At 59.6% G+C, this 56142-nt stretch carries 53 protein-coding genes and 2 pseudogenes (2 of these 55 running past the window's edge); 21 read left to right on the top strand and 34 right to left on the bottom strand.

What is annotated here, in order from left to right:
- A protein-coding gene (locus tag BQ9846_RS00515) for a PilN domain-containing protein (RefSeq protein WP_075878679.1) crosses the window boundary here: on the bottom strand, nucleotides 1-46 show its 5' portion. It extends 575 nt beyond the left edge of the window; 46 of the gene's 621 nt are visible here — the first part of the coding sequence; the start codon lies at nucleotides 44-46; its stop codon lies beyond the left edge, outside the window.
- Entirely contained in the window at nucleotides 43-1104 is a 1062-nt protein-coding gene (pilM, locus tag BQ9846_RS00510; RefSeq protein ID WP_075878678.1) for a type IV pilus assembly protein PilM, read from the bottom strand. The genes BQ9846_RS00515 and pilM overlap by 4 nt, the downstream gene beginning before the upstream one ends.
- Before the next feature lie 237 nt (nucleotides 1105-1341).
- On the opposite strand from pilM, the gene BQ9846_RS00505 reads away from it, so the two are divergent.
- Nucleotides 1342-3873, top strand: a complete 2532-nt coding sequence (locus BQ9846_RS00505) for a penicillin-binding protein 1A (RefSeq protein ID WP_075878677.1) — start codon at nucleotides 1342-1344, stop codon at nucleotides 3871-3873.
- Here the strand turns inward: BQ9846_RS00505 and BQ9846_RS00500 are convergent.
- From BQ9846_RS00500 to BQ9846_RS00490, 3 genes are read right to left on the bottom strand one after another with little or no spacing between them, the layout of a single operon-like run.
- Complete coding sequence (locus BQ9846_RS00500; protein WP_075878676.1) at nucleotides 3870-5894, bottom strand: TRAP transporter permease; 2025 nt, start codon at nucleotides 5892-5894, stop codon at nucleotides 3870-3872. The two genes, BQ9846_RS00505 and BQ9846_RS00500, sit on opposite strands and share 4 nt — an antisense overlap.
- Nucleotides 5881-6402 carry a DUF1850 domain-containing protein gene (locus BQ9846_RS00495; RefSeq protein WP_075878675.1) on the bottom strand — a complete coding sequence of 174 codons (522 nt, stop codon included), beginning with the start codon at nucleotides 6400-6402 and terminating at the stop codon, nucleotides 5881-5883. Before BQ9846_RS00495 ends, BQ9846_RS00500 begins: the two co-directional genes overlap by 14 nt.
- The gene (locus tag BQ9846_RS00490; RefSeq protein WP_075879436.1) at nucleotides 6403-7362 is read right to left on the bottom strand and encodes a TAXI family TRAP transporter solute-binding subunit; all 960 of its coding nucleotides are present in this window, start codon (nucleotides 7360-7362) and stop codon (nucleotides 6403-6405) included. It lies immediately after the preceding gene.
- Between the two features lie 218 nt (nucleotides 7363-7580).
- Here BQ9846_RS00490 and BQ9846_RS00485 point away from each other — a divergent pair, with 218 nt between their 5' ends.
- Nucleotides 7581-8327 (top strand): sulfite exporter TauE/SafE family protein, encoded by a 747-nt coding sequence (locus tag BQ9846_RS00485; RefSeq protein WP_075878674.1) that lies wholly within the window; start codon nucleotides 7581-7583, stop codon nucleotides 8325-8327.
- Between the two features lie 13 nt (nucleotides 8328-8340).
- Here the strand turns inward: BQ9846_RS00485 and lhgO are convergent, their stop codons facing one another.
- The gene (gene lhgO, locus BQ9846_RS00480; protein WP_075878673.1) at nucleotides 8341-9549 is read right to left on the bottom strand and encodes an L-2-hydroxyglutarate oxidase; all 1209 of its coding nucleotides are present in this window, start codon (nucleotides 9547-9549) and stop codon (nucleotides 8341-8343) included.
- Nucleotides 9550-9650: 101 nt separating this feature from the next.
- Here lhgO and BQ9846_RS00475 point away from each other — a divergent pair, with 101 nt between their 5' ends.
- Together BQ9846_RS00475 and gabT are read left to right on the top strand one after the other, a co-directional pair.
- Nucleotides 9651-10589 carry a GGDEF domain-containing protein gene (locus BQ9846_RS00475; RefSeq protein ID WP_075878672.1) on the top strand — a complete coding sequence of 313 codons (939 nt, stop codon included), beginning with the start codon at nucleotides 9651-9653 and terminating at the stop codon, nucleotides 10587-10589.
- Between the two features lie 90 nt (nucleotides 10590-10679).
- Nucleotides 10680-11951 carry a 4-aminobutyrate--2-oxoglutarate transaminase gene (gene gabT / locus BQ9846_RS00470; protein ID WP_075878671.1) on the top strand — a complete coding sequence of 424 codons (1272 nt, stop codon included), beginning with the start codon at nucleotides 10680-10682 and terminating at the stop codon, nucleotides 11949-11951.
- An 85-nt stretch (nucleotides 11952-12036) separates the two neighbouring features.
- Here the strand turns inward: gabT and BQ9846_RS00465 are convergent, their stop codons facing one another.
- From BQ9846_RS00465 to BQ9846_RS00445, 6 genes are all read right to left on the bottom strand, one after another.
- Complete coding sequence (locus BQ9846_RS00465; protein ID WP_075878670.1) at nucleotides 12037-12291, bottom strand: YkoF family thiamine/hydroxymethylpyrimidine-binding protein; 255 nt, start codon at nucleotides 12289-12291, stop codon at nucleotides 12037-12039.
- 9 nt (nucleotides 12292-12300) lie between these two features.
- On the bottom strand, nucleotides 12301-13104 hold the full coding sequence (locus BQ9846_RS00460) for an alpha/beta fold hydrolase (RefSeq protein WP_075879435.1): 804 nt from the start codon (nucleotides 13102-13104) through the stop codon (nucleotides 12301-12303).
- Between the two features lie 184 nt (nucleotides 13105-13288).
- Nucleotides 13289-14356: a DNA polymerase IV gene (dinB, locus tag BQ9846_RS00455; RefSeq protein ID WP_075878669.1), complete on the bottom strand. Its 1068-nt coding sequence runs from the start codon at nucleotides 14354-14356 to the stop codon at nucleotides 13289-13291.
- 12 nt (nucleotides 14357-14368) lie between these two features.
- Nucleotides 14369-15334 (bottom strand): protein adenylyltransferase SelO family protein, encoded by a 966-nt coding sequence (locus tag BQ9846_RS00450; RefSeq protein ID WP_479694214.1) that lies wholly within the window; start codon nucleotides 15332-15334, stop codon nucleotides 14369-14371.
- Nucleotides 15252-15815, bottom strand: a complete 564-nt coding sequence (locus BQ9846_RS17315; protein WP_479694213.1) for a protein adenylyltransferase SelO family protein — start codon at nucleotides 15813-15815, stop codon at nucleotides 15252-15254. The genes BQ9846_RS00450 and BQ9846_RS17315 overlap by 83 nt, the downstream gene beginning before the upstream one ends.
- A gap of 74 nt (nucleotides 15816-15889) precedes the next feature.
- On the bottom strand, nucleotides 15890-16774 hold the full coding sequence (locus BQ9846_RS00445) for an NAD-dependent protein deacetylase (protein WP_075878668.1): 885 nt from the start codon (nucleotides 16772-16774) through the stop codon (nucleotides 15890-15892).
- Between the two features lie 263 nt (nucleotides 16775-17037).
- Here BQ9846_RS00445 and BQ9846_RS00440 point away from each other — a divergent pair, with 263 nt between their 5' ends.
- Nucleotides 17038-18210: an FAD-dependent monooxygenase gene (locus tag BQ9846_RS00440; RefSeq protein ID WP_075878667.1), complete on the top strand. Its 1173-nt coding sequence runs from the start codon at nucleotides 17038-17040 to the stop codon at nucleotides 18208-18210.
- Between the two features lie 132 nt (nucleotides 18211-18342).
- Entirely contained in the window at nucleotides 18343-20202 is a 1860-nt protein-coding gene (locus tag BQ9846_RS00435) for a 7TM diverse intracellular signaling domain-containing protein (RefSeq protein WP_083651436.1), read from the top strand.
- 16 nt (nucleotides 20203-20218) lie between these two features.
- Here BQ9846_RS00435 and BQ9846_RS00430 read toward each other — a convergent pair whose 3' ends face one another.
- Genes BQ9846_RS00430 through BQ9846_RS00420 form a run of 4 tightly spaced genes read right to left on the bottom strand, consistent with a single transcriptional unit; the run spans nucleotide 20219 to nucleotide 22044 of the window.
- Nucleotides 20219-20491 carry a Txe/YoeB family addiction module toxin gene (locus BQ9846_RS00430; protein WP_075878665.1) on the bottom strand — a complete coding sequence of 91 codons (273 nt, stop codon included), beginning with the start codon at nucleotides 20489-20491 and terminating at the stop codon, nucleotides 20219-20221.
- On the bottom strand, nucleotides 20472-20744 hold the full coding sequence (locus BQ9846_RS00425; protein ID WP_075878664.1) for a type II toxin-antitoxin system Phd/YefM family antitoxin: 273 nt from the start codon (nucleotides 20742-20744) through the stop codon (nucleotides 20472-20474). The genes BQ9846_RS00430 and BQ9846_RS00425 overlap by 20 nt, the downstream gene beginning before the upstream one ends.
- A 50-nt stretch (nucleotides 20745-20794) precedes the next feature.
- Complete coding sequence (locus tag BQ9846_RS16660; protein WP_159437898.1) at nucleotides 20795-21070, bottom strand: hypothetical protein; 276 nt, start codon at nucleotides 21068-21070, stop codon at nucleotides 20795-20797.
- The gene (locus BQ9846_RS00420) at nucleotides 21067-22044 is read right to left on the bottom strand and encodes a ribonuclease Z (protein ID WP_075878663.1); all 978 of its coding nucleotides are present in this window, start codon (nucleotides 22042-22044) and stop codon (nucleotides 21067-21069) included. Before BQ9846_RS00420 ends, BQ9846_RS16660 begins: the two co-directional genes overlap by 4 nt.
- Nucleotides 22045-22230: 186 nt before the next feature.
- On the opposite strand from BQ9846_RS00420, the gene BQ9846_RS00415 reads away from it, so the two are divergent.
- From BQ9846_RS00415 to BQ9846_RS00405, 3 genes are all read left to right on the top strand, one after another.
- Nucleotides 22231-22476 (top strand): type II toxin-antitoxin system CcdA family antitoxin, encoded by a 246-nt coding sequence (locus tag BQ9846_RS00415; protein WP_075878662.1) that lies wholly within the window; start codon nucleotides 22231-22233, stop codon nucleotides 22474-22476.
- Entirely contained in the window at nucleotides 22476-22793 is a 318-nt protein-coding gene (locus BQ9846_RS00410; protein ID WP_075878661.1) for a CcdB family protein, read from the top strand. Before BQ9846_RS00415 ends, BQ9846_RS00410 begins: the two co-directional genes overlap by 1 nt.
- Before the next feature lie 89 nt (nucleotides 22794-22882).
- Complete coding sequence (locus BQ9846_RS00405; RefSeq protein WP_075878660.1) at nucleotides 22883-23989, top strand: pyridoxal phosphate-dependent aminotransferase; 1107 nt, start codon at nucleotides 22883-22885, stop codon at nucleotides 23987-23989.
- A 25-nt stretch (nucleotides 23990-24014) separates the two neighbouring features.
- Here the strand turns inward: BQ9846_RS00405 and BQ9846_RS00400 are convergent, their stop codons facing one another.
- Nucleotides 24015-24356 (bottom strand): TraR/DksA family transcriptional regulator, encoded by a 342-nt coding sequence (locus tag BQ9846_RS00400; protein ID WP_075878659.1) that lies wholly within the window; start codon nucleotides 24354-24356, stop codon nucleotides 24015-24017.
- Nucleotides 24357-24436: 80 nt separating this feature from the next.
- Between BQ9846_RS00400 and BQ9846_RS00395 the strand changes: the two genes are divergently transcribed.
- The gene (locus tag BQ9846_RS00395; protein WP_075878658.1) at nucleotides 24437-25624 is read left to right on the top strand and encodes an MFS transporter; all 1188 of its coding nucleotides are present in this window, start codon (nucleotides 24437-24439) and stop codon (nucleotides 25622-25624) included.
- A 20-nt stretch (nucleotides 25625-25644) separates the two neighbouring features.
- Here BQ9846_RS00395 and BQ9846_RS00390 read toward each other — a convergent pair whose 3' ends face one another.
- The 9 genes from BQ9846_RS00390 to BQ9846_RS00350 form a co-directional block, all read right to left on the bottom strand.
- On the bottom strand, nucleotides 25645-26502 hold the full coding sequence (locus tag BQ9846_RS00390; protein WP_075878657.1) for a universal stress protein: 858 nt from the start codon (nucleotides 26500-26502) through the stop codon (nucleotides 25645-25647).
- A 119-nt stretch (nucleotides 26503-26621) separates the two neighbouring features.
- Nucleotides 26622-27566, bottom strand: coding sequence for an arsenic resistance protein (locus tag BQ9846_RS00385; RefSeq protein ID WP_075878656.1), 945 nt, complete (start codon nucleotides 27564-27566; stop codon nucleotides 26622-26624).
- A gap of 46 nt (nucleotides 27567-27612) precedes the next feature.
- Entirely contained in the window at nucleotides 27613-28767 is a 1155-nt protein-coding gene (cfa, locus tag BQ9846_RS00380; RefSeq protein WP_202403099.1) for a cyclopropane fatty acyl phospholipid synthase, read from the bottom strand.
- A 137-nt stretch (nucleotides 28768-28904) separates the two neighbouring features.
- A complete protein-coding gene (locus tag BQ9846_RS00375) occupies nucleotides 28905-29765 on the bottom strand; it encodes a universal stress protein (protein WP_075878654.1) in 861 nt (286 codons plus the stop codon).
- Nucleotides 29766-29790: 25 nt separating this feature from the next.
- Nucleotides 29791-31281 (bottom strand): SulP family inorganic anion transporter, encoded by a 1491-nt coding sequence (locus BQ9846_RS00370; RefSeq protein ID WP_075878653.1) that lies wholly within the window; start codon nucleotides 31279-31281, stop codon nucleotides 29791-29793.
- Nucleotides 31282-31644: 363 nt separating this feature from the next.
- Complete coding sequence (locus BQ9846_RS00365) at nucleotides 31645-32511, bottom strand: DMT family transporter (protein ID WP_075879434.1); 867 nt, start codon at nucleotides 32509-32511, stop codon at nucleotides 31645-31647.
- Between the two features lie 62 nt (nucleotides 32512-32573).
- Entirely contained in the window at nucleotides 32574-33383 is an 810-nt protein-coding gene (locus BQ9846_RS00360) for a slipin family protein (RefSeq protein WP_075878652.1), read from the bottom strand.
- 76 nt (nucleotides 33384-33459) lie between these two features.
- Complete coding sequence (locus BQ9846_RS00355; protein ID WP_075878651.1) at nucleotides 33460-34866, bottom strand: NfeD family protein; 1407 nt, start codon at nucleotides 34864-34866, stop codon at nucleotides 33460-33462.
- A 94-nt stretch (nucleotides 34867-34960) separates the two neighbouring features.
- The gene (locus tag BQ9846_RS00350) at nucleotides 34961-36382 is read right to left on the bottom strand and encodes an RNA-guided endonuclease InsQ/TnpB family protein (protein WP_075878650.1); all 1422 of its coding nucleotides are present in this window, start codon (nucleotides 36380-36382) and stop codon (nucleotides 34961-34963) included.
- A 362-nt stretch (nucleotides 36383-36744) separates the two neighbouring features.
- Between BQ9846_RS00350 and BQ9846_RS00345 the strand changes: the two genes are divergently transcribed.
- Nucleotides 36745-37764 (top strand): isocitrate dehydrogenase, encoded by a 1020-nt coding sequence (locus BQ9846_RS00345; RefSeq protein ID WP_075878649.1) that lies wholly within the window; start codon nucleotides 36745-36747, stop codon nucleotides 37762-37764.
- 62 nt (nucleotides 37765-37826) lie between these two features.
- Nucleotides 37827-38876: an SO_0444 family Cu/Zn efflux transporter gene (locus tag BQ9846_RS00340; RefSeq protein WP_075878648.1), complete on the top strand. Its 1050-nt coding sequence runs from the start codon at nucleotides 37827-37829 to the stop codon at nucleotides 38874-38876.
- Nucleotides 38877-38882: 6 nt separating this feature from the next.
- Here BQ9846_RS00340 and BQ9846_RS00335 read toward each other — a convergent pair whose 3' ends face one another.
- Together BQ9846_RS00335 and BQ9846_RS00330 are read right to left on the bottom strand one after the other, a co-directional pair.
- Nucleotides 38883-39662, bottom strand: coding sequence for a ZIP family metal transporter (locus tag BQ9846_RS00335; protein WP_075878647.1), 780 nt, complete (start codon nucleotides 39660-39662; stop codon nucleotides 38883-38885).
- Nucleotides 39663-39886: 224 nt separating this feature from the next.
- Complete coding sequence (locus BQ9846_RS00330) at nucleotides 39887-40843, bottom strand: sulfurtransferase (RefSeq protein ID WP_075878646.1); 957 nt, start codon at nucleotides 40841-40843, stop codon at nucleotides 39887-39889.
- Between the two features lie 353 nt (nucleotides 40844-41196).
- Between BQ9846_RS00330 and BQ9846_RS00325 the strand changes: the two genes are divergently transcribed.
- The 3 genes from BQ9846_RS00325 (at nucleotide 41197) to BQ9846_RS00315 (ending at nucleotide 44451) form a co-directional block, all read left to right on the top strand.
- Complete coding sequence (locus BQ9846_RS00325) at nucleotides 41197-43491, top strand: PqqD family peptide modification chaperone (RefSeq protein ID WP_075878645.1); 2295 nt, start codon at nucleotides 41197-41199, stop codon at nucleotides 43489-43491.
- A gap of 64 nt (nucleotides 43492-43555) precedes the next feature.
- Nucleotides 43556-43828 carry a hypothetical protein gene (locus BQ9846_RS00320; protein WP_075878644.1) on the top strand — a complete coding sequence of 91 codons (273 nt, stop codon included), beginning with the start codon at nucleotides 43556-43558 and terminating at the stop codon, nucleotides 43826-43828.
- A gap of 89 nt (nucleotides 43829-43917) precedes the next feature.
- The gene (locus BQ9846_RS00315; RefSeq protein WP_075878643.1) at nucleotides 43918-44451 is read left to right on the top strand and encodes a DinB family protein; all 534 of its coding nucleotides are present in this window, start codon (nucleotides 43918-43920) and stop codon (nucleotides 44449-44451) included.
- On the opposite strand, the gene BQ9846_RS16655 is transcribed toward BQ9846_RS00315, so the two are convergent.
- Nucleotides 44448-44609 (bottom strand): rhodanese-like domain-containing protein, encoded by a 162-nt coding sequence (locus BQ9846_RS16655; protein ID WP_159437897.1) that lies wholly within the window; start codon nucleotides 44607-44609, stop codon nucleotides 44448-44450. The genes BQ9846_RS00315 and BQ9846_RS16655 overlap by 4 nt on opposite strands.
- On the opposite strand from BQ9846_RS16655, the gene BQ9846_RS00310 reads away from it, so the two are divergent.
- Both BQ9846_RS00310 and BQ9846_RS00305 read left to right on the top strand, forming a co-directional pair.
- Nucleotides 44608-44718 carry a DsrE family protein gene (locus BQ9846_RS00310; protein ID WP_083651435.1) on the top strand — a complete coding sequence of 37 codons (111 nt, stop codon included), beginning with the start codon at nucleotides 44608-44610 and terminating at the stop codon, nucleotides 44716-44718. The genes BQ9846_RS16655 and BQ9846_RS00310 overlap by 2 nt on opposite strands.
- 36 nt (nucleotides 44719-44754) lie before the next feature.
- Nucleotides 44755-45369 (top strand): annotated as a pseudogene (locus BQ9846_RS00305) (MFS transporter); the annotation flags it as partial.
- 32 nt (nucleotides 45370-45401) lie between these two features.
- Here the strand turns inward: BQ9846_RS00305 and BQ9846_RS00300 are convergent.
- Nucleotides 45402-45863 (bottom strand): annotated as a pseudogene (locus BQ9846_RS00300) (transposase); the annotation flags it as partial.
- Between the two features lie 171 nt (nucleotides 45864-46034).
- On the opposite strand from BQ9846_RS00300, the gene rsd reads away from it, so the two are divergent.
- Nucleotides 46035-46526 carry a sigma D regulator gene (gene rsd, locus BQ9846_RS00295; RefSeq protein ID WP_075878642.1) on the top strand — a complete coding sequence of 164 codons (492 nt, stop codon included), beginning with the start codon at nucleotides 46035-46037 and terminating at the stop codon, nucleotides 46524-46526.
- Here rsd and BQ9846_RS00290 read toward each other — a convergent pair.
- Together BQ9846_RS00290 and BQ9846_RS00285 are read right to left on the bottom strand one after the other, a co-directional pair.
- Nucleotides 46523-49582: an efflux RND transporter permease subunit gene (locus tag BQ9846_RS00290; protein ID WP_075878641.1), complete on the bottom strand. Its 3060-nt coding sequence runs from the start codon at nucleotides 49580-49582 to the stop codon at nucleotides 46523-46525. The two genes, rsd and BQ9846_RS00290, sit on opposite strands and share 4 nt — an antisense overlap.
- Nucleotides 49582-50718 (bottom strand): efflux RND transporter periplasmic adaptor subunit, encoded by a 1137-nt coding sequence (locus BQ9846_RS00285; RefSeq protein WP_075878640.1) that lies wholly within the window; start codon nucleotides 50716-50718, stop codon nucleotides 49582-49584. Before BQ9846_RS00285 ends, BQ9846_RS00290 begins: the two co-directional genes overlap by 1 nt.
- Nucleotides 50719-50990: 272 nt before the next feature.
- Between BQ9846_RS00285 and BQ9846_RS00280 the strand changes: the two genes are divergently transcribed.
- A complete protein-coding gene (locus tag BQ9846_RS00280; protein ID WP_075878639.1) occupies nucleotides 50991-51965 on the top strand; it encodes a malate dehydrogenase in 975 nt (324 codons plus the stop codon).
- Nucleotides 51966-52054: 89 nt separating this feature from the next.
- Here the strand turns inward: BQ9846_RS00280 and BQ9846_RS00275 are convergent, their stop codons facing one another.
- The gene (locus BQ9846_RS00275) at nucleotides 52055-52711 is read right to left on the bottom strand and encodes a histidinol-phosphatase (RefSeq protein WP_075878638.1); all 657 of its coding nucleotides are present in this window, start codon (nucleotides 52709-52711) and stop codon (nucleotides 52055-52057) included.
- Nucleotides 52712-52933: 222 nt separating this feature from the next.
- On the opposite strand from BQ9846_RS00275, the gene BQ9846_RS00270 reads away from it, so the two are divergent.
- Complete coding sequence (locus tag BQ9846_RS00270; RefSeq protein ID WP_075878637.1) at nucleotides 52934-53470, top strand: RNA pyrophosphohydrolase; 537 nt, start codon at nucleotides 52934-52936, stop codon at nucleotides 53468-53470.
- Between the two features lie 49 nt (nucleotides 53471-53519).
- A complete protein-coding gene (gene ptsP, locus BQ9846_RS00265; RefSeq protein WP_075878636.1) occupies nucleotides 53520-55781 on the top strand; it encodes a phosphoenolpyruvate--protein phosphotransferase in 2262 nt (753 codons plus the stop codon).
- Nucleotides 55782-55798: 17 nt separating this feature from the next.
- On the opposite strand, the gene BQ9846_RS00260 is transcribed toward ptsP, so the two are convergent.
- Nucleotides 55799-56142, bottom strand: partial view of an NRDE family protein gene (locus tag BQ9846_RS00260; protein WP_075878635.1) — the end only. The gene runs 436 nt beyond the window's last position; only the last 344 of its 780 coding nucleotides appear in the window; the start codon falls outside the window, past its right edge — the gene reads right to left on this strand; it ends in the stop codon at nucleotides 55799-55801.

The raw sequence follows: 56142 nt of genomic DNA, 5'->3' as shown, positions 1-56142 counted from the left end.
GACGCCTCTCTTCGCGCCAAGGCAGCAGGTTAATCATGACACTCATTGGCCCGCCCTCATGGCCAGACCGCAAGCGGTCAGCATGGCGGGCGCGTCGTTGGTCAGCCCTTCGATGTTTAAGCGTTTATTAATCTGCATGGTTTGAAATGGGTTGGCAATGGTCACCCGCATGCCGCTATCTTCTGCGATGCGCTCGGCAAGGCCGGGGATAACGCTCGACCCACCGCCGAGGACGATCTCTTTCACCTCGTGGTGGCGCCCCGCCGTGTAGTAGAGCTGAAGCGAACGGCCTACCTGCTGTACCACGGTTTCCAGAAATGGATTTAGCACTTTTTCCTGGTAATCGTCGGGCAGTCCGCCCCGTTTTTTGGCAAACCCGGCTTCTTCCATCGAGAGGTCGTAACGCTCCCGAATCGCATCGGTTAACTGCCGTCCGCCAAACACCGTATCGCGGCTGTAAACGATATGTCCGCCGCGCATCACGTGAAAGGCGTTCATATTGGCGCCAAAATCGACCAGCCCCACACAGGTCGACGGGTCCAACTCAACGCTGAGCTGACGTTTTAGCACCTCAAAACTGCGCTCCATGGCAAAGGTTTCAACATCCACGGCCGCGGGTTCAAGGCCGGCGCGTTCAAGGGTTTCGGTCAACTGGCTGACATCGTGCTGGCGGCAAGCCACCAGCAGCACCCGCTGCTCCCCTTCATCGTAAGGCGAGGGGCCTAGGCGCTGAAAATCAAACGCCACTTCGTTGAACGGGAACGGAATATGGCGGTCTGACTCGGCGATAATGCGCTCTTCGATATCGTCTTCGCTCAATCCAGCGGGAAAGTTGAGCGTCTTGGTAATCGCGGCGCTCGCGGGAACGGCAACGGCGGCTTTGCGGGTCGAGGGTTTGGCATGCTCGACGGCGCGGCTCAACACGCTTGCCACGTCGTCAATATCTTGGATACGGCGCTCGATCACCGCGCCCTCGCGTAGCGGGCGCACGGCATAGCTTTCGACGCAGTAGTTATCCGCCGTGGGCTTAAGCTCCAAGAGCTTGACCGTCGCCGAGGTAATATCGACGCCAATCAAGCCGTTATTGGATTTGAGCAAGCGCATTAGGGTGTTTGGCTCCGGCTGTGATGACGGGTAAATCGAGGTTACATGATTTTAACCTAAGGCACACGCGCAACGGCTCACTGCATATCAACACTGGTGAGCGCCGCGTGAGCTTCCTATAATGGCAGCCGTTCACCTTATATGGGCGCTATGCCACGGTTATCTTGCGCTGCTTCATTATCGCGCCGCCATCGCCATTTGGGCTTACTTCACGCTTCCCACGGGTACTCTGTTTTCATGAAGTTTTTTAGCACACTGATTTTATCGCTATTTTCCCTTCTCGTAGCCCTGGTGGGAGCCACAGCGCTGGCCGTTATCGGCGCGGGCATCTACTTTGCCCCCGGCTTACCCGATGTGCGCCAACTGGAAAACGTCGAGCTGCACACACCGCTGCGTATTTACACCCGTGATGGCAAGTTGATGGGCGAATTCGGTGAAGAGCGCCGGATTCCGGTCGATTTCGACGCCATTCCGCAACCCATGATTGACGCGCTGATCGCCGCGGAGGACCAAAGTTACTTCGATCACGTCGGCGTTGACCCCCGCGGGCTGATTCGCGCCGCGGTGGAACTCGCACAAAGCGGCGGCACCATTCAGTCCGGCGGCTCGACCATTACCATGCAGGTGGCGCGAAACTATTTGCTCACCCTCGACCAAACCTTCACGCGTAAGATTCGCGAGATTCTGCTCGCCCTGCAGATGGAGCAGGTGCTCAGCAAAGAGGAAATCTTTGAGCTTTACGTCAATAAAATCTTCCTGGGCAATCGCGCTTACGGCATCGCCTCGGCGGCAGAGACGTACTACGACAAGCCGCTGGCGGAGCTGTCGCTGGCGCAAACGGCGATGATCGCCGGCTTACCCAAGGCCCCCTCCGCGTTTAACCCGCTGGCCAACTCGGAGCGCTCGCTGATTCGGCGTAACTGGATTCTGTTTCGCATGCGCGAACTCGGCTTTATCGACGAAAACGCCTACGAGCAAGCCGTGCAAGCGCCGGTCACCGCTCAGCGCCACGAAACACAGCTTGAAGTCGAGGCGGCTTATGTGGCTGAAATGGCCCGTCAATACGCCATTAACGAGTACGGCGACGATGCCTACACCGGCGGCTACCGCATTTACACCACCTTGGATAGCGAGCTACAGCCCTATGCCCGCCGCGCCTTGGCCGAAGGCTTGCTGGCTTACGACCGCCGCCACGGCTGGCGAGGCCCGGAACAGCAAGACATCCCGGCAAGTTTGGTGGAAGCACAGGAGCAAACTGAAACCCGCGGCCTTGAAGAGGAGCTCGCTGAGTCGCCTGAGATTCGCGAAACCGCCCGCCAGGCCGCCGAGCGCAGCCAAACCGAAGTGGAAGGGTTTGATGGCGATGTGAGCAACTGGGTGCAAGTGTTAAGCCGCACGCCGAGCTACGGCGTGCTTAAGCCCGCCATTGTGGTCGAAAGCAGCGGCCGCGAAATGCACGTCATCACCCGCGACAGCGGCATACGCACTATCGAATGGGAAGGTTTGGAGTGGGCCGAGCCCTACTTAAGCCCGCGCAGTCGCGGCGCGGCCCCCACCTCGGCCGACCAAATCGCTGAGCGCGGCGACCTTGTCCGCGTGGTGGAAGACGAAGAGGGGGATCTTAGGCTTTCGCAACTTCCCGATGCCGAGGGCTCGCTGGTGGTGCAAAACCCGCAAACCGGGGCGATTGTGGCCCTGCAGGGGGGCTTTGATTTTAACGCCAGCAAGTTTAATCGCGCCGTTCAGGCGCAGCGTCAGTCCGGTTCCATCTTCAAGCCGTTCATCTATCTCGCCGCGCTAGAGGATGGCGAAATGAACGCCGCAAGCGTCGTCAACGATGCCCCGGTGGTGCAAGAGGATGGCAGCGATACGCTCTGGCGCCCGGTCAACTCCAGCCGCGACTTTTTGGGGCCTATACGGCTGCGCCCGGCGCTTGCCCGTTCGCGCAACCTGGTCACGATTCGCGTACTGCGCAGCATGGGGCTGGATTACACCATTAACTACCTGCAAGGTTTCGGCTTCGAGCCTGGGCGCCTTCCCCGCGGACTTTCGCTGGCGCTTGGGAGCGCCGATTTGACCCCGCTTGAGATGACCAACGCCTACGCCGTGCTGGCAAACGGCGGTTTTCAGGTCAGCCCTTGGTTCATCGACCGCGTCACGCAGGGCGGCGAAGAGGCGAGCAATATCTTTGAAGCCACCCCCGCCGTTGCCTGCCGCGAGTGCGACGAGCAGCAAGAGACGGTGGAAATCAACGGCCGTGAGCACCCCATTGCCCCGCGCGTCGCCGACGCCGAAGCGGTGTATATCCTGCGCGATATGCTGCGCGACGTGATCGAAAGTGGTACCGGCCGTGCCGCCCTGAGCCTTAATCGCGAGGATATCGTGGGCAAAACCGGCACCACCAACAATCAGCGCGACGCTTGGTTTGCCGGTTTCAATAGCGATTTGGTCGCGACCGTCTGGGTCGGCAAAGACAGCAACGACACCATCGCCGAATACGGCGCCAATGCCGCGCTGCCGATCTGGACTGACTTTATGGGCAAAGCGCTAGAAGGCGAGCCAGAAGCATGGCCTGAGCGCCCGGAAGGAGTGGTCGCCGCTCGCGTCGATCCCGACACCGGCCGCCGTTTGCACGACGACCAGCCGGGCGGGATTAGCGAGCTCTTTGACGTCGAGCACTTGCCCGACTTCCAATCACGCCGGATCAGCCGCGAACTGGAAGAGGCAAGTGGCTCGGAAGGTTCAGGGGCGGCCGAATCGATCTTCTAAGGCGCTGAGGCTTGCGTGGCCGAGTGCGCTTGACGCTTCGCGGCCACGCCATTGGCCACAATGGCGATGACCATCACCGCCACCCCGGCGAGTTCGGTCATGGCATTGGGGTAAAACACGCCAACAATCGCCGCACCAATCGCTAGGCGCGACGGCCAGCGCATGGTGGTAAAGAGATACCCCTCAAGGGCGGCGGCAAACGCCCCCAGCGCGAGCAGCGCAATCGCCCCGTTCCAGAGCACCACGCCCACCGGTCCGCCGATAATAATTTCTGGGTTGAAGACCATGAACAGCGGAATCAGGTAGAGCCCCTTGGCAAACTTCCACGCTTGAAAGCTGGTCTCCATGGGTTTGCTGCCGGCGATCGCCGCCCCCGCGAAGCCGGCGAGCGCCACCGGCGGCGTGACGTTAGAGTCCTGCGAGTACCAAAACACCACAAGGTGAGCGATCAACAGCGGAATGCCAAACTCCTGGGTCAAGGCGGGGCCGACCAGCACAATCAGCACGATATAGCTTGCCGTCACCGGGAGCCCCATGCCCAGCACCAAGCTGGCCAAGAGCACCAAAATAAGCGCGAGCACGAGGTTGCCGCCGGAGAATGCCAGCATCATGGAGGAGAATTTAAGCCCCAAGCCGGTAAGCCCCACCACGCCCACGATAATCCCCGCCACGGCACACGCCATCGAGACCGCCACGGCATTGCGCGCGCCCAGCTCCAGCCCTTCGATCAACTTGCGCAGGCCGCGCGCGCTCACCTCCATTATCCGGCTGAGCGTCACTGGCTGCCCCTGGCGCGGGGCGACGAAAAGAAACCACAGCGTATAGCGCAGCACGGCCACGAGCACCATGGTCACCACGGCGTAGTACCCTACCCGCATCGGTGACATACTCATCGCCAGCAGCCATACCAACACCGCCAGCGGCAGCAAAAAGTGCCACCCCTCACGCATGACATCGCCAAGCCTTGGCAACTCGCTTCTCGCCATACCCTGCATGCCCTGCTTTAGCGCGATGATATGCACGAACAGATACACCGTGGCGAAATACATCACCGCGGGAAAGATGCTGACTTTGACAATATCCAGGTAAGGGGTGTTGGTGTACTCGGCGATCAAAAACGCCCCCGCGCCCATCAGCGGCGGCATGATCTGCCCGCCGGTGGAGGACGCAGCCTCAATACCGCCGGCCTGCTTACCCTTGTAACCCAAGCGCTTCATGAGCGGAATCGTAAAGGCACCGGTGGTCACCACATTGGCAATCGCGCTGCCGGAAATCGAGCCCATGCCGGCCGAGGCCAAAACCGCCGCTTTCGCCGGGCCGCCACGCTGGCGCCCGGTGGCCGCATAGGCGAGATCGATAAAAAACTTGCCCGCGCCAGTGCTTTCCAGAAAGGCGCCGAAGAGCACAAAAATAAAGATATAGGTGGCCGCCACCCCCAGTGGCAGACCAAAAATCCCCTCTTGTCCCAGATAGAGCTGGCCGGCGATACGGTCCAGGCTATAGCCGCGGTGCGCCAAAATACCCGGAAGCCACTCCCCCAGCCAGGCCAAATCCCCGCGCGGCCCCGCCATGGCGTAGGCAATCGCGATCACGCCGATGATGGTCATGCTCATGCCCACGGCGCGGCGGCTCGCTTCCAGCACCGTGACCGTGGCAATGCACGCCACCACGATATCGGTCTGGCTCCAGAAGCCGGCGCGACCGATGATCTCATCCAGAAAGAGCACTAAATAGCCGCCGGTGATCACCGCCCCGGCAAAAAAGAGGGCATCAATCGCCCAGCACAGAACCCCTCGGCCGCGCGTTGGCCCAAACGCCGGGAACATTAAAAAGGCAAGCATCATGATCAGCGCCAGGTGAATGCTGCGCTGATAAAAAAGCCCCAGCGGCTGAATACCGGCGGAGTAGAGTTGAAACAGCGACAGCCCCACCGCCACCAAGGTGATACACCAAAGCACCGGGCGAGGCTGTTGGATATTGCCACCGGGCATTATGACGGTGGAGTGTTCAGCGTTTTTCATCCGTATTCACCAGTTGAATCCATACCCGCTCGCCCGCGGCGTGGCGGCTTAAGCTGTACGTTTGCATCGCGTCGTTTTGCTGCCACACCAAGCGATGGTTCACCGTCGTGGCCCCCACGCGTAGCGGGTAACGGTTATCCGGTACGGGCTCATTGATCTGCTCGATCCAGTAGCCACCCTGGCCATCGGAGACCTGCTTACCGCGCCCCGGCGTATGCCCAAGCCCTGCGGCGAAATCGGGTTGATGGCTGCGTTCAAGCTGCATGCGCCCAGCGGCATTGCGATAGCAGTCGCGCACGGTGAAGTGCGCAACCGAGTGGTTCCACTCAACGCACCAGCGCTCGCCTTCCGGCATGGCGGTGTGCCAAAGCGGTTCGCCCTGCGCTCGGGTCACCACCAGCCGGTCCGCCAGCGCCGGATGGGGGAGCAGTGATAGCGTGGCAGCCAGACAGGCCAACACTCCCAGCGCAAGCGCCGGGAGTCGTCTAGATGGGTTAATACGCGCCATTTAGGGGCGCAGGCGGTCTGGCACCTCAACGCCCGCTTCCTCAAAGTAGCGGATGGCGCCCGGGTGCAGCGGTACCGGCGTGGACTCCATGGTGAATTCGACGGTGGTGTCATTAGCGGCCGGATGCACCGCAATGAGTTCGTCGGTGTGCTCAAACAGCAGCTCGGTAAGCTGGTAGGCGAGCGCTTCATCCATGGCCGCATTGACGACGAGGACATTGGGAACACCGATCGTGGGCACGGCTTCGTCCATGCCTTCGTAGAGGTTTTCGCTTAGCGAGTAGCGGGCAAAGACCGCGACCTCTTCCCGCGCGTTGGCAATCTCTTCATCGGAAAGCCCGATGAGGCGAATATCGCGGGTGGTCGCCAGGTTCATGATCGAGCTAGTGGGCGGGCCGACGCTCCAGAAACCGGCATCGATATCGCCGTCGCGAATCGCATCAGCGGTCTCATTGAAGTTCAAACGCTGCGGCGTGAAATCGTCGTAGCTGATCCCGTTGGCTTCCAACAGCGCCCGCGCATTGAGCTCGGTCCCGCTACCCGGCGCCCCCACGGAGACACGCTTGCCCTCCAAGTCATCCAGCGAGTGAATATCCGACTCTGCCAGGGTCACCAGCTGCACCGCGTTCGGGTACATCGAGGCCAGCGCCCGGGTCGCTTCAATTTGGCGGCCTTCAAAATCGCCGGTGCCGGTATATGCCTGATAAACCGTATCCGCCAACGCCAGGGCCATATCGGCATCGCCGCGCATGATCAAGCCCATGTTCTCCACCGAGGCACCGGTCACTTCGGCTGTCGCCTGCGCGCCTTCGATGTGCTCGTTGATCATTTCGGCGAAGCCGCCGCCAATGGGGTAGTAGGTGCCGCCGGTGCCGCCGGTCGCGATGGACATTTGCTGTGCCGAGGCCGGCAGTGCCACCGCCAGGATAGAAGCCGCCGCAACGTAGGGAAGCGTCCGCATAAACATTCCTCCGCCCTTAAAAGGGAGTTGTTAGTGGTTATAAAAAAGGAGGTGAATCATTACTGTGCGCTTAAACGCTCAGTGTTATGAACTTAGCACGCCTTTCGCGTTAGTCGCCAACCTGTTAAATACAAACGGTCCCAACGGCGGCTAACGCGACTATACTGGGCACGTTTTTTCACCCCTTATTGGCTTTCTTGCCACCAAGAGTCTTGCTTATGCCCATTTGGGAAGCGGCGGCGCTGGTCGCCATCGGCGTTGCGGCCGGATTTATCAATGTGCTCTCCGCCGGCGGCTCGATGATGACACTGCCGCTATTGATGCTTTTGGGCTTGCCACCGCAGGAGGCCAACGGCACCAACCGCGTCACCATTGTGCTGCAGAGCGTCTCCGCCGTAGGCAACTTCTTGCGCGCGGGGGCGGCTTATATTGGGCTGAGCCTGCGGCTTGCGCTGCCGGCGGTGGCGGGCTCCCTGCTCGGGGCTTGGCTGGCGCTTCAGGTGAGCGATGTGCTGTTCGAGGCGATTTTGATCGTGGTAATGAGCGTTTCTGCCGTGATGATGCTGCTGCCTCAGCCTAAGCGGGATACGCGGCCGTTGACGCCTGAGCGCCTGACGCCGCTGATTTATCTCGCCATGTTCGGCATCGGCCTTTACGGCGGTTTTATCCAAGTCGGCGTGGGCATTCTGTTTATCGTCGTGCTCTACCGTTTGCTTAAAATCGACCTTGTCCAGGTCAACGTCTTCAAGGTGCTAATTGTCCTGGTTTACAGCGTACCGGCGCTGGTGCTGTTTGTGTGGTTTGACCAGGTGCGCTGGCACTACGGTTTGCTGCTCGCGCTGGGCAGCATGACCGGGGCGTGGCTGGCAGTGAAGGTCAACATGAGCCCGCGCGGCGCGCTCTGGATTAAGTACCTCACCCTGGCCGTGATCGCGGCGATTTTGCTGCGCTTGCTGTTGGGTTAGCCGGCGCCAAGAGCTAGGCATCGATCAGCGTTTTTACCTCTTTGACGATATGCGCGCCGATCGGCAGCGCCGAAGTGGCCGCGGGCGACGGTGCGTTACCCACATTGACCGTGCGACGGGTGTTCACAAACAGAAAGTCATCCACCAATTTACCCTCGTGGGACACCGCCTGAGCGCGCACGCCCGCCGGGTAGGGCTTCAAATCGTCCAGCGCAAGGCTTGGGCAGTACTTCTGCACCTGGGCGAGATAAGCGCGTTTGAAAAGCGAGTTTTTCATTTCAAAAAGCCCCGCCTTGGCGTGCTTGGCCAGCACCCGGCGTATGCCCGGATGGGCCAGCATCTCGCGCATATCGCTAAGCGACACATCGCGTTTGCGATACCCCTCGCGTTTGAACGCGAGCACCGCGTTGGGGCCGACAGTGACGCTGCCATCGATCATGCGCGTCAAATGCACGCCCAGAAACGGCATCGCCGGGTCGGGTATGGGGTAGATCAAATGGTTTACGATGGCGTTATGCGTTTCGGGGAGCACGTAATACTCGCCGCGAAACGGACAGATGGTGAAGCCGGGGTCCTGCCCTAAAAGCCGAATCACGCGATCCGCCATTAGCCCCGAGCACGTCACCAGATAGCGCCCGCTGAATGACGCCTCGCCTTCGTCTGTCTCGGTGGTGACGACCACCTCATCGCGGCGCTCGTCCAGGGCCGTGACACAGTGACCGTAGCGCACTTCGCCCCCTAGACGCTCAAACTCGGCGGCCATGGCGCGAGTCACCTCGGCGTAGTCAACGATGCCGCTTGAGGGCACAAAAATCCCCGCCACCCCGGTGATATGGGGTTCTCGCTCGGCCAGCGCCTCGGCAGTGAGCCACTCCCGCTCAAGGCCGTTTTGAGTGATGCGCTCCCAAAGCGCTTGCATGCGTTTTTCTTCCACCGCGTTGGTCGCGACCAAGAGTTTCCCGCAGGTGTTGTACGCCACGCCGTGCTGGTCGCAGAACGCTTTGGTGGCGCGATTACCCTCCAAGCAGAAGCGCGCTTTCAGACTGTCCGGCGCGTAGTAGACGCCCGCGTGAATCACGCCGCTATTGTGCCCGCTTTGATGCTGGGCAGGGCCGCGCTCTTTCTCCACCACGACCATGCGTTTATCCGGGTAGGCCTGCTTAAGCTGCATGGCGGTGGACATGCCTAAGATGCCTCCGCCAACGATCACCACATCCCACATACCCACCTCCTGTTGAAACGGCCGCGATAAGCGCTCTATGTTGTATCATTGATTGCCCGTCGGCATCAGCCTAGACGTGGCTTACAAAACAGGAGAGCCAGATGGCCGAGCGCCGCACCGCTGATCCGTTTCAGCACCTGATCGCCCTGTCGCCGCGCGACACGGCAAATGTGATCAATGCCGCCCCGATCGGCATCTGCATTACCGATGCCAACGGCAACTTTGAGATGGTCAATCCCGCCTACTGCGCGTTTTACGGCTATGAAAAAGAGGAGCTTATCGGCCAGCACTTCACCCTGGTTGTCCCCAAAGCCTATCGCGACCAGCTTAGCCAAATGCACGATACGTTTATTGCCGGCGATGACATTGAGCTCCGCCAAGAGTGGGAAGTGCGGTGTAAAAACGGCGAAACGCGCACCATCATCGCCGAAGCCGCCCGCGTTCACGGCGATGACGGCGCGCCGCGTAAAGTCACCTACGTGGTGGATATCACCAGCCGCAAACGCCTTGAAGAGCAGTTAAAACAAGCCAACGAGCGCTTGGATTATCTGGCCCACCACGATCAGCTCACCGGCATTTTTAACCGTCGCGCCGGACTGCAGCGCTTGGAGCAGGAGCTAGAGCGCTGCAAACGCTACGGCAATGAGTTGAGCGTGATGATGTACGATTTGGACAAGTTCAAACATATCAACGACACCTACGGTCATAGCGTCGGCGATGAGGTGCTCCAAGAGATGACCCAGCTGATGGCGAAAGAGATTCGCTCGCCGGATTTTCTCGTGCGGTTAGGCGGTGAGGAGTTTTTAATCATCATGCCCGAAGTCAGCGCCGCCTCGGCCTACCAGGCCGCCGAGCGCCTACGCCAGTGCGTCGCCGAAACGTCCATGACGGAACACGCGCTGCCTGTTACGCTCTCCGCTGGTGTCGCAAGCTACCGGGAAAGCTCCTCCACGCAGCTTTTGGATCGCGCCGACAAGGCCATGTACGCGGCCAAGCAGGCCGGACGTAACCGCGCTATGATGGCCGAGGAGGTATCTTAGCGTTTTACGCGCTATGCTTAAGGCATGTCATACTCGGGCGTTATTTGCTCAACGCCCCTCACTCATACGTCACCCATTGAAGGAGTCACAATGAGTAACGCAGAGCTTAACGAACTTAAACAAAAATACGTCGCCGCGGGTGCGGCAAGCCCCGCCACGGCCTTCGCTGATCGCGCGGAAAACGCCGAAGTGTGGGACGCCGACGGCAACCGCTTTATCGACTTCGCCGGCGGCATCGGCGTGCTCAATATCGGCCATCGCCACCCCAAGGTGGTCGCGGCGGTGAAAGCGCAGCTGGATAAAGTGATGCACACCTGTCAAACGGTGATGCCTTATGAAGGCTACGTAAAAGTAGCCGAAAAGCTCAGCCAGATTACGCCGGTGCGCGGGCATGCCAAGGTCATGCTGGCCAACTCCGGCGCCGAAGCGCTGGAAAACGCGGTGAAAGTCGCCCGCGCCGCCACCGGTCGCTCCAACGTCATCTGCTTTGACGGCGGCTATCACGGCCGCACGCTCTTCACCATGGCGATGAACGGTAAAGTCGCGCCCTACGCCACCGATTTTGGCCCCATGCCGGGCAACGTCTTCCGCGCGCCCTATCCGGTGCCGTATCACGGCGTCAGCGAAGACGAAGCCATTCGTGGCCTCAAAATGGCGCTCAAGACCGACGCCAACCCCAAGGACACCGCGGCGATCATTCTTGAGCCGGTGCTCGGCGAAGGTGGCTTCTACCCCGCCTCGAAAAGCTTCTTGGAGAAAATCCGCGAGATCTGCGACGAGCACGGCATGTTGATGATCATCGACGAGGTGCAGTCGGGCTTTGGCCGTACCGGCAAGATGTTCGCCATCGAGCACAGCGGTGTCGAACCGGATCTGATCACCATGGCGAAATCCATGGCCGACGGCATGCCGATCTCCGCGGTCGTGGGCACCGACAAGCACATGGACGCCTCGGGCGGTAACTCGCTGGGCGGCACCTACACCGGCAGCCCCACCGCCTGCGCCGCGGCCCTGGCCGTGATGGAAGTGTTCGAAGAAGAGAACATTCTGGAAAAAAGCCAAGCGCTCGGTGAGAAGCTCGCCCAACGCTTCGGCGGCTGGGAAGACAAGTTCACCTGCGTGGATAACGGGCGCAACATGGGTGCCATGGCCGCGTTCGAGTTGGTCAAAGATGACCACCACACGCCCGACCCGGAGCTTGCCGCCAAGCTGTGCGGTAAGGCCCGCGAGAAGGGGCTCATCCTGCTCTCCTGCGGTCTCTACGGCAACACCATCCGTTTCTTGATGCCGGTGACCATCGAAGACAGTGTGCTCAATGAAGGCTTGGATATCGTCGAAGCCTGCCTCGACGAGCTGACCTAACCCCTAGGCCTAACCCCATCGGTTAGCGCTTTTTCAACGCCGCCCGGCCACCCGGGCGGCGTTTTTGTTTTGATGTGCTGTGTGTTTATGCGTCCTTGGGGCGGCGGTCGCCTTGGAGAAAGTTGGCCACGAATACCGCCTTGCCGTAGGTCTCAAACGACCACTTCATCACCTCGGAAAGCGCGCCCATCACGGCGTCGAACTCACCGAATACCTGCGTGCTCATGCGGTTAGGGTACACCTCTAGCCCCGAGGCTTGGAGTTTGGTCACCACCTCTTTGATCGGCGGTTTGAAATCATCGGCGAGGGGGTAGTAGCTAAGCTGTACGGAGAGATACATAGTGCCTCCTTATGATGGCGTCATCTGCCGCCAGGCAGCGCGTATTGCCGCCCGCGTCTCCTCCGGGTGTTCCATGGGGAACATATGCGTGCCCGGCACCGTTTCGACGCGCAACCCATTGCGTTTTAGGCGCTGGATCCGCTTTGGCGTGAGCAAGTCCGAATCCTTTCCCGCGACCACGCTGACCGGCACCCGGAGCCGCTTGGGTAGGCGCGTGAGATGGTCTGGCAGATGACGAAAAATGTCCACTTCGATGCCCGGGTCGAACGTCAGCTCAGCGCGGCCATCGTCCAGTTCACGGGTGCCCGCTTCAATATAGTCGTTGAGGGCCTCCGGCGTAAAACGGCGAAATAGCCCGCGACGGCGCAGGTACATCGCCATCGCCTCGCGGCTGGGCCACCCCGTGCGCCGCCCTTGGTTTTTCCCCGCCGGCGTAATGCGATCAATAAAGCCAAAGCGCTTGGCCGCTTTCATGGCCCATGCATCCACGCCGAGCATGAGCGGCGGGGCGAGCATGACCACCCCCGCAAAGCGCTCAGGGCGCTTTGCCGCCGCCATCGCCATCAGCGTACCCCCCAGCGAGTGACCCACACCAAATACCGGCGCTTCGCTTTCCGGTAGCGCCGCCAGCACCTCCTCGACCAGATTGGCCCAGTTGGCGTTCACCGGGTAGTCCGGGTGGTGCCCCAGCCGGTCGATGGGGTGCAGGTCAAACTGATCGCTTAAGGGGGCCAACAGGCTCTTGTAACTCAGGCCGGGAAAGCCGTTGGCGTGGGCAAACACCAGCCGCGGGCGCGACGAAGCTCTGATCATGGGCAGGCTCTTATCGTTATAGGGCATTGTGATTGCATCATTTTCATACACTCGTTTTAACGCGACGCGCTCCAAGCGTCAATGGTGGCGAATATCGTCCTTCGACAAGCTCAGGATGAGCGGATTGGCTTTTTACAGTACCGTTCGCCCTGAGCCTGTCGAAGGGCAGGTATGTAAAAAGTGATTAAAAAAGCGACAGCTGGGTTTCCGGCGGCGCTTGTGCCAACCGGTAACCCACGCCGATAAGACGCACCGGGCGCTTGCCGCGCTGCCAGCCGACCTTGAGCAGTGCCTCAAACTGCGCCGTATCGGGCGCCGGGTCGGCATGCTCCACGGTGGTTTGGGTGAAGTCGTTGAACTTTACTTTGACCATCACGCCGCGTACCGCGGGCGCGGGGTCCAGTCGTGCGTAGCGGCGCTCCAAGTCAGCGATCAGCTCGGGCAGTGCGTCGCGGCAGGCGTCAAGCGTGGGTAGATCCTGCGGGTAGGTCTGCTCGGTGCTCACCGATTTGCGCTCGCGCTGGGTTTTCACCGGGCGCTCATCGTGGCCATAACTGAGCTCATGTAGGCGCTTTCCAAAGCGGCCAAACTGCTCGACCAGCTCGGTCAGCGGACGCTTACGCACATCGGCACAGGTGTGAATCCCCAGTGCATGCAGCTTCTCGGCGGTGCGCGGCCCCACGCCATGAATCTTGGTCACCGGCAGCGTGGTCACAAACGTCTCCACCTCGGCCGGGGTGATCACGCAGAGGCCGTCGGGTTTGTGCCAATCACTAGCGATTTTGGCCAGAAATTTGTTGGGCGCCACGCCCGCCGAGACGGTAATTCCCACTTCCTGCTGCACCCGGGCGCGAATCGCCTCGGCCATGCGCGTGGCGCTGCCTTGATAGAGCGTCACCGCGGAGACATCCAAAAACGCCTCATCCAGCGAGAGCGGCTCTATCAGCTCGGTCACATCGCGATAGATGGCAAACACCTGCCGCGCGACGGCTTTATAGGTCGCCATGTTACCGCGCACCAAGGTAAGGTGCGGGCAGCGCTTGAGCGCCTGCGCCATGGGCATGGCCGAATGAATGCCGTACTTTCGGGCGGGATAATTGCAGGTGGCCACCACACCGCGCTGTTCGACGCTGCCGCCGATGGCAATGGGAATATCCCTGAGAGCAGGGTTATCGCGCATCTCGACGGCGGCAAAAAAGCAGTCACAGTCGCAGTGGATGATTTTACGCGGCAAACAGTCACGCCCTTTCATCGGTGTGGTGTATCAAGTGCCGCAGAAGGTGCGCAGCACCTGCTCCTGCTCGCTTGCCGGTAGCGCCCACTCCCGCGCCTCGGGCGTATCGTCGAACGGGCGCGTGACCACGGCCAGCAGAGCATGGAAGGGAGCAAAGTCGCCATCAAGTGCTGCTTGAATCACCTCTGCCACCCGGTGGTTGCGCGGAATCACTACCGGGTTGGCCTGGCGCATCGCCTGCCGGCGCGTTGCATTTTGTCCGGCAACCTGTACGCCCTGCCACTCGTCGAGCCACGGCGCAAGCGCCTCGGGCTTTTGTGTCAGCGCCAGCAGCGCGTCGCGGCTTTCCCCACTCGGCTCACTGGCGTAGCGGGTTAGCGCGTCGAACGTCGCGGTCATGTCCATGCGCCCTTGCTGCATCTGCGCTTGTAGGGCGGCCATCATCGGCTCGGCCTGATCGCTGCCTTCGGCAAGCCCGAGCTTATCGGCGCTGATGCGCGCCCACTCAGGGTCAAAAGTGTCATTAAAGCGGCGCAGCACGGCGGTGGCCTGCTCGATGCGGGCGTCTTGGTCGCCTTCAAGCAGCGGCAGTAGGCACTCGACAAAACGGGCGAGGTTCCACTGAGCGATGACCGGCTGATTAGAGAAGGCGTAGCGGCGCCCTTCGTCGATGGAGCTGTAGACTTTCTGGGGGTCGAAGGCTTCCATGAACGCGCAGGGGCCATAGTCGATGGTTTCCCCGGCGATACTCATGTTGTCGGTGTTCATCACGCCGTGAATAAAGCCCACGCTCATCCACTTGGCCACCAGCTGCGCCTGGCGCTTTAGTACCGCCTCAAACAGCGCCAGATAGGGTGAATCCAGCCCCTTGAGTTCGGGGTAGTGGCGCTCGATCACGTAATCCGCCAGCGCCTTAAGCGCGGCGTGATCCTGATGCACGGCGGCAAACTGGAAGGAGCCCACGCGGATGTGGCTCGCCGCCACGCGAGTGAGCACAGCCCCCGGCTCTGCGAGCTGGCGCGGTCACCGCCGCCAGCGCACGCGTGGTGGGCACGCCCATGGCCGCCATCGCCTCGCTGACCAGGTATTCGCGCAGTACCGGCCCAAGCGGCGCGCGGCCATCCCCCCCACGCGAGTAGGGGGTACGACCGCTGCCTTTTAGCTGTACATCGCGGCGACGCCCTTGCGGGTCGACCACTTCGCCGAGCAGCACGGCGCGACCATCGCCAAGCTGGGGGACAAAGTGCCCAAATTGATGCCCGGCGTAAGCCAGCGCCACCGGCTCCGCCCCCGGCGGCAGCTGGTTGCCGCTAAACCAGGCGGCGAGCGTTGCGTCATCCGGCGGCTCTTGGGCACCCAGGCTCGCGGCAAGATCGGTGTTAAACGCTATCAACTCGGGCGCCTTGACCGCGGTGGGCTGGCAGGCGGACCAAAGCATCTCGGGCAAGCGTGTGTACGATGTGTCAAAGGTGAGCACGATGACCTCCTCGTTGGCTGTGCGAGTAGGATAGCAAAATACCCGACTATTTTAATCAGGTTTTAGCGGCCACCCTAAGACACCTCCCCCCGCTGAGCCGCGAGCACGTTAACCGCGTGCTCTAGCACCGGCGTGAGTGGCGCGCGCCACCGGTGGGTTAAAATCGCATCAGCGCGGGTGACGCCAAGCGATAGCGACGCCAGCGGTAACCCGGCATCGTGGGCGGCACGGCAGAAACGGTAGCCGGAAAAGACCATTAATGAGGTGCCCACGCAGAGCACGCCTTGCGCGCGGGAAAGCCCTTCCTCGGCGGCGCGGCGACGCTCGGGCGGCACCACGTCGCCGTAATAGACGACGTCCGGCTTTAAGATGCCACCGCAGCGCGGGCAGTCCATTACCTGAAAGGCGCTGAAGTCGGCTTCCAGATCGGCGTCACCATCCGGCGCGTGCTCGGCATCCAAGGCCGCGAAGACGGGATTGAGCCGCGCCATTTCGGCGTGCATGGCGTGACGCATGAGCTGGTAGCCGCAGCCCATGCATTTGACCAAATCTGCCCGGCCGTGCAGGTCAATCACCCGCTTTGAACCCGCGCGCTGGTGCAGCCGGTCGACGTTCTGGGTGACCAGAAGTTCCACATGGCCCATGGTTTCAAGCGCGGCAAGCGCCTTGTGCGCGCCGCTCACCTGCGCGTCGCTGAGGGCTTTAAAACCCACCAACGCCCGCGCCCAGTAGCGCTTGCGTACCGCTTCCGAGGCCATGAAATCACCGTGTTGCACCGGCGGCGAGCGCTTCCACTGGCCATCGGCATCGCGATAGTCGGGAATGCCGCTATCGGTGCTGACCCCGGCGCCGGTCAGCACCCAGAGCTTCGGGTGGCGGGCGATATACGCCGCCAGTGCATCGCCCGCCTGCTCAACGTCGGTGGACTCTGGCGTATCGACAACTTTCCCTACCTGCATCAATGTTTTCCCACTGTTTTATGCGCGTGGAAGGCTCGCCCCTAGGCAAGCTTTATACATCTCAACGATACTGTCTTGAATACGAACTCAAGTACGCTCTTAGATACGGTCTCAAGTAGGAGTTCAAGTACGGTCTTAGATACTATCTTACATACCGTCTTATACAGTGGGTTTAATAGAGATTTGAAGAAACCGTGTAAACGTCAGCGTCATCGTTTGCGTTGGTCATCAATTTTGCGGGAGTTTGTGGGAGAAAATATAGCATGCAACGGGATCATGAAGTTGTCATTGTCGGCGGTGGGATGGTTGGCGCCGCGCTGGCCGCGCGACTGGGCTACGCGGGATTAAACGTGGGGCTGATTGAGCGTGGTGACGCGCCCACCGCGCCTAGCGGCGATTTTGACCTGCGTATCTCCTCGCTCAACGCCCGCTCGCTGGCGTTTATCGAAGCCAGCGGCACGGAGCTGCCCGAGGCGCGCTGCTGCTCGTTTCGCCATATTGAAGTGTGGAACCAAGACGGCAAGGGCCATAGCCTGTTTTCCGCCGAGGATAGCGGGCTTGAGCGCTTTGGCGTTTTTATCGAGAACCGCACCCTTCAATACGCGCTCTGGGAGCGTTTAAAAACGCTGCCCGGCGTCACCTGCTATACCCAGTGCGCGCCCATTGCCACGCTCACCAGCAGCGACTCGCGCTTGGTCGAGCTGGATAACGACAAAACCCTCAACGCGGAGCTGGTCGTCGGCGCAGACGGCGCGCGCTCGACGCTGCGCGAGCTCGCGGGTATCGATATCACCACCTACGACTATCATCAGCGCGCGCTGATCACCAACGTGGAAACCGAGCTGCCCCAGCAGGACGTGAGCTGGCAGTGCTTCACCCCCACCGGCCCCGTCTCGATGCTGCCCCTGCCGGGGCATCACGCCTCGCTGATCTGGTACGACAGCGAGGCGGCCACCCGCGACCGGGAAATGCTCTCCGATGAGGGCTTGAAAGCGGCCATCGAAGCGGCCTTTCCCAAGCGGCTGGGCAGCTTGATTCGCGTGACCGGGCGCGCCAGCTTCCCCATCAAGCGCCAGCACGCCAAGCGCTATATCGCCAAACGTCTCGCGCTGATTGGCGACGCGGCGCATGTGGTGCACCCGCTCGCCGGCCAAGGGCTTAATATCGGCCTGCACGACGCCGATGCGCTCGCCGATATTCTGCTCGACCAGCGCGATATGGGCGATGCCAAGGGGCTTCACCGCTTTGAAATTCAGCGCCGGCTGGCCAACCAAGCGATGATTGGCGCCACCGACAGCTTCCATCATCTGTTCACCGGCAGCGCGCCACTGCGCCGCCTCGGCGATGCCAGCCTGCAGCTCGCCGAACGCTTCCCGCTCGCCAAGCGCATGATGATGCAACAGGCCAACGGGCTGAATCCGTTTAAGCGCGGCTAAAGCGCTGGCATAACGTCACCGGTAGAGGGCTATCGCGCGAAGATAGGAAACGCCACGATGGCCCGACTCTGGTAAGCTTATGCAATATTTCGGTGACAACATGTTTTCAGCGACGGATAGGATAAAGTGGCAATGCGGGTATGGCGGATGCAGGGATGGATGCTTTCCATTGCGATGTTTTTGACTCTCTGCCTGCCGGGCCAGTCGCTCGCCCAAACGCCACTTTTACTTGATGGGCAGCAACAAGCCATAGAACTGTCGAGCGCAGTGGCCTATTTCCGCCACAGCGGCGAAGAACTCAGCCCCCAAGAGGCGTTAAAGCGCTTTCAAGACCCCACTCACAGCGCTACCCAGCTTGGCGAGCGCAACTTTGGCCTGACCCGCGATACCATTTGGCTGCACATCCCGCTACGGCGCCTGTCTGACGCCGGCGAGCCCTGGTATTTAGAAGTGGGGCACGCCTCGCTGGATGAAGTCACGCTGTTTCAAAGCGTGCCGGGCACTACCGCCTGGCGTGAGGAGGTGTCCGGCGATCTTCTGCCCTTCTCCTCGCGTAGCGTGGCGCACCTGCACCATGTCTTTGCTCTGGCTGAACACGAAGCCGGTGATACCTCGCAAGACCTGCTACTGCGCGTGCGCTCCGAAGGCACGCTGACGGTCCCTTTGACGCTCTGGACTCAGGAGGCCCTCTGGCAGCGCGATCAACACCGTTACATGCTCCTGGGCCTGTATTACGGCATTCTTCTCAGCCTTTTGATCTACAACCTGTTTTTATATTTCGCCCTGCGCGATACGCTGTATATCACCTACTCGGGTTACGTCTTTTTCCTCGCCATTGGCCAGGCGGGGCTCTCGGGTGTCACCGGGCAATTTCTGTTTCCCAACTGGGGATGGCTGACGCACATGACGCCCACCGCCGGCGTGTCAGCGGCGGGGATTTTTGGCACCCTCTTTGTGCAGCGCTTTTTAGGCTCGACGCCGCGCCGGTTACACCTGGGTTGGCTGATGCCCACGCTTAGCGTGGCGTACACCTTGACCCTGCTGACCGCCCTCTTTGTCTCCTACAACGTCGCCGCCATCGCCGTAAACCTTATTTCCCTGGTGTTTGTGGTATCCGCCGCCTCCATGGGGATTGCGAGCTTGATACGCAAAGAGCCCGGCGCGCGTTTTTTCGTCGTGGCTTGGCTGTTTTTTCTGCTCGGGGTGATGGTGATTGCCCTGCATAACCTAGGCGTTTTGCCCAGCTCTTTTCTTATCGCCAATGCCATGATGATCGGCTCCGCCGTGGAGATGCTGCTGCTTTCGTTAGCGCTGGCGGATCGTATTCAGAACTTGCAGCGACAAAAACAAAAAGCGCAAGCCGAGGCCATCACCAATCGCCAAAAACTGCTGGAAAACGAGCGGATACACAAAGAAGAGCTGGAGCAGCGCGTCAAAAAACGCACCCATGACCTGGAGGAAGCGAATCGCCTTCTCCACCTAAGCCAAAAACAACTCGAACACCAGGCGACCCATGACACTCTCACGGGCTTGAAAAACCGACAATACCTCCATCAGCGCGCGCAAGAGGCTCTGGCCTACGCCGAGCGCCATCAGCAACACTTCGCGCTGGCCGTGATCGACCTCGACGGTTTTAAACCCATCAACGATACCCACGGCCACGCCGCGGGCGATCAGATGCTCGCCGAAACGGCAAAGCGTCTGTGTGAATGCGTACGCACCACCGACACGGTGGCCCGCATTGGCGGGGATGAGTTTGTGATCCTGTACGCGCCACCGCTTCAACCCGACGACATCCCCCTGCTGCGCGACAGAGTCATCGCCTGCACGACAACCCCCATTGAGATCGATAGCGATCTTTCCGTAGCGTTATCGCTCAGCGTCGGAGTCGCCCTCTACCCCAGCGATGGCCGCACGATGGATGACTTGTTTACCACCGCTGACAATGCCATGTATCAGCACAAACTCGCACGCAAGTCGCAGCGTCGTTAGCGGTAAAGCCAAAGCGTTAGGATGAATCGTAGTGCCCACCAATAGCGAAAACGTAAATGGATGTGTCGTCGAATCGATATATGAGCCTGTCTTTCTGTGAGATACGTCTTGACCACAAGCCTGATAGGTTGTGTTTGAGTGGCTCTGGTTTGCCGACACCGGTAGATGGATCTTCAGAACGCAGCATTTCTTTCAGGATTTTGCAGAGAGCTTTGTGCAGTTTTTTGTCTTTCTCGCGCATCTTTTCATAGGCTTCCCAAGTATTGCCCTCAAATACCAGTGATCTCATTTATCTGCTCACCATTAGGTGTGTATCCCTGGCCACGGCTGTGAGTATCGAGGGAGGTCGCAATCTGTTGCATCAGGTCTCGGTTCTGAAGAATGTGCAGGGTCTCTTGTTCTCTTTCCCAATCCTCAGCACTCATGACAACGAAAGCCTCTCCGGTGCGACGCGTCACCTTGAGGGGTTCGTGTCTACTCACAACCTGTTCCACAAGGCTTTTCAGGTTATCTCTGAATTTGTTGACACTGACGATGTTCATAGCCCCACCATAACGTACGGATAGTCCGTACAACTATAACGCAGTAACCCTCACAAGACCACGTTTGCGGCTTCGGCTTGTATGAAGGCGGCAGCGACGTGACCCTTGAACCCCTGGAAGGCAATCGTGGTCATTTGGATGGTGTCGTTTCCATTGATCAGGCGAGCGAAACGTTGCGAGCGTTTTTGCAGTAAGGGAGTTAGCGCTGACTCTTTGGTAACGTCCATCGAGATAAACGCAACCAGCCCCGTAAGCCTCGCATTTTTTACTTGCTGATACGGAAGAAGTTTGGACAGACGCTCGGCTTCGCTATCACGACTGATCAACGCGCAGAAAGCGACTCGCCCTCTATCTCAGCAAAGTGACCCGCTTTATCCAGGCTGTATTCGCCAAAATCCCGCGCCAGGTAAAGCGAACCCAAATAGACGCGTTGGGCTTCTTTGCGGATGTCCTCGATGGAAGGCGACGCATGGGGGTTGGGCTGGTAGCGGGGGCTGAAGTGCGTCAGCACCAGGTTGGGGAGCGCTACCGATTCAGCAAACGCAGCGACCTGCTTGGCGTAGCTATGCCCCACGTCACCGGCCTTCTCGGCCATGGCTTCGGTGTAGGTGGCTTCATGCACCAGCACCTGCGCCCCCGCGCACGCCTCAGACAACAGATCAGGCTGGTCATTATCCCCGGCGATTACGACTTTTCTGGGCTTGTGTTTGGAGATCAGAAAGTCACGGCTTTTTAACCGCTCGCCCCCAAACTCAACATCAAACCCTTGCTTCAACTGCCCCCACAGCGGCCCTCTGGGAATGCCTTTGAGAGTCAGCTTTTCGATATTCAAGGCGGCGTCAACCTTTGTCTCCGTCAACCCATAGGCATAGGACGGCGCCCGGTGTGAAAGCCTAGAAGTGGTAACCGCGATGCGCTCAAACTCAACGGTTGGCAGCTCGTCCGAGTCGATAAACGCCAGGGCAAAGGGCAAGCAAACCTGTGTGGCCTCAAAAGTGGCGTCCAGCCATGCCTTGACGCCTGCGGGTGCCACGATGGTAAGCGGCTCCGTCCGGCCGTTCATCGCCGCACTCGCCAGTAGCCCCGGCAAGCCATAGCAGTGATCGCCGTGCACATGGGTAATCAGGATGGCTCTCAGTGAATTCAGCGACAGTTTCGTGTGCAAAACCTGATGCTGGGTACCCTCCCCGCAATCGATCAGATACCAACCCTTCCCCTGGCTCTCGCGCAACGCGACGCCGGAGACGTTTCTGGTTTTGGTGGGCACACCGGCGGATGTTCCAAGGAAGAGTAAATTCATCGTTTGTTCGTGATCTCTTACGTACAAGCCCAGCGTAAACACACTGCCAACCCAAATAGTGTCGTGTTGGCGTGCTAACAATGGGCTTTGACGGATTAACGTCCGAAGCAGCAAGCGCATGCTTGAATGCGCACTACCATGCGCATAAAATTAGGCCATACATTAAATTGCCACTGGGAGGCTCCAATGGCCGAACTCTACAATGCAGCCGCACCGAAAAAAGCAGCGAATCTCTCAGTCAATAGCGATCTGCTGCGTAAGACCCGCGAACTGAACATTAACCTGTCCGCTACCCTGGAGCGAGCCCTGAAAGAAGAGCTCTCCAAACGCGAAGCAGCCCAATGGGCCGAAGAAAATCGCGCTGCGATCCAAAGTTACAACGATTTTGTCGAACAACATGGCTGCTTCGGCGATGAATTCAGGGAATTTTGATGGCACAGTTCGATGTATACCCCAACCCAAGCACAACCAGCCGAGCGCACTACCCTTACCTTGTCGATATTCAGAGCAGCCTGCTGAGCGAGCTGACAACTCGCATCGTCATCCCTTTGGGGAAACGCTCCGCATTGGGTGGCAACGCCATGCAAGGGCTCACGCCTGCAATCAGCTTTGCAGAACAAGAGCTTCTGTTGTTGACCCCGCAAATTTCCTCTGTTTCTGAAAAGCAACTCCAAAACCCGGTGGGCTCTCTAGCGCATTTCAGAGACCAGATTGTTGGCGCCCTGGACATGGCCATCACGGGCATTTAACGCGGCGATTTGCGGCAATTGTATTCGACTTTGCCTATTACAACCTAATGGTATGCTGATGAGTCTACGCCATCCCGCAAGGAGACAACATGCCACGCTTTCCCGACCATCTGCAGGGTGACGGCCCGCATAATCCTTTCCCAGGTATCAAGGTGTTGGAGCGCAAGCTCGGCCACCCCATTCCTCACCGTTTGGGTTCCAACGAAGGGCTGGACATGCCCCATCGCGCGCTGCGCGAGCACTTCGGCGATGCCATGAGCGAGTTTGCATACGCCTATGGCGATGCCGAAGCGCTGGGGGTACGCCAGCGGGTTAGCCATCAGCAGGCGATCCCACTGGAATCGATTTTGGTGGATGCTGGCGCCGATAGCTTGATGGCGCTAGCACTGCGCGCCACCTGCACGCCAGGATGTGCGGTGGTCGCCACGGCGGGCACTTACCCCACCTTTGGCTATTTTGCCCGTGGCGAGGGGTGTCGACTCGTGGAACCGGCCTATCGGCAAGCCCCCGGCTTGCTGGCGCCCGACCTGGAGGCACTCAATCGCGCTGCCCATGCCGAAAACGCGCGCTTGGTGTATCTCGCCAACCCCGATAACCCCAGCGGCCATTTGCACACCGATGCGGATATTCGCGCGCTACGCGCTCAACTGCCCGAAGCGTGCTGGCTGCTGCTCGACGAGGCCTATGGTGATTTTCGCGACGATGCCGAAAGCGGCGTGTTAGCTAACGTACTGCCCGGCGTGATTCGTCTGCGCACGCTCTCCAAGGCCCACGGCCTTGCGGGGCTGCGTATCGGCTATGCCATCGCCGCGCCGGAAACCCTGGCGATGCTGATGAAAGTGAGGATTCACTACGCGGTGTCCACGCTGACCCAAGCCGCGGCCGAAGTCGTACTCGACCATCCCCAAGAGACGCAGGCGCATATCCAAGCGGTGAAGACACGGCGGGAGAAACTGGCCCAGCATTTTCGCGCGCTCGGCGCCGACGTGCTGCCCAGCGCCACCAACTTTGTGGGTATCCGCCTGCCTAGCGCTGAGCTTGCCGGTAGCGTTCATAAGACGCTTCTCAACGAGGGCACACTGATTGCGCGGCTTGGGCACCCATCGATCGCCAACGTGCTACGCATTACCGCGCTGGAGGACGCGCTAACGCCCGAGCGTTTGGCACCGGTGGAAGAGGCGGTACGGCAAGGGTAGGCAGCCGCCGCTGAGTCGGCGCCCTTTACTCAGCGCAGTCGATACACTTGAGCACCAGCGGCTCCCAGTTCAGGCGTTTGGCGCCGATCCATTCGCCGCATTCAATACACTCGCCAAACTCTCCGTTCTCGAGCCGCTGCAGCGCACCGACAATACGCTTGAGCTTCAGCTGGCGGCGCTCCTCCTCGGCTTTCGCCATCGCTTGGCCTTGCAATGCGTCCATACGCGAAAGCCGCCCCACTGAGGTTTGGTCCAGCACGACGGTGTCGCGCGAGGATGCACTGCTTGCGCTCTCCGCCTGCAACTCTTCGCGCAGCGCCAAAAGCTTTTCGCGTATCATATCGGCATCCAGTTCGGGATGATTCATGCCCGCCTCCTCGTTGTCGCTTTTAAAGGCACTGTGCCTGCTACACTAACGGCTTTTACCGCCGCTGTTGAGACGTTGTTATGGGATACCGCACGCTGCTGCGTGAACACCGCCCGCTGCTTGCTATCGCCTTTTTGGCGATGTTCAGTTCAAGTTTGGGACAGAGCTTTTTTATCGGCCTGTTCCAGGCGCCTATCTCAGAGCACTTTGGCTTAAGCGTTGGCCAGTTCGGCACCGGCTACGCGGTAGTAACGCTTACGGCCGGCTTTTTCATGCTGCGCTTCGGGCCGACGATTGACTGGATTTCGCCGCGCCGTTTTGCCGTGACCGTGCTGTTGCTGCTCGCCTGTGGGATTGCGCTGCTGACGCTCTCGCCCTGGTGGTGGCTCGGTATTCTCGGCCTTGGCATCGTGCGCCTGTGCGGACAGGGGATGCTCTCGCACTTGGGGAATACGCTGGCGGCGCGGGAGTTTACCCAACTGCGCGGTCGCGCCATGGGCTTGGTGAGTCTGGGAATTCCGCTTGGCGAGGCGGCACTGCCGCCACTGGTTGCCGTCACCCTGTTATGGCTTAGCTGGCAGCAGTTCTGGTGGCTGTTTGCGCTGGTCATTGCCCTGCCCTGGGCGTGGCTTTTGATCAAAGCACCGTGGCCAAATGCCCCTGGCATCAAGCCCACCCAGCGCGATTCCCAAGGCCCAAAGCCTTTTCGCGAGCGCCACTTTTGGCAGCTCCTGCCGCTTTTGATGTCACTGCCGATCACCATGACGGGACTTTTTATCTACCAAGCGCAACTGACCGAGGCACTGGATAGCTCGCTGACCGTCTACGCGCTGGCCCTGACCGGCATGGGGTTTGCCAAGCTACCGGGGGCGCTGCTAGGCGGGCGCTGGGTGGATAGACTCGGCCCGGTGCGGCTTGCTCGCCTGTATCTCTTGCCCTATGCGATAGCAATGGTAATTGCGCTCATGCTAGGCGGGCACCTCAGCGTCTGGGCGCTGATGGTCGGCGGTGGCCTGGCCATGGGGGCGCAAGAGCTTGTGGCTTCCGGGCTTTTAATCAAACTCTGGGGGGCTGAGCACCTGGGCCGGGTGCGCTCCGCGCTGAGCGCTTCGATGGTGTTCTCCACCGGCATCGCCCCCGCCGTGCTTGGCGTGCTGCTTGGCGCCGGCGTCAGCTTTGAGGTAATTCTCGCCGGCATGCTCGCCTTTATTATCGTCGGCTGGCTGCTGGCGCAGCCAGTATTGAGAGTGGCACATAGCAACGACTAGCGCTGTTGGCGGCTGGTTATCTAGCGCAAAATCAGTACCGGCAAATGGGCGTTGCGCAGCATCGTGGTGGTGGTGCTGCCAACAAGCAGATGGCGGATGCGCGAGTGGCCGTAGGCGCCCATGATAAGCATATCGATGGCGTTCTGCTCCTTGTAAGCGCGCAGCGTGGCTTCCACCTCGCCGGCGCGGATCGCGCCGTCGGCGTCATGCCCGGCGTCGCGCAGGGTGCCAAGCGCCCACTCCAGCTGCGAGCGGTTTTCGCCCGTTTCCGCTCCGACAATCACGACATGACAGGCCACCCCCTCAAACAGCGGGCTTTTGGCCAGCATCTCCACGCCTTTGCGCGCGGTTTTGCTGCCATCAAACGCCATCATAACGTTTTCCGGCGCTTTGAACTCGCCGCGTGGCACCATCAAAATGGGGCGGTGCATTTCGCGCACCACACGCTCTAGGTTTGACCCCAGATGACCGCTGGCCTTGTGCGCTGTTTCGCCGCGCTTGCCCATCACAAGTAGGCGAATATCGCCTTCTAAATCCACCAAGGTTTCCACCAGCGTCCCGTTGCGCTGGCGCGTGGTAGGCGCTGCCACGCCAGCGTTGATCGCGCGCTCCTTCACGGACTCTAATAGCAAGCGCCCCTGCTCGCGGGCCACTTTGGCGCGCTGCTCTTCGATATCTGACAGGCGCTCTAACAAATGCTCGCGGGTGCCCAAGCCCAAGTTCCCGGTCATGTCGGGCTCTGAGGTTTGCGGGTGATTGTCGATCACATGGACAAACTCCAGCGGTGCCTCAAGCGCTTGCGCGGCCCAAGCGGCGTAGTCGCACACGATTTGGGAAAATTGCGAGCTATCAATGGCGGCCAACACCTTATCGGTCATTACGCGCGTCTCCTTAACGGGGCATGGCGATGTATTGTGATAAAAAGCGTGTTGTAGCAAGACACCCTCTTTTCTACATCAACTCGCCCCCAAGCGATAGGTCATGTGTCGGTCTGCCACTAATGAATGAAGCGCGGCACCCACTTGAGCAATCCCAGCATGCCAAACAGCTCGATCAGTGACTGCAGCACAATCACCACGACCGCCGGCGCCCAAATCTCAGGCAGCGCAATGGCCAAGGGCAGCACCACAAAAGAGTTGCGGGTCCCCAGACTAAACACCAGCGTCCTGCCCGAGGGAGCTGGCAAGCGAAACAACGTACTGAGGCTTTTTCCCACTAGCGCGGCTGTGAGTAGATAGAGGACGAATATCGCCACCACGGGCCACAGGCTTTCGCGTGTGGCCATGATTAGGTGAACTTGCGAGGCGGCAATCAAAAATACCACGGCAGCGAGCAGCGGCACCGGCAGCCACACCATCACGCTGACCCAGCGCTGAAAGGCACGACGGCGCAGGGCCACCTTCTCGGTGAACCAGGCGAGCAGAAGCGGCGTGAGAATAAGCCCAACAAAGGCAGGCAGTAACTGTCCTAAAAGCCCACTCCCGACAAATTGCTGCCCCATAATGAGCGAGAGATAGAGCGGCAACAGCACCATTTGCAGCAAAAGCAGCACGGGAGATGCGGCAATGGCGCGGGCTGTATCTCCCCGACCCAGATAGGTGAAACTGATAAACCAGTCGGTGCAAGGCACAAGCAGCACCAACAACACCCCGAGCATCAAGGCGTTGTCCAAGGCGAAAAGCGTCACCAGCGCCCACACCACCAGCGGCATGGCGACAAAGTTGCCCAGTACGAGGGCTGCCAAAAAACGCCGATCGCGAAACGCTAAAGCAGTGCCCAAAAAGGGGACTTGGGTAAAAGTCGCGTAAAGCAGAACGCCAAGTAGCGGCCACAGCACGCTTTCAAAACGCTGAACCGCCTGCCCATGCATGCCTGTGCTAATACCGGCAATGATCGCCACGAGGTAGAGCCAAACTTGGTACTTTTCCAGCGCTTCTCGCATTAAAAATGTGTCTACCTCAGTGGAAGTAAAACGCCAGGATACGCCTTCAACTCACCCGCGAGTAACCGCCCACGACCCCCTGTTTACTGAGCACCAACTGCCAGAGCTGAATTTGGCGGGCGCGGAAGGCACCGGCACAGCTCAACAGGTAATAGCGCCACATGCGGTAAAACGTATCGTCGAACCGGTCGCGAAACTCCAGCCAGTTGGCTTCAAAGTTCTCATGCCACGCCATCAAGGTTTTATCGTAATCGGCGCCGAAATTGTGTACGTCTTCGACCACAAACAGCGGTTCGGCGGCATCGGTGACCTGGCTTAGCGAAGGCAGTTCGCCGTTGGGAAAGATGTATTTATCGATCCACGGGTCGGGGGGCGTATTGGTGACGTTTTTACCAATGGTATGGAGCAAAAAGAGCCCATCCTCTTTCAGGCAGCGGTGCGCCACGTCCATATATTCGCGATAGTTTTTATGTCCGACGTGCTCAAACATCCCGATGCTGACGATGCGGTCGAAAACCTCCGTTTCAGCGCGGTAATCCTGCAGCCGAAATTCCACCGGCAGGCCCTTTTTCATCACCCGCTTGCCGAACTCCGCCTGCTCTTTGGAGATGGTTAACCCCACGCACTCCACACCGTAATGCTCGGCGGCGTAGGCCATGAAGCTGCCCCAGCCGCAGCCGATATCCAGCACGCGCATACCAGGCTTTAACGCCAGCTTACGGCAAATCAGGTCGAGTTTAGCTTCTTGGGCCTCGTCCAGATTGGCAGCGTTTTTCCAGTAGCCGCAGGTGTAGGTCATGCGCTGATCAAGCATCGCAGCGTAGAACTCGTTGCCCAGGTCGTAGTGCCTCTCCCCCACTTCCCAGGCGCGTTTGGCGCTTTGGCGATTGACCAGTTTGGCCCGCAGCGAGTGATATACAAGTTGAGTGGGTTTTACGCTTAAGTGAAGCTTGGCGCGCGTGAGGTGATAGAAAAATTGATCCAGCGACTCGGCATCCCAATCGCCGTTCATGTAGCTCTCACCCAGCCCCAGATTGCCCCGTGATAGAGCGTTCTCGATAACACCGGAGGCGTTCAGCTGCATATCCCAAGGACGGTCACCGTTTATCTCAATATTGGCCTGTTCGAGAAGGTCGGCCACGTAGCGGTGGGAAGTAAGGGACGGATCAAAACTCGCGTCACTTTTTTTTAACAGGGTCATGTTCAAGACAGTTACCTCCTGCCATTGGGAAAGGCCACTCCTTGAATAATCAGCTTAGTCGGGATTTCGCATTTCATAAAAAAAAGCCGGCCCGCACAAGGCGGGCCGGCTGGACGATTTCGTTGCGCGAAATCAATTTAACGTAAAATAAGCACCGGAATATGACTATTGCGCAGCATTTCGGTCGTCGTACTGCCCACCAGCAGGTGACGAATGCGCGAGTGCCCATAGGCCCCCATCACGATCATGTCGATGCCGTTCTCTTTTTCGTAGGCGTGAAGCGTGGCTTCCACCTCTCCCGCGCGAATCGCGCCCTCGGCGCTGTGCCCGGCGTCGCGCAGCGTCGCAAGCGCCCACTCCAGCTGCGAGCGATTTTCCCCTGTCTCCGCGCCTATAATCACCACGTGGCAGGCAATCCCTTGAAATAGCGGACTTTTAGCCAGCATTTCAATACCTTTCCGCGCAGTTTTACTGCCATCAAACGCCATCATCACTTTTTCCGGCGTTTTAAACGCAGCGCCCGGCACCATCAGAATCGGCCGGTGCATCTCACGCACTACCCGCTCAAGGTTTGAGCCCAAGTGGCCACTGGCGTGTTCGGCTGTCTCGCCCCGCTTGCCAACCACCAAAAGGCGAACGTCTTTCTCAAGCTCCACCAGGCTTTCCACCAGCGTGCCATTACGCTGACGCGTGACGGGCTCCGCCACGCCATCGTCAATCGCGCGCTGCTTGGCGGCTTCGAGCATTAGCTTGCCTTGCTCGCGGTTGATTTTGGCGCGCTGCTCATCGAGCTCGGAGAGCTCTTTCATCAGCTTTTCCCGCGCGCCGAGGCGTAAATTGCCCGATAGGTTGGCGTCTTCGGCGGTTTGTGGATGGTTATCCACCACGTGCACGAACGTCAGCGGCGCATCCAGCGCAAGGCTCGCCCACGCGGCGTAGTCGCACACATTCTCGGAAAACCGCGAACCATCGATCGCGGCCATTACGTGATCACTCATCCTTCTCTCCTTGTCTGACGCGTTTTTAGTGGCCGCCCATGAGTTTTTCCACGGCTTCGGGGTCGTCGTGTACCGCGTAGCGGTCAACGATGGTCGCGGTGGCTTCGTTCAGGCCGATCAACTCGACTTCAGTGCCTTCACGGCGGAACTTGATCACCACGCGATCCAGCGCCTGAACGGCGGTGATGTCCCAGAAGTGCGCGCGGGAGAGGTTGATGGTGACTTTATCGATGCTCTCTTTAAAATCGAAGGCGGCGCTAAAGCGCTCGGAAGAGGCAAAGAAGACCTGACCAACGATCTGGTATTCACGCTCGACGCCCGGCTCCACTTCTTTTGAGCCGATGTAGAGAATGTTGCCCACTTTGTTGGCGAAGTTCATCGCCGCGAGTAGCACACCGACAAACACCCCGATCGCCAGGTTGTGGGTGCTAACGGTGACGATCACAGTGACCACCATGACCATATTGGTGCTCATGGGGTGCTTTTTCAGATCGCGAATCGACTCCCAGCTAAAGGTACCGATCGAGACCATGATCATCACCGCCACCAGTGCGGCCATGGGGATCTGCGAGACCCAGTCGGAAAGAAATACCACCATGATCAGCAGTACCACACCGGCGATCAAGGTCGAGAGCCGACGACGACCGCCCGATTTAATATTGATCACCGACTGACCAATCATGGCACAACCCGCCATGCCGCCAATCAAGCCCGCGCCGATATTGGCAACCCCCTGGCCTTTACACTCACGATTTTTGTCGCTTTTGGTGTCGGTGAGATCATCCACGATGGTGGCGGTCATCATCGACTCCAAAAGCCCCACCACCGCCAGCATTAGCGAATAGGGCAGGATAATCATCAGCGTTTCGAGGTTCAGCGGCACATCGGGCCACAAGAAGATGGGCAGGCTATCGGGCAGCTCGCCCATATCGCCCACGCTTCTGATCTCCATTCCCGTCACCATATACACGGCGGTGAGCACCACAATGCACACCAGCGGCGAGGGAATCGACTTGCCCACCGCCGGCAGGTAGGGGAAGCCGTAAATAATCGCCAGGCCCGCCAGCGTCATGGCGTAGACGTGCCAGGTTACGCCGGTGAGTTCGGGCAGCTGCGCCATGAAGATCAAAATCGCCAGCGCGTTAACGAAACCGGTGACCACCGAGCGCGACACAAAGCGCATCAGATCCGCCAGGCGCAAATAGCCGGCGATAATCTGAAATACCCCGGTGAGAAGCGTCGCGGCGAGCAAATACTGCAAGCCATGCTCTTTCACCAGCGTCACCATCAACAACGCCATGGCGCCGGTCGCGGCAGAAATCATGCCCGAGCGACCGCCGGCGAACGCGATAATCACACAGATGGCAAAGGAGGCGTAGAGACCGACTTTGGGGTCAACGCCGGCAATAATCGAGAAGGCAATCGCCTCGGGAATCAACGCCAGCGCGACGACGATGCCCGAGAGCGTGTCGCCCTTCAGGTTGGAGAGCCAGGAGAGTTTGAATTTTTCGTACATGCAAGGGTCCAGGGTTGGGAGTGAAAACAAACGACTCAAATGACAGCGCACGCGGGCGCGCTGAGTCGCACGAAAACATCAATAAAAAAAGAGAACCGCGGAGGCGGAGGTAACGCAGGCTGTGCGGGTCAGCCACACAAGGGTGCCATGCCGCCGTGACAGCGTCGTGGACGCCGGGCGGTCATAAGCGATAGACAGGATACCTAGGGCGGAGTCATCAGCCCTGAGAGAGTGTTCGATGTCGTGAGAGGAGTCGACATGGAGGTGATCTGCGCCTGTGCGTGGTTAACGCTGTTTTAAGGACGATTTTTAAGGGCGGCGCACCATTGCCGCGCAACAAAGGCGCAAGATTTTAGCAGTAAATTACCCCGCCTGCACCCTGCTGCGCTGCCGCATCTCCCGCTCGCGCTCATAAAGCCCCTTCACCAGCAGGGTGCCGATCACGATGGCCCCGCCCAAAAGCCCGATGGGCGCGGGCTGCTCACCGAGTATCCACCACACCCAGAGCGTGCCCACCACCACTTCGAGAAGCATCAAAAGGCCCACGTCGGCCGCGGGCAGATAGAGCGGGCCGCGCTGGATCAGCGTAAACCCCAGCGGCAAAAGGCCTATGCACAACAGCAAAAGCCATGCCCAGCTCGCCGGAGACGGCACGATTAACCGCGCGCCAAAGCCACTGACAACGAACGCCACCGTGGCCACGATCAGCCCGGCGAGCGTGAGCATCGGGCTCATATCCACCCCGGGGCGCGTGCGACACAACGTGAAATTAGCCGCCAGTGACGTCGCGGCCAGCAGCGCAAAGGCGTTGCCCACCCAAGAGCCCGCGCCCGCGTCGTCCAGCACGATCAGGGAGGTGCCAAAGAGGCAGAGAAAGATCGCCACCCAGGTACGGCGTGGCAGCCGTTCATGAAGGAAAAGCCGCGAGAGCGCGGCGGCAATTAGCGGCGCGCCGGCCAGAATCATCAGCACGTTGCCGCCTTTGGTGTACTGATTGCCAAGCACGAAACCAAAGGTGGAGAAGCTGAACAGCACGGCAACGCCGATGCCGGTCCAGCCACAGCGACGGTAAGCGCCCACAAAGCCACGACCCTGGCGCAGTGCCACGATCAGCATAAAGCCCAGCGCGGTCAGCAGGCCCCGCCATAGCAGAATATCCGTATCCGGCAGGCCAATCAGCTTAATCAGCAGCGCATCGGGGGAGATAATCAGCGCCCCGCCAGCAGTCATCAAAAGCCCCTGCTGACGAAGCGCCTTGCCGTCGACTTGGGCGTTAATCACGCTGGCCTGGTTCACGCGCTGTCTTTATCGGTGTCGTCTTTATTGCCGTTATCCGCGTTTTTTGCCGGCGTGTTTTTGGCTTTCATATCCTTGAACGCTTCCATAATGTCCATGGGCAGCGGGAAGACAATGGTAGAGGCATTTTTGGTGCTCATATCGCTCATGGTCTGCAGATAGCGCAGCTGCAGCGCGGCGGAGTTCTCCTGCATCACGTTGGCTGCCTCGACCAGTTTTTTCGAGGCTTGCAGTTCACCTTCGGCGTGGATCACCTTGGCGCGGCGTTCGCGCTCGGCCTCAGCCTGGCGGGCAATGGCACGAATCATGCTTTCATCCAGGTCCACGTGTTTGATCTCGACGTTGGCGACCTTGATCCCCCACGCTTCGGTCTGCGTATCGAGAATTTCCTGAATATCGTCGTTGAGCTTGTCGCGCTCGGAGAGCATTTCGTCCAGGTCGTGTTTGCCCAGCACCGAGCGCAGGGTGGTTTGCGCCAGCTGACTGGTGGCCTGGCTGAAGTCCTCCACCTGAATAATGGCCTTTTCCGGGTCAACCACGCGGAAGTAGAGCACGGCGTTGACCTTCACCGTGACGTTATCCTGGGAGATCACATCCTGCTCGGGCACATCCATGGTAATCGTACGCAGATCCACCACGTCCATTTTTTGAATGCCGGGAATAATGATAAACAGCCCCGGCCCTTTTACCGACTGATAGCGACCCAGGAAAAACACCACGCCGCGCTTGTACTCAGGCAGGATGCGAATCGAGGCGGCGATCAGCAACACCACCAAAACAACCGGGACAAGATAAGAAATCAGCATCGGGCACCTCTATGTCGTCATTGAAGATTCGTCATTGAAAATACGTAGCCGTTGGCAAATAAACAGCAGCGGCCGGCTACTTCTCCGGCGTCACGTGTAGCGTAAGACCTTCAACTCTCTCCACTTTTAGCGTATCGCCCTTTTTCACCGGGGCATCAGAAACGGCATTCCAGCGCTCACCGTGCAACCGCACATGGCCTTTGCCGTCGCTCTTTCCGCCAAAGTCCTCCAGCGCCACGGCCTCTGCCCCCTTCAGCTCCTCGGAACCGGTGTGCGCGGGTTGCTGCCGCAGGTTCATAAAGCGCGTGAGCGTCCACAGCATCACTCCGCCCGCAAGCAGCGCCACACCGCCGATCAGCGGCAAGGAAATCGCCAAGTACTCGCTATCCATCAGCATCACCGAACCGAACACAAAAGCGGCGATACCGCCGACGCCAAGCACACCGAAGCTCGGCATCAACGCCTCGCCCACCATTAACGCAAGCCCCACCACAATCAGCGCAAGCCCCGCGTAGTTGATCGGCAGCACCTGAAACGCATACAGCGCCAGCAGTAGCGAAATCACGCCGATCGTGCCGGGAAACAGGCTACCGGGGTTAGAGAGTTCAAACACCAGCCCGTAAAAGCCGATGATCATTAAAAAGTAGGCGATATTGGGATTGGTGATCAATGAGAGTACCTGGGTGCGCCAATCCGGGTCGAAGCGCTCAATGCGCAAATCCGCCGTATTGAGCGTGCGCTCGCCATGCGCCATTACCACCGTCCTGCCGTCCATCTGGGTCAGCAGGTCATCAATATCGCGGGCGACGATATCGATCACATTCTCCTCCAGCGCATTTGAAGCGGTAAGATTCACTGCCTCGCGCACCGCGTTTTCGGCCCAATCGGCGTTGCGACCGTGGCGCTCGGCCAAGCTGCGGATAAAGCTGACCGCGTCCTCCATCACCTTGCGCTCCATGGCGCTGCCGCTTGGCTGCGTTTCGGTGCCGTTATCACTCGTCTCATCCGGCGCGGCCTCGTCGCTATCGCCGGTGCCGGGCAAACCGCCGCCGCCCATCTGTACCGGCGTGGCGGAACCTAAATGGGTCGCCGGCGCCATCGCCGCGACGTGGCTGCCGTAGAGCAAATAGGTGCCTGCACTCGCCGCTCGCGCGCCGCTGGGGGAGACATAAAACGCCACGGGAGTATCGGCGTTGAGCATTGCCAGAATCATATCGCGGGTGGTTTCGACCAGCCCACCGGGGGTGTCGAGAGTGACAATCACCACTTCGCTGCCCTGTTCTCGTGCGGTGCGCAAACCGCGCTCAAAGTAGTCTTTAGAGGCAGGGCCGATGGTCCCTTCCAGGGTCATCACTAGCGCGCTTTCATCGCGACTGGAGGCGCTTTCTTGGGCCACGGCGTGCCAGGCGAGCAGCAGCGTGCCTAGTAGCAAACAGCAAAGCGCGGAGCATTGGATAAACCTTCGCCATCGTGGTGTGGGCATGCGCACTCCTTTTTCAAGCTCACTTTCAGGCTAGCAGGTTCCGATTTTTTTAGTGAACTACTCGGGGCTAAAGCCACCGAACTTCAAGGTCGTGTCAGGCTACTGAACTGCGTAGCAAGTCACTTCCTATCTTTGTTGACGTGTCGACGGATGCGCAGGCAGGATTTTCCCAACAGCGTCTTATCTCCGTAGCCAGTTGCCCGAAGGCTCCTGGGGCGCCCAATACTGGATTTCGGAGTGACCCGTTGTCCAGCAACTCTGTCCCAGAGTGTAGAAGTAAATCGATAGCATGCTGTTTAATGACAAAGGCCGCGTTCACGTCAGCGTGAGCTTCGTGACCACACCCCTTGCACTTGAACTCCGACCGGCTCAGCCTGCTTTCGGCGTGCGTGTGGCCGCATGCAGCACACGTCTGACTGGTATATTCCGGGGGAATGAGGAGTAGTGGCTTGTTATGCCGATACATTTTATTCGCCAGAACCGTCCTGATACGGCCTGGGCTGATATCCAGCATTGAGCGATTCAGCGCCGCCTTGGCCGAGCGATTGTTTCTCAGCCACTTTCCTGTCTTGGGGCACTGCTTGGCCTTGGCACGGCGCGTCATGTTTTTGGTCTTCAGCGCTTCCATAGCCAGCACATGGCAATTATTGGCCAAGGCATGCGTTGACTTCTGAATGAAGTCTTCTCGGCAGTCAGTCTCTTTCTTCTTTAGGCGACCAATTTGCCTCTTGGTCTTTACTCGCTGCTTACTGCCTAGCGCCTGACGCGCCATCTTCCGCTGCTTTCGCTTGATCTTCTTGGTGCGATTTTTCTTCTTCTGCTTCTCTCGCTCACTAAAGAAGAATGTTGCCCGCGTTGACTGAATCGGTACTTCCACGCCGATATCGATAGCGTCGACCATCGCATACAGCTCTTCAATGGATGCGCCCTTGAGCCATTCAATATGCTCAGGCAGCTCCAGCGGCACAGGCTGATTTCTCGTCACAGGATCTTCGTAGCTGAACGACACCGTCCATATACCATTCTTTACCTTGATCCAGATCGATTTCGGTTTGGCTGGCGGGTTGCGGTACCAGCCTAGCTTCAGTTCGCCAAGATCGAATTTCTTCTTTCCTTCGCAAATGAACAGACGGTAAACGCCGCCTTCCTTGCGAATATCGAAGAGCTCCTGGGTGAGCCAGATGTAATTGCCGGTGGCGCGACTCTTGCGCTTAGGTGGTCGGCTTAATCCCTTAAGAAACCGCTGATAAGAACGATGCCAGATCGTGGCACTGTTGCGCAGGATCTGTGACGGGCAATCCTTGAGCCAGGGGGTCAATTCCGTCTTGTACTGGCGGTAGGTCTTGTCATGGGCAGGATAATGGCCTGCCGGAAGATAGGCTTTGGCGAACCTGTATTGGTAAAAGGCATCATCACACTTCCCGTTATAGATCACCCGAGCGCACCCGACCCATTGAGCCAAGCGCTGAGCCTGCTCAGGTGTGGGATAAGCGCGATAGCGGATGCCAGTGAGCATGTGAAGCCTTTTCTGTGTAAATATACATACTTCTAGTAAGTGACCGATGGCATGTCAAATAATTGTCTGCCTTCATTTTTGCGACCTTCCCTGGGCCGCTCCGGCTTGACTCGGAGCTAAAGCACCCGAGGTTGCGCCGGGATTGGCTCAACGCATTGCTCATGAATAACGGCTTAACCACGCATCAGCACTTTTTCCTACGGCCTTCGCAGGGTGACGTTTCGGCGCGCGTTGGCGTACCATTCGCGCACATGACAAAACCCATCTGCCCACGCTGATCCGGCTACCCCCGCCGATCGACTTATCCTTACCGACATCCGCCGCTATCAACATTTGCCGCTATTAAATAAAAGGAGTACGACATGAGCCAGTCTATTGCAGTGATCAAAGGTGATGGCATCGGCCCCGAAATCATGGAGGCCACGCTGCGCGTTCTTGACGCGCTAGACTGCGGTTTGGAGTACCACTTTATCGACGCCGGCCTCACCGCGCTGGAAAAACACGGCACGCTGATCCCGCAAGAATCGCTCGATACCATTGAAAAGCTCGGCATCGCACTAAAAGGGCCGCTCACCACGCCGATTGGTAAAGGCTTTTCGTCGATCAACGTGCAGCTGCGCCGCCATTTCGACCTCTACGCCAACGTGCGCCCGGCGGTAAGCTTCCCCGGTACCCGGTCGCGCTATGACGACATCGACATGATCACCGTGCGCGAAAACACCGAAGGCGCCTACCTCTCCGATGGGCAGGAGTTTGTCGACGGCGGCGACACCGGGCTTTCGGTGATCAAGGTCACCCGCAAGGGCTCCGAGCGCATAGTGCGCTACGCCTTTGAGCTGGCAAAAAACAACGGCCGCAAGAAAGTCACCGCCGTGCATAAGGCCAATATCATCAAGACAAGCTCCGGGCTCTTTTTGGATGTGGCGCGAGAGATCGCCAAAGAGTACCCCGAGATCGAATTCCAAGAGATGATCGTGGATAACGCTTGCATGCAGCTGGTGATGAACCCTCATCAGTTTGATGTCGTCGTCACCACTAACCTTTTCGGCGATATCCTCTCTGACCTATGCGCCGGTCTTGTGGGCGGGCTGGGCCTGGCGCCGGGGGCCAATATCGGTGAGAACGCCGCCATCTTTGAAGCGGTGCACGGCTCCGCCCCGGATATCGCGGGGAAAAAGCTCGCCAACCCCTGCGCGCTGCTGCTCGCTGCCGCCCAGATGCTGGATCATTTGGGCATGAACGGCAAAGGCACCACCATCCGCCAGGGCATTCGCGACGTGCTACAGCGCCACCGCGACAGGGTGACGCCGGACATGGGCGGCAGCGGCACCACCGATACCTTCGCCGATGCGCTGGTCGAACAGGTAAAAAGCGCGTCGTAAAGCTATCGTTGTAAAAGCTATTGTCGTAAAAGCTATCGCTGTAAAAGCATCAGGAGAACCGCATGGCCTTGATCACCTCGCTACTGGATGTCGCGCTCACCGCGGCTCCCTGGCTTCTGCTGGGTCTACTGGCGGCGGGCCTGATCAAGGCGCTGGTGGATGAACGTTACTTGACGCGCTGGCTAGGCGGCAACTCGCTGGCGGGCGTGGCGCGGGGAGCGGTATTGGGCGTGCCGCTACCGCTCTGCTCCTGCGGGGCGATCCCCACGGCGCTGACGCTGTATCGCCAAGGCGCCGGTCGCGGCCCCACCACGGCGTTTATGATCGGTACGCCCGGCGTGGGCGTTGACTCGCTGGCCATCACCTATGCCCTGCTCGGGCCGTTTATGCTGTTGGCGCGGCTAGGCGGCACGGTGGTGGTTGCCATCGCCACGGGCATTGGCGTGGCGACAAAACAGCCCGAACCCGCGCCCGAACCCACCTCAAAAGGAAGCTGCGGCGGGTGTTGTGATAGCGATTGTGCTCCGTCAGCGCCCGAGTCTTCCGCTCCTCTGGGTGCGCGTCTACGCGAGGGGATCCATTACGCCTTCACCGACGTGCTCGACGATATCAGCCTGTGGCTGGGGATCGGCCTGCTGCTCGCCGGCGTATTGACGACCCTAGTACCAGCCACGGCGCTATCGGCCTATGGCAGCGGTTTGGGCGCCATGCTGTTGATGTCGGTGATTGGCATTCCGCTGTACATCTGCGCCACCGCCGCCACGCCGATTGCCGCCGGGTTGATACTCGCCGGCGTTTCACCCGGCACGGCGCTGGTGTTTCTGATCGCGGGGCCGGTCACGAGTGTCGCCACCTTAGGCATCGTGCGACGCGAATTCGGCGCGCCCATGCTGGTACGCTACCTGGGAGGGATTTTGGCCAGCGCGGTGCTGGTGGGGTTGGCCGTCGATGGCGCGATCGACTTTTTTGGCGTCAACGTCATCGCTCAAGTCGAGAGTGTCGATGAGCTTCTGCCGCGATGGCTTGAAGCCGCCGCGCTTTTGGTGCTCGTGGGGCTGGCGGTCAAGCCACTGCGCCGTCAGTTAGCCGGCATGCTCCCCAACGCCGCTTGAACTCGGCTAAGCCCCCAGCCATACGTCCAAAAACAGCATGATCACCAGCCCCATCGCCAGGCCAAAGGTGGCTTTTTTCTGGTGCCCGCTGCGGTGGGATTCGGGAATAATCTCGTGGCTGATCACGTACAGCATGGCGCCAGCGGAGAACGCCAGCCCCCAGGGCAAAAGCGCCTGGGAAACGTTGACCACGCTCGCCCCGAGCAACCCGCCTACCGGCTCAATGAGTCCGGTTAGCGCCGCAATGCTCCAAGAACGCCACTTCGAATAGCCTTCACCCATGAGCGCGACCGCCACCGCCAAGCCTTCAGGCATGTTCTGCAAGCCGATACCGATGGCAAGCGGCATACCGCCGGAGATGCCGTTGGCGCCAAAGCCCACGCCGACCGCCAGCCCCTCGGGGAAGTTATGAATCGCAATGGCGAACACAAACAGCCACACCCGACGCAGTGAGGCGGCCTCGGGACCCTCGCGCCCTTGCTGAAAGTGCTCGTGAGGCAGGCGCTCGTTAAGCAGCGCGATCGCCCCCATCCCCACCAAAATAGCGATACACGCGATTGCCGCGGGCACCGCCCCGCCGGCGTAATACTCTTCCGCGGCGTCCAATGCCGGAATAATCAGCGAGAAAAACGACGCCGCGAGCATTACCCCGGCGGCAAAGCCTAACGCGAGGTCGCGAAAGCCGCGATCGGGGGTTTTACCCAGCAGCACCGGCACAGCGCCTACGGCGGTCAGTGACCCCGCAATGAGACTGCCGAGAAACCCCACTACTACCGTGTTTTCCATGTGCGTGTGTATTTCCCTGTGCGTTGCTGGCTTGTGGGGATAAAAAGTGGACGTACAACCCTAATCGCCCCCGGCGATATACGCGGAGGATCAAGGATGACAGACGCAAAGACAAGCGCCCACCAGAGGTGGGCGCATTTTAGGGGGAGTAGACAGAGCGGCGCAATCCACCCTGGACACATTAGACACCAAAACGCATATCCTTATGCCTGACGTCGGACTTGTTAGTTCAGCAGCTCCTTCACCTGTTTGATGCCTTCGCGGGCAAGCTGCACAGGGCGCGAATCGCTGACCGTCCAGGCGGCCATGGAGCCGTCGTACATGGCGATGTTGTCGAACCCGGCGACTTCGCTCAGCACAAACCAGTCGGTGGCGGCCCAGTGCCCGGTGTTGCAGAAAGCAATCGTGCGCTCCTTGCTGTCCAGTTCAGCGGCGTTGATACGCGATTGCAGACCGTCAACATCCAGGTAGTAAGCCCCGTTTTGAGCGTTTAAGTGCGAGTGGTGCGGCAGGTTGCGCGCACCGGGGATGGTGCCGGCCACTCGCGCAGCGGGCGACTGATTTTCACCGGCGAAATAGTCGGCGGGGCGTGCGTCCACCAGTTGGGCTTGGCTCTCACGTGCGGCTTCCACCGCTTCGGTCGAGGCAATCAGCTCTTCGCGCAGCGTGGCGTCGAACGCGGCCTCGCGGTAGTCCTGCGGCTCACCGCTTGCCACCTCAAAGCCCTGCTGCTGCCAGCCGGCAAAACCGCCGTTCAAGATGGCAACATCGTCGTGCCCCAGGGTCTTGAACGTCCAGTAAACCCGCGCCGCGCTGCCGAAGTCGGTCGGCCCGGTGCCGGCGGGCACGATAACCACATCGCTCTCGTTATCGATGCCTAAACCGCCGATCAGCGCTTCCAGCTCGCTCACCGCGGGCATCATACCCGCGACGCTGTCGCGGGTTTCGCGCCAGCCCGCCTCGGTGTAGCTGGAGTAGCGGCTACCGGGAATGCGCGCCTCACGAAAGCTCTCGGCGTCGCCGCCGTTATCGATCGACGAGCGAACGTCAAGAATCACCAAGTCGTCTTGACCGCGATGCGCGTTAAGCCACTCGGCATCCACCAGCGGTGTCAAATCAGCGGCAAGCGCCTGGGTCGAAAGCCCTAGCGCGCCTATCAAGCCAAACAGTAAGCGGGACATAAAACCTCCAAAGGGGTCAGGGGAAAACAGGTCTATCACGGGTTAGCCACTTCCATCGCGCGTTCACCTAGGGCTTAGCAAAGGATAAAAGTGCCGACGCATCATCGGATCGGCCTCTGCTTGCCAACGTGGCAAAAAAACGATCGGTCCTTTAATATGATATTGAGCTATATAAAAACATTATTGAAATGAATTTTTAGAATAAACGTATAGACAGATGTCATCTTTCACCTCGCACCGGCCGACTTTTCTTAACGCGACTTTTTACCTCGCGTATTTTTTTCTGCTATGGATGTAAGTAATCGCGCGGCTTTGCCACCCAACCCCATACGACCCGTTTAAGGAGCCTGTAGATGAGTGCGTCCACCCCGACATCGCCACGATTTTGGTTAAGTGGCCAACGCCACGCCGAACAGGATCACTTTTTTCGCCAGGCGCTAGAGGATCAAGGCTGGCAAGAAGGCGATGATCAGCACTGGCAGGCGGCCTGGGTCACGGGCATGCCGCCCAAGGCGGCGTTTCGCCTTACCTCGCCTGAACGGCGGATGAACCACATCCCGGGCAACGCGGCGCTGACGGTCAAAAGCCGCCTGCACGAGAGTTTAAGCGCCCTGCGCGCGCGGGTAGCGCGCCACTTCGGCGCCGAGCACCCCCACACCCAGCGGCTCGATTTTTTTCCGCGCGCCTACGAAATGCCCCACGACTACCCGGCACTGGTGGAAGACGCCGAAGCGCACCCGGAGAAGCGCTGGATTTTAAAACCCACCAACGCCTCCAAGGGCCAGGGCGTGCGCGTACTGCGCGACCCGCAGGCGGCGCCGCTTTCTCCCAACTGGCTGGTGCAAGAGTACATCGGCAACCCGCATACCATTCGCGGCCACAAATACGTGCTGCGCCTCTATATGCTCATCGCCGGCATTGACCCGCTGCGGATTTACCTCTACCGCCAGGGCTTTGCCAAGCTGGCGTCGGCGCCGTGGGACCCGGACGACGTCGATAACGTCTACAGCCAGCTCACCAACCCCGATATCAACGCGCGTAATCAAGAAGCGGAAGTGCCGGTGGAGTTTATCGACCTAGATCGCTACCGCACCTGGCTGCGCGAGCAGGGTCACGACGACGAAGCGCTGTTTGCCCAGCTTGACGACCTTGCCGCGCTCACCGCCCTTTCCGGCGTGGAGGCGATGCGTGCAAGAAGCCGCGAGGCAGGCGCCGACCCGCGCGGCTGCTATGAGCTCATCGGCCTTGACTGCCTGGTGGATGACACGCTCAAACCGTGGATTCTGGAGTGCAACCTGAGCCCTTCGCTTGGCGTTTGCGCCGCGCCCGAACACGGCGGTGTGGTCGAGGCGCGCGTCAAAGAGAGTTTAGTGCGCGATACCCTCGCCCTCACCGGGCATGGCACTGCTGCCCCGGAAACCTTCGATGCCGAGGCCTTGGCCGCCGAGCGCGACCGCGCCGGTGGCTTTGCCCCGCTCTATCCCTCGTCGGATGGCCGCTTCATGCCCTTTATCGGGCTGCCGAGCCTTTCCGACTACCGTTTGCGCGCAACCGACGAGCCGCCCGCCCTTGCCTTTCAGGCGCACAACGTCAGCGAGTTGATCGAGGATGAACGGCTGGCGCTCTACCACCACGACAGCGGGCATTACTATCAACTCAACGACAGCGCCGCGCTGATCTGGCTGCTGATCAGCGAAGGCGAATCGGTCGAGGCGATTCTTGCGCATTTGCAGGCCGCCAGCGGCCCTGGGGTGACACGCACACAGCTCGAAAACGACCTATGGGCCACGCTACAGCCGTGGTGGCAAAGCGGATTGCTCGCCCCGATGGATCGCATCGACACCGCGCTTGAGCCCCCAACGCCCAAACGCGACATCCCCACTACCTGGCGCGGCGCGTTACATTTTGACGACCGCGTCTGGCCGCTAACCGCGCCTAGTGGCCCGGTGGCTGACAGGCTTACCGCCTCGCTCGCCGCGCTGTTATCCCGCGCGCATGGGTCGGCTAGCGAAGAGACACTGCATATTCTCGAAAGTGCCAGCGGTTACTGCCTGACGAATGACACCCGGGTGATTCGCTCGCGCCTGCACGTCGATGATGTGCTGCCGGCCTTGGCGCAATATTGCCTGGGGCAGACCACCCGTCCGGGGCATCTCGTGCTCGACGTCACTTTATTAAGCCAAGGTAACCAGCACATCGTCTGCCTTCTCCCCACGCGGGAAGCTTCAAGCGCGCTTGCCACGCTCAACGCCGTCGCCGCCACCCACGGGCTAAGCCTCTCGCGCGGCGCCCGACTGGCACTCGATACCCCCGATGTATTGGCGCCGCTCAACTTACCCGTCGCCGCTACAGAAGACAGCCTGGGCACGCCGACACACGCTGTGCCAGGGCGCTGTGGCGGGCTTTTATGGCTTGATGCCGACACCACGGAGACAACAGACGCGCCACTCGCGGCACTTGACGTACTCGGGCAACTGCTACCCTTTTCCTTGGAAGAGCAAAATCGCTTAAGCCCTGAGGCGCTCACAGCGTTGCAGCATCTTAGCCAAAGCGCCGTTAGCGCTCGCTTTGCGCTTACCGAGTTTGATGCCATCGGGCAGTGGCTCAGCCAAACGTCACTTTTACCCTCTTCCCGCGCTGCTGTTTAGCAGCTGGAAGTCGCGCCTTAGGGCGCATCTGATCTACTAAGGATTAACACCGAGGAGAAGCACCATGTCACAACACGAAGCAAAGCGCCGTTTACTCAGCCGCTTAAGCCGCCAGTTCGGCTACACCGCACCCGCGCTTGCCTTAGTGGCAAGCGGGGTCGCGTTTCAAGCCCATGCCGACGAGCCCACGGAAGGATTCACCGACATGCAAGACGCGCCAATGATGCTCGCCGAAGCCCACCAAGCCGAAGGTGAAGGGGAAGCTGAGGGTGAAGGCGAAGGCGAGGGAGAAGGCGAAGGCGAAGGCGAGGGAGAAGGCAGCCCTGAAGCTGGCTAAGCCACCGGCTCACCCCTCGATGCGGAGAATTAGTGCAACCGCCGCGCCGGTGCCTGCACCGGCGCCGTTTAGTAAGGAGGCAATACGTTATGTCGGCACCATCCAGCCTACTGCTCATCGACGAGAATCAGCGTGTGCTTGCCCAGCTTGAAGGGCTTTTGAAGCGCGTCGACCCCAAGGCGTATCAGCGCCTGTTAGGCGCCCATGCTACTCAGTCACTGGGCAAGCACGTTCGCCATGTGCTTGAGCACTACCAAACCCTGTTGGAGGCCTGCTCCGCATCACCCCTGCAAACCACGCTGGATTATGAGCAGCGCAAACGTGAAACGGTACTCGAAAACGACCCCGCTGAGGCCTTGGCGCGGGTCAAAACCGTGCAGGAAAACCTTGCCTCGCTGACCACCACACCCCCCACCACCCCGCTCACCCTGCACTACCCGGTGGACGACAGTGCGGCGACGTTCCCCACGAGTCTCGGCCGCGAACTGGCCTTTTTAACCAGCCATACCGTTCACCACATGGCTCTTATTAGCCTGCTATGCGAAACCCTGGATATTCCCCTGCCCAAGGCGTTCGGCGTTCACCCCTCGACGCTACGCTACTGGGAGCGGCAGGCAGGTTAATGCGCTAGCGCTTGTTTCTCAGTAGGTAGGCCCGCCGCTTTCCACTCGGGAAAGCCTTCCGCGAAACGCCTAACATGGAAACCGCGTTCGCGCAGCCACATCACGGCTTCATGGGAAAGCGCGCAATAGGGACGCGTGCTGCTGTGCGGCACCTGCATGGATGCCCGTGGCATCACCGAAGAAGAAGTGGTTAAAGGCGCCGAACGTAGCACCATGGACGAACTCGCTGAGCTCACCGAGCAGGCCGACAAAGTGCTGATCTTCTAATCTGTCTTTTCTCACCCCTACTTGTAAGGAACCCGCATGTCCGCCGCCTCTTCCTCATCCCACCCGCGCGAAAAAGCCAACGTTGGCATTCTGGTCGTCAGCCAGACGCTGTTCATGGTCGCCACCATCACGGTCATGACGCTTAGCGGTGTGGTCGGCCAACAGCTTAGCCCCAATCCCGCCTACGCCACCTTGCCGATTGCGATTATGATGCTGGGCACCGTGACCTCGACGCTGCCCGCCTCATTATTTATGAAGCGGGCCGGGCGGCGGCTCGGGTTTATCGTGGGCGCCTCGGTGGGCGGTATTGGCGGCGGGCTTGTGAGCTTGGCGGGCATTGCGGCGGGCTCTTTCTGGCTATTCTGCGTGGGTAACTTGCTGCTCGGGCTCTACCAAGGTTTTGCCATGTACTACCGCTTTGCCGCAGCGGACGTGGCGAGCCCCGATTTTCGTAGCAAAGCGATTTCGCTGGTGATGGCCGGTGGCGTGGTCGCGGCCTTTCTCGGCCCGTGGAATGCCAGCGCCACGCTCGGCTGGGTGCCTGAAGTGCCGTCGGGTGGCCCCTACTTGGTCATCGCGCTGCTCGCGCTTGTCGCGATTGGCCTACTGACTCAGTTAAAGGTTCCGCCCAGCGGCGAGCCGCAGCCGGGCGACGTGGCGCGACCCATGGCGCACATCGCCCCCGGGCGTTTGCCCTTCTCCAGCGAGGTCAGACGCCAGACCACCAACCGCAGCAAACCTTCGTGTACGGCATCGATGTTGTCGCTACGTCCAAGGCACGTCAGCAGCCGCGACAGCGTGGCTTGGGATGGCCGGTCCTGCGTCAATGGCGTCATCCCGCGCGCATCGCTGCAGGCCAGTTGCCAGAGCGGGTCGTGGCGCAGCATGTCGGTATCGCTGAGATCGATCCAGCCCATCGCACGCTGCAGCACGAGGGTGCGCAGCTGGTTGGCCAGCGAATGGCGGACGCGCAGCGGGTTACGTTGGTCGATCAGGTTTTCATCCAGTGCGTCTATGACACCGCTGCTGTCGAGAGCTTCACGCAGCAGCAAGGCGCCGCTATCGCTTGTGGTGCGCTGGCCATCAAGCTCAACGCGAATGGACCCGTTGCAGGACGGAATCCAGGGAGATACGCTTTCACCCATGGCGGATGGTCCTCTGGAATCAGGTTCTTGCCGGAACGTTCTGATTTCTCAAGAGAATACCATCCGTCATCTTCGTTTTCAGGCTGCCCTCATGAATAAGACGGGTTGACAGGGTGGGGCGGAAAAGCGACGCTAGCTTTCCAATGGTGGTAACTAGCAAGGAGAAGCTCCATGCTCGAAGATTGTAAAAATGCCCTGGAGCGCTGGGGTGGGGTGCATACCCTAATAGATCGCTGGCTTGAGCAGCGCAAAGCACTGCTGGTGAGCTTTATTGAGCTCAAAGAGGCGTGCGATGCCGAGCTTGAGGCGGTGAGCAAGGCGCGCATCGACACCTTTAGTGAACTCTTGATGGATTACATCAGCGCGGGCCATTTTGAGGTGTATCCCCAACTGGCCGAAGAAGCCAAAGCCTTCGGTGATGAATCGGCGCTGGTGATCGCGGCGAAACTCCTCGAGCGTTTGGAGATGTCGACCGAAATGACGCTTGAGTTCGATACCGATTTCGCCACGCCCATCCGCTGCCAGCAGAACTTAGCGCGCCTTCCCGCGTGGATTGACCGCTTAGCCAAAGGCTTGACCGAGCGCTTTATGTTGGAAGATCAGCTGATTGCCCGGCTACACGCCGCGCACAGTCCACAGTCAAAAGCTGTCTCACCCGCTTAAGCCCGCCGATTCAGCACTAGCATACACGGCGTGAGGAGTAGGGTGAGCGCCGTGGCGAAGGTGAGGCCGCCGGCAATGGCGCTCGACATCTGCGTCCACCACTGTGCCGAGGGGGCGTTGAACCCCAGTGACGGCGCGAATAGATCCACGTTGATGCCGAGTACCATGGGCATTAGCCCTAATACGGTGGTAATGGCCGTGAGGAGCACCGGGCGCAAACGCAAACAGCCCGCTTCAAGGGCGGCATCGGTGGGCGCCATGCCCTGCTTTCTCAGTTCGTTGTAAGTATCGATCAAGACGATATTGTTGTTCACGACAATACCCGCCAAGGCAATAATCCCCATGCCGACCATCACCACGCCAAATGCTTGACCGGTGACAAGTAGGCCGATCAGCACCCCTGCGGTGGAGAAAATAATCGCCGACAATACCAGCGCCGCTTGGTAAAAGCTGTTGAACTGGGTGACCAAAATCAGCGCCATCAGGCCGATGGCCACGGCAAAAGCGCTGACCAGGAATTGCGTGGCTTCTTGCTGATCTTCCTGCTCGCCGGCGACGTTGATCATAGCTCCCTCGGGAATATTGCCGTCCGCGACCTCCCATAGCGCGTTTAATCGCTCGGTTGCCTGATACCCCGGGGCTAAGTCAGCGTCCACGGTGATCGCCCGGCGACCGTCGATACGGTGCAGCGTGCCCACTTTGGGCGCTGGGGTAATCGCCACAAAGTGCGTGATGGGTACCTGCCCTCGGGGCGTATTGATGGTGAGGCGCTCTAGTTGATTCAACGAGCGTGACCCCTCGGGCAAACGCACGCGAATATCCACTTCGTCACTGACGCCGGCGGGTCGGTAGTCGGCCACCTGCAGCCCCGTAGTGAGTAGCTGTACCGCGCTACCGATCGTTGTCACGTCGGCGCCCATCCGCGCGGCGGCTTCACGGTCGACCTGAATACGCCACTCAACGCCGGTGAGGCTGCGGTTGTCTTGAATATCCTCAAAGCCACCCAGGGCGCGCATCTGCGCTTTAAGGGCATCGACCGTGCGATCGGCAACGTCCGGGTCGCTGGCACTCACCTCTAGCACGATGGGTTTGCCGCCGCCGGGCCCCATCTCTTGCTCACGAAACTCAAGTACCACGCCGGGAATATGGGCGCTGCGTTCGGCCATCTCATCGAGGATCGCACGGGCGGGGCGGCGTTGATGCCAGTCGATAAGCTGAAACTGCAGCACCCCGATGACATCGTTGCCCAGCTGCTCGTTGGGGGTGGCGAAAGAGCGGGCATAGAGTGCTTCGACTTCTCCCATTCCGGTGAAGGCACGCTCAACGCGCTGGACGATGGCATCGGTCTCTTCCACGGAGAAATCCCCCCGGGCGCGCACCAATACCTGAGCGCTATCTGGCTCAACGTTAGGAAAGAAATCCACGCCATGGTTAAAGCGGGCGTAACCGGTATAGACGGCGGCCATTAACAGCACCGCTATTAACAGTACCCAAGCGGGGTGATGCAGTAACCCCGAGAGCAGTGCGCGGTAGCCGCGTCCGGCAGCGGTGGGGGTCACGGTCGCGGACGCCACAGGCGCAGCTTGGGCGCGACGGGTAAAGAGATGGCCCAAGGTCGGCAAAAACAGCAAGGCCATCGCCAGGGAGGCGAGTAGGCAGAGTACCACCGTGGCGGGGAGGTATTTCATGAAATGCCCCACCACACCCGGCCAAAAAAGGAGCGGTAAAAACACCGCCAGCGTGGTTGCCGTGGAGGCAATGACCGGCCAGCTCATGCGGTCGGCGGCATTGAGCCACGCACTGTGCGGGCTTTGTCCTTCGCGCAGGTGGCGATCGGCCAGCTCGCTGACCACGATGGCGCCATCAACCAGCATCCCCGCCACCAGGATTAAGCCAAAGAGCACGACAACGTTGAGCGTGAAGCCCAACGCCCAGATCAGCATGATGCCGGTAAGAAAGGCCCCCGGTATGGTCAGGCCCACGAGCAGTGAGGTCCGCCATCCCATCACGGCCACCACGACAATCAGCACCAAGACCACCGCGGTGAGCACATTGTTGAGAAGCTCAGAGAGCATGTCTTCAACGGTGGTGGATTGATCGAGAATCGTCGTGACATTGAGGGCGTCAGGTAGGTTGTCGCCGGCTTGGTCAACGAGGCTTTCCACTGCATCAATGGTGGCAATGATATTGGCCCCGGCGCGCTTGGAAATCTCCAGCACTACCGCCGGCTCGCCGTCGATGCGTGCATACCCCTGGGGGTTTTTAAAGGTCGGGTGGATCCATGCCACATCGCCAAATGTCACCACGCGATCACCGTCGACTTTGACGGGCATGTTCATCACGTCATTCAGCGATTCGATCAGACCCGGGACTTTTAGCGCGGCGCGACCGGCGCCGGTATCCAGGCTGCCCGCCGCGACCAAGCGGTTGTTGTTGCTCACTAGGCTGAACAGCGCGTCGAAATCGACGCCGTAGCTGTCGATAACCAGCGGATCGACGACGATTTCGAGCAGGTTCTCACGCTCGCCGGCAATGTCGACCTCCAATACATCGGCGATGCCTTCGATCTCTTCTTGCATCCGCCGGGCAACCGCCATGCGCTCACGCACGTCGAGTTGTCCGGAGAGGCCAATGGTCAGCACGGGGAATTCGGATACGTTGACTTCGGTGACCCGGGGTTCGTCCGCCTCGCTAGGCAAGCTACTGCGGGCGATGTCGACCCGCTCGCGCACGTCGGAAAGCGCTTTATCAGGGTCAAACCCGGCGTCAAATTCGAGCGTGATCGCGCTATGGCCTTCGCTAGATTGCGCGGTGAATTTGCGCAAGCCCTCGATGCCGCGCAGCTCCTGCTCCATCGGGCGAATCAGTAACTGCTCGCCATCTTCAGGGCTCACGCCTTCCAAATAGAGCGAGACATAAGCCAGCGGTATGGTGACATCCGGGTTCGCTTCTTTCGGAATCGCCTGCCATGCGGCACCACCTGCCAGAAAAAGCCCCACCAATAGCATGAGGGTGGTGCGTGAATACGTCATGGCGGCATTGATCAGCGCACGCATCAACGCTCTCCCTGTGCATCGCGGGTCGCTTCATCCAAGGCGTCAGCGGCGACGGCATTAACCCGCTGACCCACCTCGGCGAGCCCCGCGCCCAAGGTAATCAGCCGCACCGGGTCAGGGAGTCCGGTGACATAAGCGCGTTCGGTGTCGGCGCTGATCAGCGTGACCGGGGTTTGCAACACTGTGTTGTCGTCATCGAGGTGCTTAACGGACAAGTCGCCTTGCGCAGTGAGGGTCAAGAGCGCGGGCGAAAAAGCGTGGACTTGCTTAGGGGGAAGGGTAACGGTGAATTCGGCGCTGCTGCCGGCTAGGCGCCGCTGCTCGGGGTTATCAAGCGACACCTCTATATAGAAGCTGCGCGTGGCTTCCTCGGCGCGGCTGGCGATGTGGCTAAGCGTGCCCGCGAGCGTAGCGCTGGGCATGGCGCCGCCGAGCAGTCGCGCCGTCACGGGCAAGCCGCTGCTGAGTTGGCCCACTTGCTGTTGCGAGACAAAGGCGGTGCCGGTGAGCGTGCGGTCATCGATAAGGCGCCCCCATGTTTCCCCAGGTTGCAGCAGTTCACCGAGCTCCACATCGAGCCGGTCAAGCGTGCCGCTGAAAGGGGCGGTCGGGCGTGTATCATCCAGCTGGCGCGATAGGTCGGCGACCTCCGCCACGCTGCGGCTGAGAGCCGCTTGCAAGCGCAGATACTCAGGCTGGGAAATCAGTTCGCGACGACGCAAGCTTTCAGCACCGGAAAGCTCCGATTGCGCCAGCGCGATATTGGCGCGCGCTTGTTCCAACTGCTCGGGCAGGGCGTTTTGGTCGAGCACCAGCAAGGTATCACCCGCTTGAACCTGTTCGCCCAAACGCACCGGCTTCTCCTCCACAAAACCGGCCACCTTGGCGCGCAGTTCAACTTCCTGGGCCGCTTCTAGCTGCCCTTGCACTACCAACTGCGGCACATAGGGTTGGCGCGAACGCTCGCTTACTTCGACCCGTATCGTGGCGTCAGCGGCTTCGCTTGCCTCGGGAGGCTCGCTGCGAAAGCGCTGCATATCGCCAAAGGCCATCCACAGCACTAACGCCAGCAGCAGAAGGCTGGCGAGTACATAAGAAAAGGGGAAGGCGTGTTGGAAACGTTGTAAGCGCCGCATGGGGCGAGATTCCTGTCTGTTCTGGTCATTGACTGCGAGCAAGGTACTGCACGCTTCCATAGGCGGATCTAAGCCTGCGCTAAAGGGCTATATAAGTGCAAGCGTCGACGCTCAAAGTGCTACCACTAGTCGCAGGTCTGATTGAGTTTTTGTTGCAGCGCGCATACCATCTTGACGTCTTGAGTTGCGTCGACGATGGCTATCCGCGCTATCAGCGGCATCCTACTCTTGGCTTACTGAATATAGCTAGGCCAATCAACCAAGGAGTTATGATGAAAGATCCCGTACGTATTGCGATTACCGGCGGTGCCGGCCAGATCAGCTACTCTCTTATTTTCCGTATTGCCGCTGGCGACATGCTGGGGCCGGATCAGCCTGTCATTCTCCAGCTGCTGGAAATCCCGCAGGCGATGGATGCCCTGAACGGCGTGGTGATGGAAGTGAACGACTGCGCCTTCCCGCTGGTTCAGGATATCGTCGCAACCGACGACCCTAACGTGGCGTTCAAAGATGCCGATTTCGCCCTGCTGGTCGGTGCGCGTCCGCGCGGCCCGGGCATGGAGCGTAAGGACCTGCTCGAAGCCAACGCCGCGATCTTCTCCGTTCAAGGCAAGGCGCTGAACGATCACGCTAGCCGTGATGTGCGCGTGCTGGTGGTGGGCAACCCGGCCAACACCAACGCTTTGATCGCTTCCTGCAACGCGCCGGATCTCGATGCCGGTCAGTTCACCGCGATGACGCGTCTGGACCATAACCGCGCGCTGACGCAGCTGGCACAGAAAACCGGCAAGCACGTTAACGACGTGGAAGGCATGATCATCTGGGGCAACCACAGCGCGACCCAGTACCCGGATCTCGCCCAGTGCAAAGTCGACGGCAAAGCGGCCTTTGATCTGGTTGAGCGCGACTGGTACGAAAACGACTTCATCCCCACCGTGCAGCAACGCGGCGCGGCGATCATCAAGGCACGCGGTGCGTCCTCCGCTGCCTCTGCCGCTTCTTCGGCCATCGATCACATGCGTGATTGGGCGCTGGGCTGCGACGGTATCGTCAGCATGGCGATCCCGGCTGACGGCAGCTACGGCATCGAAGAGGGCATCATCTACTCTTACCCGGTACGCTGCCAGGGCGGCAAGTACGAAATCGTGCAAGGCTTTGAGCTAGACGATTTCAGCAAAGAAAAAATGCAGGCGACCGAGAAAGAGCTGCGCGAAGAGCGTGCGGCGGTCGAGCACCTGTTGGGCTAAACGGTGCTTTAATAGCTCATGCGTTGAAAACCCCGCTCACGCGGGGTTTTTGCGCTATGGACGTTTTGTGTTTCGGGGGTAGTGAAGGCTTAATCGCGCAAGCTAATAATACGCCATTGGCGTTCTTCGGCGACTTGGCGCAGGGTGTCATCGGGGTCGACGGCCACCGGGTGATCGACTTTTTCCAGCAGTGGAATGTCATTATGCGAATCGCTATAGAACCACGCGCCATCGAGTACGACTTCCTGCTTCTCCAGCCATGCCTCTAAACGCGCCACTTTTCCTTCGCGGTAGCTCGGTACGCCCGTCACTTCACCAGTGTAGTGGCCATCGATAATTTCCGGCTCAACGGCAATTAAGTGATCAATGCCGAGCCGCTCGGCAATCGGCCCGGTAATAAAGCGATTGGTCGCGGTGATAATCAACAGGGTATCGCCCCGGGTGCGATGGCGGGCAATCAGCTCCTCGGCTTTTGGCAGGATGTGCGGCTCAACTTTGCTGGCCATAAATTGCTGGTGCCACGCGGCTAGCTGCTCTGGGGTATTCTCCGCCAGCGGTTTTAAAGCCACCGCGAGAAAAGCGTTAATGTCCAACGTGCCAGCGTTGTAATCGGCCATGAAGCGCTCGTTTGCCTCGCGGTATTCAACCGGGTCGACGGCGCCCTGTTCGAGCAGAAACTCCCCCCAAGCGTGATCGCTGTCGATGGATAGCAAGGTATTATCCAGGTCAAAAATGGCCAGGCTCACAGTACTCCCCTTATCGCATGCTTTTTTTCGTCGTTATCGATGTCGGGGATTATCGCAGAGTCATTTCTCCTTTCCCACCAAATAGCTAGGTTTAACAACTTGATTAAAGCGTGAGTTTTAACGGGATAGCGGCAATTTGAGCGTAAAGTGGAGAATGTATTGATAGGTTTATCGCCCTTGTGGAAAAATGGTCGCAACTGAAAATTTAATAAGGTGACGTCCGTGATCGACGCTGACGGCTTTCGCCCTAACGTTGGTATCATTATTGCCAACGCCCAGGGGCAGCTGCTTTGGGCGCGTCGTGTAGGGCAGAACGCGTGGCAGTTCCCCCAGGGAGGCATCAAAGCAAGCGAAACTCCGCAACAAGCTCTTTTTCGTGAGCTTCACGAAGAAATCGGCCTGACCGCCGAGGATGTTGATATTGTTGCCTGTACCCGGGGCTGGCTGCGCTATCGCCTGCCACGACGCATGATTCGTTCCCACGCGCGGCCGGTATGTATCGGCCAGAAACAGAAATGGTATTTACTGCAGATTCGTTGCCAAGAGAGCCGTATCTGCATGACGGCTACCCCCAAGCCAGAGTTTGATGGCTGGCGCTGGGTGAGCTACTGGTACCCGCTAGGCCAGGTAGTGCCCTTTAAACGCGAAGTCTATCGCCGGGCGCTACGCGAACTCTCCCCTCGTCTCCAGCGTATTGCCCAGGAGGGCGAAGCGTCGCCGTTTCACTCCGTCGCAGCGCCCTCGCGGCCGCCAGGGTGAACTCTCATTTTCCTCAGCGAGGCCAATAACAGTGAAAAGTAAAACGTCCATGCTTGAGGTGCTGCGACGCGTTATTCAGGAAGTCAATGGCGCGCGTAATCTGGATGCGGCGCTGGCGACGATGGTGCGCCGCATACGCAAAGCGATGCAGACCGATGTCTGCTCCTTCTATCTCTACGATAAAGAGCTTGAGTCGCTGGTGCTGATGGAAACCATCGGCCTGCGCACGCAAGCCGTTGGCCGCGTGGTGCTGCCGCTCGGCGAGGGCCTGGTGGGCTTGGTGGCTAAGCGTAGCGAACCGCTGAACTTGGAAGATGCTCGCTCTCACCCTCATTTTCGTTACTTTGAGGCGACCGGAGAGGAACGTTACTCAAGCTTTCTTGGCGTGCCCATTATTCATCAGCGCCAAATGCTCGGCGTACTGGTCGTACAGCAGGCCGAAAAGCGCCGTTACGATGATGAAGATGAAGCGTTTCTGGTCACCATGGCCGCGCAGTTGGCGGGTGTGCTTGCCCACGCGCTGGCGACTGGCAATCTCACCCGGCCGTCGCTCGCGGGTAGTCAGGCGATGTTTAAAGGGGTGGCGTCGTCACCTGGTATTGCGATGGGGGAGGCGCTGGTGATTGCCCCGCCTGCGGACCTCAATAGCGTGCCGGATCTGGTGCCCAACGATGAGGCCTTTGAAATTGCCCGACTAAAAGAGGCCATCGCTAAAACCCGCGATGAGATTCGCGCCGCGGCCGAGCGGCTGGTAAACCGTATTTCTAGCCAGGAGTTGGCGCTTTTTGATGTTTACCAGCAAATGCTCGGTGAGGCGGCGCTCTCGGAGGAGGTGGAAAAGCGCATTCGTGAAGGGCAGTGGGCGCCGGGCGCGCTTGCCGATGTGGTGCGTCGCCACGTGCAGTATTTGGAGCGCGTGGACGATGACTACCTACGCGAGCGGGCGGCGGATATTCGTGATCTCGGTCGTCGCGTACTGGCGCATCTACAGGAAGACTCGCCCGATACGCCCAACACGTATCCCGATAACGCCATCTTAGTGGGCGATGAAATCAGCGTGGCCATGTTGGGCGAGGTGCCGCGCGACAAACTCAAAGGGCTTGTCTCTGTGCGAGGCTCAAGCACATCGCACGTGGCGATTGTGGCGCGGGCGATGGGCATCCCCACCGTGTTGGGCATGGTGGACTTGCCCCTGCCACGGCTTTCTGGCGCGCCTGTCGTGCTTGATGGCCACCGTGGTCGGCTGTTTGTGCGCCCGGGGGATGAGCTTCGCAGCTACTACGAAACGCTCATCGCCGAAGAGGACGCGCTCAACGCGCTCTTAGAGCATGAGCAGGATCTGCCCAGCATCACAACGGATGGCCATGCGGTTCCCCTCATGGTGAATACCGGGCTGGCGGTGGATGCCGCCGCTCTGCTCAAAAGTCGTATCAGTGGCGTGGGGCTTTACCGTACCGAAGTGCCGTTCATGATTACCGAGCGCTTTCCCGGTGAAAAAGAGCAGATGCGCCTCTATCGCGATCAGTTGGAGAGCTTCTCACCGCTGCCGGTGGTGATGCGCACGCTGGATATCGGTGGTGATAAAGACCTGCCCTATTTTCCTATCGAAGAGGAGAACGCTTTTCTGGGTTGGCGCGGAATGCGCGTCACCCTGGATCACCCTGAAGTATTGATGGTGCAACTGCGGGCGATGCTAAAAGCCTCGCAGGCGCTGGATAATCTGTATGTGCTCTTTCCCATGATCACCAATGTGGAGGAGGTGGACGAAGCCCTTAAACTCTTGGATCGCGCGATTGTGGAGCTAGGAGAGGAGGGGATTGCGGTGCAGCGACCGCAGGTTGGCGTGATGATCGAAGTGCCCGCGACGATTTACCAGATGGATGCGTTGGCCAAGCGGGTCGATTACTTCTCGGTAGGCAGCAACGATTTGACCCAGTACCTGTTGGCCGTTGACCGCAATAATCCCCGTGTATCGGATCTTTATGATGCGATGCATCCCGCGCTTTTGGGTGCCCTGGTGGAGCTCTCCCAGGATGCGAAACGCTTGAACAAACCCATTTCGCTGTGTGGCGAGCTGGCAGGTGACCCTGCTGGGGCGCTTCTGCTAATGGCAATGGGGTTTACCAGCCTGTCGATGAATGCGCCGAACCTGCCCAAAGTACGTGCGGCCATTCGCCGTGTGTCGTTTCGCGATGCGCAAAAGCTGCTGGAGGAGATCATGTGCCTTGATACCCCCTCGCAGGTGCATGAGCACTTGGAAGCGCGCATGGAAGCCTGGGAGCTTTCGCACCTAATGCCGCCCAAGGATTAACATCGCGCCTTAATGGCTTAAGTTGTCAGCGCTGAGCGGGTGATGTGCAGCGCTGCCTCACCCTCGAAGCGCCCATGTGGCCCGAAGCGCTGCTCGGTGATGGCGGCGCTTCCTTGCTGGTCAAGCGTTACCCAGGTCGTCGCCCGAGTGCCATACGTATCCCCCACGATAAACGCCGCGGATAAGCGCTGTTCGAGCGCCATACCCACGCCGGTATCGGGGAGTAAGTGAGAGGGGGCTTCTTCACTTTGTTGAATCACCTGGCGCGCTGTTTCCGGCCATGTGATGGGCGGCGTGGTGTCTTGTGTCACGGCCTCACCCAACTTAACCGTTTTGGGCCAGGGGGAGTCGAGGTCGGCGT

Source organism: Vreelandella massiliensis (assembly GCF_900155385.1).
Lineage (GTDB): Bacteria > Pseudomonadota > Gammaproteobacteria > Pseudomonadales > Halomonadaceae > Vreelandella > Vreelandella massiliensis.
Note: the sequence above shows the minus strand (reverse complement) of the source record. Positions and strands in the feature narration are given on the sequence as shown.

Coding starts and splice junctions, on each gene's coding strand:
- BQ9846_RS00360 (WP_075878652.1), bottom strand. CDS start 33,383: ATGCTGATTTCTTATCTTGTCCCGGTTGTTTTGGTGGTGTTGCTGATC.
- BQ9846_RS00505 (WP_075878677.1), top strand. CDS start 1,342: ATGAAGTTTTTTAGCACACTGATTTTATCGCTATTTTCCCTTCTCGTA.
- BQ9846_RS00400 (WP_075878659.1), bottom strand. CDS start 24,356: ATGAATCATCCCGAACTGGATGCCGATATGATACGCGAAAAGCTTTTG.
- rsd (WP_075878642.1), top strand. CDS start 46,035: ATGCTCGAAGATTGTAAAAATGCCCTGGAGCGCTGGGGTGGGGTGCAT.
- BQ9846_RS00325 (WP_075878645.1), top strand. CDS start 41,197: ATGAGTGCGTCCACCCCGACATCGCCACGATTTTGGTTAAGTGGCCAA.
- BQ9846_RS00445 (WP_075878668.1), bottom strand. CDS start 16,774: ATGCAGGTAGGGAAAGTTGTCGATACGCCAGAGTCCACCGACGTTGAG.
- pilM (WP_075878678.1), bottom strand. CDS start 1,104: ATGCGCTTGCTCAAATCCAATAACGGCTTGATTGGCGTCGATATTACC.
- lhgO (WP_075878673.1), bottom strand. CDS start 9,549: ATGTGGGATGTGGTGATCGTTGGCGGAGGCATCTTAGGCATGTCCACC.
- BQ9846_RS00475 (WP_075878672.1), top strand. CDS start 9,651: ATGGCCGAGCGCCGCACCGCTGATCCGTTTCAGCACCTGATCGCCCTG.
- BQ9846_RS00290 (WP_075878641.1), bottom strand. CDS start 49,582: ATGCGTGCGCTGATCAATGCCGCCATGACGTATTCACGCACCACCCTC.
- BQ9846_RS00430 (WP_075878665.1), bottom strand. CDS start 20,491: ATGAGATCACTGGTATTTGAGGGCAATACTTGGGAAGCCTATGAAAAG.
- dinB (WP_075878669.1), bottom strand. CDS start 14,356: ATGAAAGGGCGTGACTGTTTGCCGCGTAAAATCATCCACTGCGACTGT.
- BQ9846_RS00495 (WP_075878675.1), bottom strand. CDS start 6,402: ATGGCGCGTATTAACCCATCTAGACGACTCCCGGCGCTTGCGCTGGGA.
- BQ9846_RS00425 (WP_075878664.1), bottom strand. CDS start 20,744: ATGAACATCGTCAGTGTCAACAAATTCAGAGATAACCTGAAAAGCCTT.
- BQ9846_RS00375 (WP_075878654.1), bottom strand. CDS start 29,765: ATGAGTGATCACGTAATGGCCGCGATCGATGGTTCGCGGTTTTCCGAG.
- BQ9846_RS00350 (WP_075878650.1), bottom strand. CDS start 36,382: ATGCTCACTGGCATCCGCTATCGCGCTTATCCCACACCTGAGCAGGCT.
- BQ9846_RS00465 (WP_075878670.1), bottom strand. CDS start 12,291: ATGTATCTCTCCGTACAGCTTAGCTACTACCCCCTCGCCGATGATTTC.
- BQ9846_RS00485 (WP_075878674.1), top strand. CDS start 7,581: ATGCCCATTTGGGAAGCGGCGGCGCTGGTCGCCATCGGCGTTGCGGCC.
- BQ9846_RS00415 (WP_075878662.1), top strand. CDS start 22,231: ATGGCCGAACTCTACAATGCAGCCGCACCGAAAAAAGCAGCGAATCTC.
- BQ9846_RS00340 (WP_075878648.1), top strand. CDS start 37,827: ATGGCCTTGATCACCTCGCTACTGGATGTCGCGCTCACCGCGGCTCCC.
- BQ9846_RS16655 (WP_159437897.1), bottom strand. CDS start 44,609: ATGCAGGTGCCGCACAGCAGCACGCGTCCCTATTGCGCGCTTTCCCAT.
- BQ9846_RS00320 (WP_075878644.1), top strand. CDS start 43,556: ATGTCACAACACGAAGCAAAGCGCCGTTTACTCAGCCGCTTAAGCCGC.
- BQ9846_RS00370 (WP_075878653.1), bottom strand. CDS start 31,281: ATGTACGAAAAATTCAAACTCTCCTGGCTCTCCAACCTGAAGGGCGAC.
- BQ9846_RS00315 (WP_075878643.1), top strand. CDS start 43,918: ATGTCGGCACCATCCAGCCTACTGCTCATCGACGAGAATCAGCGTGTG.
- BQ9846_RS00500 (WP_075878676.1), bottom strand. CDS start 5,894: ATGAAAAACGCTGAACACTCCACCGTCATAATGCCCGGTGGCAATATC.
- BQ9846_RS00285 (WP_075878640.1), bottom strand. CDS start 50,718: ATGCGGCGCTTACAACGTTTCCAACACGCCTTCCCCTTTTCTTATGTA.
- gabT (WP_075878671.1), top strand. CDS start 10,680: ATGAGTAACGCAGAGCTTAACGAACTTAAACAAAAATACGTCGCCGCG.
- BQ9846_RS00345 (WP_075878649.1), top strand. CDS start 36,745: ATGAGCCAGTCTATTGCAGTGATCAAAGGTGATGGCATCGGCCCCGAA.
- BQ9846_RS00405 (WP_075878660.1), top strand. CDS start 22,883: ATGCCACGCTTTCCCGACCATCTGCAGGGTGACGGCCCGCATAATCCT.
- BQ9846_RS00460 (WP_075879435.1), bottom strand. CDS start 13,104: ATGATCAGAGCTTCGTCGCGCCCGCGGCTGGTGTTTGCCCACGCCAAC.
- BQ9846_RS00410 (WP_075878661.1), top strand. CDS start 22,476: ATGGCACAGTTCGATGTATACCCCAACCCAAGCACAACCAGCCGAGCG.
- BQ9846_RS00310 (WP_083651435.1), top strand. CDS start 44,608: ATGGATGCCCGTGGCATCACCGAAGAAGAAGTGGTTAAAGGCGCCGAA.
- BQ9846_RS00365 (WP_075879434.1), bottom strand. CDS start 32,511: ATGACTGCTGGCGGGGCGCTGATTATCTCCCCCGATGCGCTGCTGATT.
- BQ9846_RS00420 (WP_075878663.1), bottom strand. CDS start 22,044: ATGAATTTACTCTTCCTTGGAACATCCGCCGGTGTGCCCACCAAAACC.
- BQ9846_RS00385 (WP_075878656.1), bottom strand. CDS start 27,566: ATGCGAGAAGCGCTGGAAAAGTACCAAGTTTGGCTCTACCTCGTGGCG.
- ptsP (WP_075878636.1), top strand. CDS start 53,520: ATGCTTGAGGTGCTGCGACGCGTTATTCAGGAAGTCAATGGCGCGCGT.
- BQ9846_RS00355 (WP_075878651.1), bottom strand. CDS start 34,866: ATGCCCACACCACGATGGCGAAGGTTTATCCAATGCTCCGCGCTTTGC.
- BQ9846_RS00490 (WP_075879436.1), bottom strand. CDS start 7,362: ATGCGGACGCTTCCCTACGTTGCGGCGGCTTCTATCCTGGCGGTGGCA.
- BQ9846_RS00335 (WP_075878647.1), bottom strand. CDS start 39,662: ATGGAAAACACGGTAGTAGTGGGGTTTCTCGGCAGTCTCATTGCGGGG.
- BQ9846_RS00330 (WP_075878646.1), bottom strand. CDS start 40,843: ATGTCCCGCTTACTGTTTGGCTTGATAGGCGCGCTAGGGCTTTCGACC.
- BQ9846_RS00440 (WP_075878667.1), top strand. CDS start 17,038: ATGCAACGGGATCATGAAGTTGTCATTGTCGGCGGTGGGATGGTTGGC.
- BQ9846_RS00390 (WP_075878657.1), bottom strand. CDS start 26,502: ATGACCGATAAGGTGTTGGCCGCCATTGATAGCTCGCAATTTTCCCAA.
- BQ9846_RS00280 (WP_075878639.1), top strand. CDS start 50,991: ATGAAAGATCCCGTACGTATTGCGATTACCGGCGGTGCCGGCCAGATC.
- BQ9846_RS00435 (WP_083651436.1), top strand. CDS start 18,343: ATGCGGGTATGGCGGATGCAGGGATGGATGCTTTCCATTGCGATGTTT.
- BQ9846_RS00395 (WP_075878658.1), top strand. CDS start 24,437: ATGGGATACCGCACGCTGCTGCGTGAACACCGCCCGCTGCTTGCTATC.
- cfa (WP_202403099.1), bottom strand. CDS start 28,767: ATGACCCTGTTAAAAAAAAGTGACGCGAGTTTTGATCCGTCCCTTACT.